The sequence below is a fragment of the Leucothrix pacifica genome (genome assembly GCF_003172875.1).
GTDB classification, from domain to species: domain Bacteria; phylum Pseudomonadota; class Gammaproteobacteria; order Thiotrichales; family Thiotrichaceae; genus Leucothrix; species Leucothrix pacifica.
The window spans coordinates 1-57,671 of sequence record NZ_QGKM01000039.1 but is presented as its reverse complement, the minus strand read 5'-3'; the positions used below and the strand labels follow the sequence as shown (position 1 = coordinate 57,671).

Genomic DNA, 57,671 nt, shown 5'->3' with positions numbered 1-57,671 from the left:
TAATTACATCTCGCTACGCAACTATACTGGGCAAGCTGAATGTTCCTGTACTGGACCTTGCTTCTAACTACGACCAATTAAGCACGTTTATTACTGAACGTATTTCTCCGGAATTTGAGCAGTACGGACTTGAGCTCACCAAGGTTTTGGTTGAGAACATTTCCTTGCCACCTGAAGTTGAAAAAGCGCTGGATAAACGAACAAGCATGGGGATGGTCGGTGACTTGGATAAATATCTGAAATACGGTGCTGCTCAAGGCATGGAATCCGGCAACTCATCAACCGCCTCTTCAGCAATAGAGATGGGGATTGGTTTGGCAATGGCGCAAAACATGACCAGTGACCAAAATGCTAAGACTCAGTCTGCCTCCTCAGGAAGTGATAATGATCAAACGACTACACCGCCTCCTCTGCCTCACCAGCGGATGTGGCATGTATCTATCGACAATCAAGCAACAGGCCCATACGACCAGAGTGAGCTAATCAAACTGGTGCAAAACGGATCATTAACGACTGACTCACTAGTATGGACGACGGGAATGGCAAACTGGGAAGCAGTGGAAGAGAATCACTACTTCACTGAGCTGCTAAGCAAATACCGGACTACTCCACCACCATTGCCTCAGTAAGCTTTAATCAGTATGGATAATAATCAATCGCACTTTCCCTGTGAACGATGCGGCTCAGATCTGGTCTATTCTCCAGAACATCAGTCCCTTCAATGTGATCACTGTGGTTTCAAAAACGAAATCCCGGTGATTTTTGAGCCAATCAAGGAATACGATTTACAACAGGCGCTGCATGATCTTAACCGTTTGAGGCGCTCAGGTAATCATCAGCAGGTTGAGGTTATAAAGTGTCCCTCATGTGCTGCACAGTTTAGCCTCGAAGACAACGAGCACGCCGGTGATTGTCCGTTTTGTGGCACACCTGTTATCACAGGTACGGAACAGTCACGTCCGATTCGCCCACGCTCATTATTACCTTTTACCATCGGTCATGATCGCGCACTGGATATCTTTGATCAATGGATGAAAACGCGTTGGTTCGCCCCTTCGTCTTTGAATTCACGTGCCAAACGCAACGATAAGCTCACAGGTGTTTATCTTCCATACTGGACTTATGATAGTGACACACGCACTTACTATCAGGGCCAACGTGGTACGGTTTACTACCAACGACAGGTCGTCAATGCGGTTGTTAATGGTCGTAATGTTCGACAAGTCAGGCAAGTGCCTCGAATACGCTGGACACCTACCTCAGGTAGAGTAGCACGACATTTTGATGATGTGCTGATTGGCGCCAGTAAAACCTTGCCCAGAACCATTATTGATAATTTGGCACCTTGGGACTTATCTCAACTAGTGCCTTATTCCGAAGCATACCTCAGCGGCTTTCGAAGTGAAATCTACCAAATTACGGTGGATGAAGGTTTCTTACGGGCACAACAAGTTATGGACTACACGATACGCCAAGACATTCGCCGTGATATTGGTGGAGACCAGCAGCGTATTACTAACTTGTCAACGGAGCACGATCAAACCCGATACAAGCATCTATTGTTGCCAATCTGGTCAGCTGCGTTTCAGTACAGAGGTAAAACCTACCGTTACGTCATCAATGGTCGTACCGGAAAAATTCATGGTGAGCGTCCTTATAGCATCGTTAAGATTGCTTCTGCCGCAGCATTGGCCGCCTCACTGGCCGGTGGTGGGGCGTATGTCGTTGACCAAAATGGTGGATTTGATAACTTTGGTACAGACTATTACACACCGACTTATCAATACCCCAATCAGGCACCGACCGGTTTTCCAGATTTCGGTAACATCCCTCAACAAATCCCGCGTTTCTGAGTCCGTAAACCTAACGCTTTAATATTGTTATTAGGCATGTGCTTTGCTATCTTGGGTGATTATTCTTGTGATGAATTTGCTGGTGGATAGATTGAAAAATAAATACCTATGGATCTTCCTTGGCAGCATCGTTTCAGTGTCGTCTCATGCTGAGGACTACCCCCCGGTTTGCAAACCTCCCAAACCACAAACAGCTGGTAAAACGATCACTCAAGACCCTCACTTGGACGCTGTCTATCTGGAAGCGGACAATGGTGTAATTAGTCGCCAAGGTGTATCTGAGTTAGATGGCTCTGTGATTATTCAACGCAATCAGCAAACACTCAATGCAGATAACGCCCGATATGACCGCCAGACAGAGCAGGTCAATGCCTCAGGCAATGTCAGCCTAAACTCTGGCAAAACCACTTTCAGTAGTGACAGGATTGATTACAACTTGGCGAAACAGGCTGGCACTATTGAAAATGCTAAGTACCAAGTGGAAGGCTCGCATGTCCATGGACAAAGCAAAACCATTACGCAAAAAAATGCCGACGAGTTGGAGTTAAGTCAGGCAACTTACACAACCTGTCCGGCGCCTGATCCAAGCTGGCACTTATCATCTGGCAGTATCAGTTTAAACAATAAAACTAAGACGGGTACAGCGGAAAATGTCGTTCTACGTGCAGGCAATGTTCCCCTGTTTTACTTTCCTTGGCTGTCATTTTCATTGGATAACGAGCGAAAATCAGGCTTCTTATCACCGAAGGCAGGCATTAGTGAGCACTCAGGCTATGAGCTCACCCTGCCCTACTATTTCAATATCGCACCAAATTACGATGCAACGCTATCTCTGACTGCACTGAGTGAGCGTGGCTGGCAGCTTGATGGTGAGTTCCGCTTCTTGTCTGATTTTGGTAAAGGGTCTGTGGAATATCAGGTACTACCAAGCGATGATAAGTACAATGATGAATGGCGTGACTATTTCAAGATCGGTTACGAGCACACCATGGGGCCGCGCAGCAAGCTAACGCTGAAAGCGGAAGGTGTTTCTGATAACGACTACTTCACAGATTTGGGTGATGGTCTGGTCTCATCCACGACATCAGCATTAGAACGAGAGGTGCGTTATTCAATTGATGGAGCTAACTGGGATTTCAGTCTGTCCGCGCTGGATTATCAGGTATTGGATGCAAGTTACCAGCCTTACGCCAAGCTTCCGGAAGCAAAATTCAGTTATCAATCACCTCACAAATATAGCAAAACAGATATTTCGGTTGAAGCAGAAGCGACCTACTTTGAAGGCTCAGCCGACCCAACGGGTATGAGAGTCGATATCGGCTTAAAAGCGACCAAACGTTTTGGTAATGATGCATGGTACCTAAAGCCATCAGCGGAATATCGCCTGACACAGTACAATTTGCAGGATAACCCGGGCGGCAATACACTGAGCCGGAATCTGCCAACATATAGCTTAGACGGAGGCTTGTTTTTTGAGCGCTTATTAAAAAATGGCTTGAAACAAACTCTGGAGCCTCGTTTATTCTATACATATACACCCTACACTGATCAAAGCGACATACCCGTATTTGACTCATCCGTCATCGACTTTTCAACCTCTACTCAGCTGTTTTCAAGCAACCGGTTTACCGGTAAAGACCGTATCGGTGACACCAATCAATTGACACTAGCCTTGACGAGCCGCCTGCAAAATCCAAAGACAGGTCAGGAAATGCTGAACATCAGTGCAGGACAGGTCTTTTACTTTGATGACCGCAAAGTTACCCTTCCGGGAGAGTCCGCGCTGACCAATAACCGCTCTGATATCGCCTTTGAACTCGCTGGTCGCCTAAATGATAAAACTCGACTATCGACCACTTGGTTATGGGATCCCGATAGTACAGACTGGTCTTCAAAAGAAGCACGCATTAATTATCAGGACGACAAAAAGCGCATCCTGAACTTTAGTTATCAAAATCTGGAAGACGAAGTAGAGGAAATCGATGCATCCTTCTCATTGCCATTAACCCAGAAATGGTCGATGGTTGGTCGCGCAGATTATGACTTGTTCAATGATCGCTCATTGGAACTATTAGCAGGGGTTGAATATCAAGATTGTTGCTGGGGAACGCGTATTACGGCACGCCGTTATTTAACATCAGATAACATTACATACGATGATGCGCTATATTTTGAACTGGAACTCAAAGGCCTTGGAAGTATCGGGAACAGCGCCCGAAGCATTCTTCAGGAAAAAACTTATGGATACGAATAAAAACACTATGAAACTAAACAAAACCTCTCAGGCGCTTGCATGGATAGCTGCAGCACTTATGACCAGCTCTGTCTCAGTTCAGGCAGCTGACGCCAAGCTCGATAGTATTGCAGCTATTGTGAACGAAGATGTGGTACTGGTCAGTGAAGTTGAACAACTTGCCAGACGCCTGCAAAGTAGTGGTGAATCAAGTGGCCAATCCATTGTCAAGCAGGCCCTGGACCGTTTGGTTTTAGAGAAGCTCCAACTACAATCAGCGAAACGTTCCGGCATCAACGCAAGTGAAGCGAGCATCGATCGTGCCATGGCAAATGTTGCCCAGCGCAATAATCTTGCGCCATCACAAATGAAACAGGCTCTCGCACAAGAAGGTATTGATTATGAGGGTTTCAGAAAAAATCTGGCTAATCAACTTATCATCAATAGTTTAAAGCGTCGCGAGTCGGCTAAAGTTGCTCAGGTATCAGATCAGGAAGTCAACGACCTGATCGCATCAGAATCCCAGCAGTTAGCCGAGGGTATTAGCTACCATATTCAGGATCTGATGATTCCGGCTCCGAAACCACCGACGGTCGCTGCGTTTGAACAAGCACGCCGTAATGCCGTACAGCTTCGTAAACTCGCGCTCACCAGTCCGGATTTTATGAAAACCAGCTACGCAGGTAATACTGCCAGTGATATTGGATGGAAAAGTGCACCCCAACTATCGTTTGCTTATTTGAAAGAGCTCAATACGATGGCAAAAGGCCAAATCTCAGATGTGATTCACGACGCACGTGGTTTTCACGTAATCAAACTAGTAGAAAAGCGTGGCGGTGTTGAAAAGAAAACAAAACAAGTCCGTGTTCGTCATATTTTAATCCCGGCAAATGAGGCTGACGCTAAAGCAAAAGCGGATAAAATCAGACTACAACTACTTCAAGGGGGCGACTTTGCCACGCTAGCCAGAACCAACTCTGCAGACAAAGGTAGTGCAACTAATGGTGGAGACCTGGGCTGGAGCGACTCTCAACGTTACGTACCTGAGTTTGCCAAAGCTGCAGAAACATTGTCGTTAAATACCATCAGTCCTCTGATACAAACCAAGTTTGGCTACCATATTCTGGAAGTACTGGATCGTCGTGAAGAAGATGCAACTAAAGCTGCCTTACAAACGCAGGCACGCAAGGCCATTCTCAGTAAGCGACAAGAGCAGGATTATGATGCCTGGGTGCAGAGTCTGCGTAACGGTGCATTCATTGAATACCGGATGAAACCATAAATGATCCCTCGTTTAGCAATTACCTGTGGCGAGCCTGCCGGCATTGGAGTAGATCTGGTTCTGCAGATTGCACAAAACGCTTTACCCGCTCAATGCGTGGTCATTGCTGACACTAATGTTCTGAAACGTCGGGCTTCCGAGCTTGGCTTGTCACCTAAGTATATCGCTTATGATGCCAGCGCTGAGCGGCAGACATCAAATGCAGGTGAAATGACGGTTGTTCATATTGATTGTCCTGCTGAAGTTAAAGCAGGCAAACTAAATACTGCCAATGCGCCCTATGTATTAGAAACATTAGATACTGCTACACATGGCTGTGTGAGTGGTGAATTTGATGCCATGGTCACTGCTCCTTTGCACAAGGGTATTATCAATGATGCTGGTATTAAATTTAGCGGCCACACCGAGTATTTAGCAGCACTGACGAAAGCACCTTTACCAGTGATGCTTCTGGCTGATAATGACTTCAGGGTAGCCTTGGCGACCACTCACCTTCCCCTAAAGGATGTCAGTGCAGCTATCACTAAAGCTTCGCTGACACAGGTCATTGAAGTGTTACACCACGACCTTAAAACGAAGTTTGGACTTGAGAGACCTAGGGTTTATGTTTGTGGCTTGAATCCTCATGCCGGTGAAGGCGGTCATCTTGGAATGGAAGAAATTGAAACCATCCAACCTGTTATTGATTCTTTAAAAGCTGCAGGGATGGACTTGGTCGGTGCACTTCCCGCTGACACCTTATTCACACAAAAATACCTTCAACATGCAGATGCAGTACTCGCAATGTATCATGACCAAGGTCTGCCAGTGCTCAAATATGCCAGCTTTGGCCGTGCTGTGAATATCACCTTAGGCCTGCCAATTATTCGTACCTCGGTTGATCATGGCACTGCGTTGGATTTAGCGGGTACCGGGCGTGCAGACTCCGGTAGCCTACTGGCAGCAATCAATAGCGCGATTCATTTGAGTCGATCGAGCAAAACTTAGATTGGTATTGATCTGGCAAAATTGTTGAGGGCTTTATCATGAGCTTTGTAGTGTGGATCACAATCGGCCACTAACTCCCAAAATCTTTTAGAATGGTTCATTTCAATAGTGTGGCATAACTCATGAACCAGCACATAATCCACCACCTCTTCTGGCAGGAATAACAACTTATAATTCAGGTTGATGTTTTTCTGACTTGAACAGCTCCCCCAACGTGTCTTCTGCCCGCGAATAGTGACACGACGATAATGAAATCCATGAGTCTCTGCCAGAAAAGATAAGCGCTGTGGAATAACAGCCTCAGCTTTAGGTTTTAGCCACAAGCCAATTGCTTTACTAAGCAAGGCTTTATCATCTACCGCTCCGGAGCATGTCAGTTGTAGCAGCGATGAATCGGGCTTTACTTCAATAGATTTTGCAGCGTCATTGGGGAGGTATTTGAGTGTCCAGATTTCACCGACATACTGCAAATCTAGCGTCAACGGTTTGCTGTAACTAGCGATTTCAGACTGTTTTATTTCTGGGAGTTTACGCTCCAGCCAAGCAGCCTGACTATCCGCAAACTCACTTGCCTGTTTCAAACTGACTGACTGCGGCACAACCACGGTTAATTCACCAGTGCGACTCAGTTTTAGACGCAAATATTTAGCACGTTTCGAGCGTACGAATTGATATGGATATTGTTGATCAGCGAGCTGTACCCAAGCATCAGCCATAATATCAATTTAGCCGTTGTGAACCCGACGAGGCCACGAGTTCATCACAGAATGAACTAATGTCGCCAGTGGAATAGCGAAGAAGACGCCCCACACTCCCCATAGTCCCCCAAACACCAATACAGACATAATAATCGCTGCGGGGTGGAGATTAACCATCTCAGAGAACAATAGTGGAACCAATAAATTACCATCCAGAAACTGGATAATGGCATAGGCTGTCAACACATAAACAGTCTCATAGCTGTAACCCCACTGGAAATAAGCAACGATCGCTACAGGCAACGTTACTGCGATTGCACCCACATAGGGGATCAGAACGGAAATACCAACAGTGAAAGACAGCAGCAAGGCATAGTTCAGATCAAAGATCAGAAACGTAATATATGAAATCACCCAAATAATCAGGATCTCCATAAACTTACCACGCACATAACCTGTGATTTTGCCGTTTACTTCACTCCATACTGTAGCAACTAACGCGCGATCGCGAGGCAAAAAGCTGCGGAACCATGACAATATCAATTTCTTGTCTTTCAGAAAGAAGAACACCAATAACGGTACAACCACCAGATAAACCATAAACGAGAAAACGTCTACCACAGAGGCAACGGAAAGACTGACAAACTTTTGCGATAGCGCAGTGATATTACTCTTTATGCTAGTCAGGATTTCACCCACGAACTCTTGAGAGATGATGTGCGGATACTTCTCCGGTAACATCATGATCACACTCTGACCTTCCGCAAGCATGCGAGGGATCTCAAGCATGAACTGTGTGGTCTGCTTGAACATCAGCGGTGCAAGAATGAAAATCACAACCAACAAAAACAGTATGAACAGGCTGAATGTGAAAATCATCGCAATAAACTGAGGGATTTTAAAGCGACGCAAGAATTCAACGGCACCGTCTAAAAGATAGGCGATAATGACCGCCGCAAACAGAGGTGTCAGTAGGTTACCGGCAAAATAAATAACCCCAAAACCCAGCAACAACAGAAACGCTAGTATCGCTACCTGAGGGTCTGAAAAGTGTCGTGTGTACCAATCATTGATCAGCTTAATCATTTATTATCGTTCTGGTAATGTTCATAGGATTGCTTGTATAGCAACTCCAATTCATCTATTACTTCGCAAGAAGCCCTTCCTTGCAAAATATGCTCACTCATTAGTGCCGAACACCGGTGAAGTAGTTCCACATCATCCAGCATAGGATAAGACTTTGCTAATCGTTTTATAGCCTTAGGCACACTCTCGTCGGCTGGGCGTGGAATAATAGTAGGGTTAGCAGCTGGCAGACTTTCCTCAACTTCAGGCATCTCTCTGGACGCCAAAAATTCAGCAAATGCGACCAGTGAAGACCGGTCGGCTGATGAAAGATTTTTGTAACAACTAAGCAACTTGCGTTGCTCTTTGGTTAGGTTTCCACCCATGCTTATCACTATCTATTACCCTCTCATCCTTGAGCAGGTAATTTACAGGGAAAGTGCATGGGTGTCACCCGAACAGACGTCTTTTTACTCCCGAATTAACGGTTTTCCAGACACGCAGTAGCTTCGTGCGAAATCCAGTAACTCGTCCATTGCTTTGACTTTGAACTTCTGTCTTTGACGTACAAACGAAAACTCTCTGTTCAATGGAGGATCCAGTGGAATCGCATGTAAAGTGCCAAGTTTCAACTCTTTAGCGATACTAACACTCGATAAAATTGATACACCCATTCCGGCCTCAATTGCGCCTTTAATGGATTCCGGACTACCTAGTTCAAGACACGCTTTGAGTAAATTTCGCTCTAAGCCAGATTCTTGTAAGTATTCAGTAATTACTTCTCGCGTACCGGAGCCTGGCTCACGACAAATAAACGGATATTCCAGCACAGACTTTAAATCAAGACCTGCGGAATCTGCATCATACTTACTTAATAACTCGTGGCCAGGTGGTACAACGATCACCAAGTCATCGTTTCGGCAACGCTCCACTAATAAATTTTTATTAGCCACCGGGCCTTCGACAACACCTAAGTCAATGACATTGTTTTCTATCATCGAAACAATGCCCTCAGTATTCGATACTCTGAGGCGCAAACGTATTTCAGGGTTTTCTTCGTTATAGTCACCTAGCAATGCAGGTAACATGTACTCAGCGATCGTGGTACTGGCACCGATTGTGAGTGATCCATTAAAGTTTCCGGTAATCTCTCTAATGGCGTTTTCCATTTCAGAATATTGTTCAAATATGCGTTCTGCATACTCAAACACCAGATGTCCGGCATCCGTTAAGCTCACTTTATTGTGAGCACGATCGAAAAGACGCGTGTCGAATTGTTCCTCGAGTTGGCGAATCTGGAAAGTTACGGCCGGTTGGGTCATGTGTAAAACTTCAGCTGCTTTGGTAAAACTAAGCATCCGCGCTACTGCATGAAACACTTGAAGTCTTCTATCAGACATATGACTTACAATCTCCTTTTGCTTGTCATCTGAATGCCTACCCATAGGCTATTCATTATTTGTTATTACCTTGTCAGGTAACAACTTCGGGGTTACGACGAATTCATTCTGGGGGATAAAATCTATTCAGTCGTTTTTTGCTTTATTATCTTTGTTGTTACGTTTTGAGGCATTACCCGGAATTCTCGGGTCATCGTCATCCATTAAGATGCGATGCGCTGATCCGTCGAGATCGTCATACTGGCCACTTTTCGCAGAGAAAATAAATGCCACTATCACAATCAGCATTACAAACACACCAATCGACAGCGTCATAGCCAATGCGCTCATTTCGACTCACCTTTAGAATATTTAGGAAACAATCGCATTAGTGTATAGCTGGGTAAACCATACATATTCTGCGCTTACATCTGGAAAGATAATGACACCTATCAGTCCCTTGACGCAAGATTTGATGCGAAGCATCAAATTTATTTCAGGTCAGTCTATTAACCATTTTAGTAGTAAATTACTTCAAAAAACTACACTAAAAGTACGTTAATTGGAATTACAGACTGTTAAGGTTCTTTATAAAGAAAATGTCATTTATTACAAATGACATAAGCAAGTTTCCAGGTGCATGGATACTGTCCGTTTTGCTGGCGAAAATCCTCAAATGCCTGCTCAAAGGAGTTAAATCGCTGCTTTCCGGTCAGACCACGCTCCCTGTTTTTATGTGCATTACTTGCACCAATCTGCTTCATTTCCGTGATCATCTCACGTACCGAAGGATATGTCATGGTGATAGTGTCGTAAAGTATCTCTACATGACTAAAACCCGCAGATTCAACGATGGAATGCAAATCCTGCTTAGTCAGAAACTGACTTGTATGTGCTTGCTCATCCACAGCCCGCCAACTTTGTTTTACCTCTGTTAATGTTCCATCGGTAAAGGTATTAAAAATCATCTTGCCATCATCTTTGAGCATGGACTGATACGATTTCAACGTGCTGCCAAGATTATTACTCCACTGCAACATCAAACTAGAGACAATTAAATCAAAACTATTACTAATAAATGGTGGGTGATCAGCATCTGCACAGATTAACTCTGCTGCAAAACCTTTAAGCGCAAGCCGTGTTTTGGTTTGTGCCAACATTCGTCTGGAAAAATCCAAACCGAGCACATCACCTTGAGGAAATAGCTCACACATCGCCTCGGTGACCTGCCCTGTTCCACACCCAATATCAAGCGTTACAGCAGCCGTTGTTTTCTGCTGCTTCACTAGTTCTATGAGGTGGTTGGCAACTTGCTGTTGGAGCTTAGCGGATTGGTCATAGCGATGTGCAGCACGATCAAAGCTTAACCTCGCTTTGTTTTTGTCATAAACAGTCAATGTTCACTTGCTCTTTAATTGCAGAATAAAATCCAACAGTTTTTCGGTCATCGCTTCTGCTTGGGTCAGCAAAGGAGCATGTCCGCATTCATCAAGGTAGCTAATGCTGGCATCAGGTACTAATAATTGTATGTCTCTTCCGGCGCTGACAGGAATCAAACGATCCAAACCACCGAATATCCAATGCTGTGGGGGCAATCGTTCCAAGTCCTGGCGATAATCACAATTTAACAACCACTTCAGACCTGTATCGAGCGTATCTGATGACGGTGGCTGAATAGATAATGATTCTCTCAATTGCTTTTGCAACTTGGCGGTGCCGGATTCTCCCATGAATTGCAGCGCAATAAAACGTCGAATTGTTGTGCTTTGATTTTCACTCAAACTTTGCATGAATTGTTTTAGTACTGCCTCCTCCATTCCCTCGCGCCAACCATCACGTTGTACAAAGCTTGGCGTGCTGGCCACAAAGCTAACCGACTCGACACGCTCTGGATATCGATGACAAAAAGCCTGAGCGACTAAACCGCCCATCGACCAACCTAACAAATGACATATCCCGTCAAATTGGTCTGCTAACCAGTCAACCGTCGCTTCCATTGTCATTTCAGGAAGAGCCTCAGTTCCTCCGTAACCCGGTAGATTCAGCGCCAAAAAATCTATTTCATCCGGCAGAAGAGCATCCATTGATTGCCAGACGGATTCATTCATCCCCCAACCATGCAAAGCAATCAAGGGTATTGAATTACTTGAAAAAAATGCGTTCAAAATACTCTACTCTTTGTTAACATTCAGGCATGGATATTATACTACCAATTGTTCTGATCATCTCAGCCTATTTACTAGGTTCTATCTCAACTGCAGTGCTGGCTTCAAAGTTGTTTAACTTTCCTGATCCCAGAAGTAACGGCTCTAATAATCCCGGCACGACGAATGTATTGCGTCTAGGCGGCAAGATTCCGGCAGCATTTACGTTACTGGGCGATGTGCTGAAAGGCTTAGTACCCGTGATTATCGCTAAATCTTTTGGCTTAAGTGACTTATGGATTGTATTAGTTGCCATTGCAGCTTGTGCAGGGCACTTATTTCCTCTGTACTACGGATTCAAGGGCGGTAAAGGCGTCGCAACCGCGATGGGAATATTCATCGGACTAAACCCAATCATCGGCTTGGCGGTGTTAGCCACGTGGTTATCAGCTGCTTTTGCCTTTAACACGTCATCAATCGCGGCATTAATCGCGATGTTATTTGCTCCTTTCTACTTCTTCTTAGTAACAGGGTCGGGTGCCTTAGGTTTTGGCTTGTTGATCATTACCGCGCTAGTTTACTGGAAACACATTCCGAACATTCAGCGCATCCTGATGGGTACAGAGAACAAGATTATTCAAAGCTAAACCGAGCCTTTTGACATACGTACTGACAGCAGCGAACGGGAAATCAGCCGTTAATATGCGAAATCAAACCGCTTATCTGTATTGCTGTGTTTTAAGACGGTTTAGCGCGCTTAATGCGCCTCGGCATCACCTTTAATCCGGCGATTGATCCACCCCGATCAGATAATCCATAAAAATACTAATCGCCGGATGAGGTGGTGCCGCTACCTCTCCTAACCATTTCGTCGCAAAAAGACCTTAACAATTCTTAATTACAGCTGACCCTAGTCTGCTTTATACTGTGCCAATGCACATGTTACTAATAGAAGACGATACTCAAACCGCTAGCTTTATTCAAAAAGGCCTTGCGGAATCAGGCCACGTAGCGGACCACGCCGATAACGGTGAAGACGGCTACCACCTTGCACTGACAGGTCAGTATGATGTACTCATCATAGACCGAATGCTGCCTAAGAAAAATGGCCTTGATGTCATCAAAGAACTTCGCGAACAGAAGATCAAAACACCGGTACTTATTTTAAGTGCACTGGGTGATGTTGATGATCGGGTTGAAGGTTTACGAGCCGGTGGCGATGACTATCTGGTAAAGCCTTATGCATTCAGCGAGTTACTGGCAAGGTTACAAGCCCTCGTCAGACGTGCCAGCCCGGCTCAGGAGCAAACACTCCTCAGGGTACACGATTTGCAAATGGATCTGATCAAACACAGCGTGACTCGCGCAGGTCAGGTAATACATTTGCAACCCAGAGAATTCACATTGCTTGAATATCTGATGCGTCATGCGAATGAAGTCGTCACACGCACCATGCTGCTTGAAAACGTCTGGGATTATCACTTCGACCCACAAACCAACGTGATTGATGTTCATATCAGTCGCTTACGTAGCAAGATTGACCGCGATTTCTCTCCGCCATTACTGCACACAGTAAGAGGAGCGGGATACTCGCTACATGCGTCTTAGGCTTGTAAACACAACGGCATTCAGACTTTCACTGATTTATGCCTTGTTGTTTAGTTTAATAAGCACTGGAGCCATTAGCTTTCTATACTGGAACTCAGCCAAAGAAATCCGCAACCAAACGGATTATCAGCTGCGTGTAGAAGCTAATGCCCTAATGGATCTTTACGACACCGGAAAGATCAATGCACTGACGCGCGAAATGAATCAGCTCAATATCGATGGGCATTCCAAATTCTTTCTCTATGCACTGCAGACTCGCGACAAGCTGGATTTTGTTGAGCAAATTCAACCGGGTGTAGACCTGCAGGAAGGCGGCACCATTTACGGTACCGTTCCACTCAGCAGTGTCGTCACCATACCGGATGCCCCTGAAGGCTCGAATGAGCAGTTTGACCAGCCTGCCCGTGTGCTTCTGACATTATTACCCGATGGCTATCAAATGCTGGTGGGTACTGACTTAGTCCCCCGACAGCAGCTATTGAAGCGAATGCTCAATGTTATTATTGCTTTAATCATTTTGGTCTTCACACTGGCCCTCGCTGGTGGTGTTTTAATTGGTTATAGCGTGCTACACCGTATTAATAGCGTGCGTGAAACGGCCGGTGAAATTATCGAAGGTGACTTGAGCCAACGGATGCAGGTCACGCAGAAAAACGATGAGTTCGATCGCCTGAGCATTGTGCTCAACACTATGTTGGCGCGTATTGAACAGCTTATGCAGAGTATGCATCAAGTTACTGACAATCTTGCGCATGACCTGCGTAACCCGCTTAACCGACTACGTAACCGTCTCGAGGTTTCCTTGATTGAAAATCTGGATCGCAAAGGTTACCAACAGGTACAACAAGAAGCGATTCAGGATATCGATGACATTATCCGCACTTTTAATTCATTACTGAACATCGCACAGGCAGAATCGGGCAAGCATGATAATGACTGGACATCTATCGACCTCAAGCCCTTCATTGAAGAGCTTGCAGAGCTTTATTCAATTGTAGCTGAAGAGTCAGGCATTACCTTTACCAATGATATAAAAGAAAGTCGCTACATATTGGGAGACCATCAACTACTGGCTCAAACCTTCACCAATCTGCTTGATAACGCCATGAAATTTACCCCTGAAGGCGGCACCATCGTTATGACGACGCGTTTCGAAAAGCAGAAAGCCATCATTGAGATTGCTGACAGTGGACCGGGGATTCCTGAGGACAAGCGTGAAGAGGTGTTTGAACGCTTCATCCGGCTTGATAGTGCCAGAAGCACACCAGGAAACGGCCTTGGGCTAAGTCTGGTCAAAGCGGTTGTTGAGCGGCACAACGGCACCATCGAGTTCAAAGATAATCATCCCGGACTCAGAACCGTACTCACCTTTAATACCGAGCAACCAAAAAACAAAAAAGCGACTGGGTAAAGTCGCTTTAATCACTACGCTGGAGAGTTATTTTAAGCATTTAGCGCATTTACTACTTCTTAATCCGACTTCGATAAGAATTATAATGACGCCGAAATGATGAGGGCATGATAGGTTTACTGACATTAACAGGAGATTGCTAAACCGTTACAAAACCTTAAGCTTCACTCCGTACCAAACGACCCTCAGCTAAGTGATAACGACCATTGGCAATCTCACTAAAGCCTGCTAAATCATGACAGGCGATAAGCATAGACACCCCTTCATCGCGCAAACTAGCCAGCAATGCGATTGTCCGCTCACGAGACTGCTGATCCAGATTGGACGTAGGTTCATCCAATAACAATACCGGAGCATTACGAAGTTTTGCTCGCGCCAATGCTAAACGCTGCTTCTCACCACCTGACAATTTCTTGGCTGGACTCTCTGCCAGATCGTCTAAACCACTCCAGCTCAAAACCTCTGCTACAGCTTCATCATTATGCGAGCCACCTTGAGTTGCTGACTTCGCGTAAGACAGGTTTTTAATCACACTGCCATCAAAAAGATAGGGAGACTGGTGCAGATACATCACAGTGTCACGGAGTCGTGGTCGGCTTTTTTGCCAACTCATCGTGGGTTTGGAATAACCGTGAAAATGAATATCAGCAGCATCCGGCTTTAACAGACCAGCCAGTATTCTCAGCAAAGTCGACTTTCCCGCACCGTTTTCACCCAACAACAAATGACACTGCCCAGCATACAAATCTAACGCTGCAGCATTCAGAATCGCACGCCGCTCAAACTGTTTATGAATACCTGTAAAACTGAGCATTGGCTCAAGTGAGGTCATCAGGATAAAACCCCTTTGCCCTGAAACAGATGCAGCAAAATATTCAGACTAAACGCCAGCACCAACAAAACGATACCCAACGCAATCCCCTGAGCAAAGTCACCTTTGCTAGTCTCCAAAGCAATCGCAGTGGGAATATTCCGTGTGTAGTGCAGAATATTGCCACCCAGCATCATGGATGCCCCAACCTCCGCTATGATTCTGCCGAAGCCTGCCAGCACTGCCGCCAATAACGCAAACCTTGCCTCACGAACAATCAAAAACAACGCACCCAGTGATGACTGGCCAATAGTAATTGCAGTCTCCCACGCACGCCGGTCTACCGCCTGAAAAGCACTGTGGCTCATTGCGACTAACAGAGGGAACGCCAAGGCAATTTGCCCGATAACCATGGCGGTTTGTGTAAACAGCAAACGCATATCACCAAGAGGCCCTTGTCTTGACAGTAAAAGATAAAAAGTGAGTCCCACGACCACAGCAGGAACAGACAACATTGTATTAGACAAGGCAATGATTAAGCGGCGACCCGGAAATTGATAAAACGCAAGCGCAAAGCCCAAAACCATCGCAGGCATAACCGCCAGCAGAATTGCCGTGCCTGACACCGTAAACGAAATACCAATGATTTCCCATAAAGCAGGATCTCCACTCAACAGCAGAGCGATGGCTTCAACAACCGCATTCCCCAAGGATTCTTGCATAAGTGTTGGTTAGCCGGGTTTGGCTGATGTAGGTTTATCTGGCTGTGCGTCAAATTCAATTTGCTCAGCACCCTGATACACCAAAAAATGACGTCCCTTAGCACGCGCAATGAGCACCACACCCAGCTGCTGGGCTAATTCCAGCCCCATTTGTGTTACACCAGAACGAGATAGCAAAATGGGGATACCCATTTGCGCCACTTTGATCACCATCTCAGAGGTCAACCGCCCGGTGGTGTAAAACCATTTATCATCACCGGAAATACCTTCGTACCACATATAACCCGCGATGGTATCAACCGCATTATGACGCCCCACGTCCTCCACAAAGCATAAAATTTCCGTGCCTTGGCACAGTGCGCAGCCGTGAACGGCACCCGCTTTACGGTACACATCATTATGAGCATTGAGACTTTTTAACAAGTCATAAATTTGTGACTGCTTGACCTGAGGTCTTGGCAACTTCACTTTGGACAAATTATCCATCAGATTGCCAAACATGGTGCCCTGACCACAACCGGTAGTGACGGTGCGATGCTCCATTTTTTTATCAAGACCTTCAACACCACCCGAGCGGGTTTTGATGGCAGCAGCTTCGACATCCCAAGCGATATGAACCGACTCAATATCCGTTAAATCATCCACCAGGTTCTGGTTTTTCAACCAGCCCAATACTAATAATTCAGGCTGAGAACCCAGCGTCATCAAGGTCAGAATTTCACGCTTATCCAAATAAATCGTGAGCGCACGCTCCGCAGCGATATGTCCATCACGCGCCTGCCCAAACTCATCATAGGCAACGACTGAGACTGAGGCACCCAAGCCTTCATCGCTGAGTTGAGGTCTAAGCATCCCCTCACCCATATCAACCACCCGTTGTGCTCATATGCCGCATAATGATTGGTTTGGCGGTAACGTCAAAATCATGCCCTTTCGGTTTTAAGTCCAGAGAGTCAATAATGGCTTGGCGTAAAATGGCATCATCCGTCGGATGAGCACGTACCAAGGCACGTAAATCCATGGAATGCTCCTGCCCTAAACAAAGTAATAGGCGCCCTTCTGCCGTCATTCTCACGCGATTGCAGTCATCACAGAAGTTATGGCTATGCGGGGAAATAAAGCCGATACGAGACTCACTATCCGCACTTCGGTAATAACGCGACGGACCTCCGGTGGTTTCTGTGCTTGGTATAAGCTTGTAGTGCTCTTCAATGCGCCTTAGCACCTCATCACTAGAGCAATAGGACTGATTACGATCATGATCCCCCATATCACCCAGCGGCATCTCTTCGATAAAGGAAATGTCCAGACCGCGATCCCGCACATAATTGACCAGATCGATAATCTCATCATCGTTGTGGTTTTTCATAATCACGGCATTGAGTTTTACACTTTGAAAATTCTGCGCCAAAGCAGCATCAATCCCGTCCAAAGTCTTTTGAATATCACCAATGCGGGTAATTTCTTTGAAGCGGTCAGCACGTAGGGTATCCAGACTGACATTAATACGGGTAACCCCTGCTTTCTTCAGGTCTTCAGCATATTTCGTCAACAGTGTTCCGTTAGTTGTCACTGTCAAATCTTTCAGGCCCGGCATTTCGCCTAAGTCATTGAATAACTTGATGACATTGCGACGCGTCAGCGGCTCCCCACCGGTAATTCGAATTTTACTAACACCTAAGTCCACATATTGCTTGGCGATTCTGGCAATTTCTTCCAATGTCAGCAGCTTCGCACGTGGCATGAAGGTCATATCTTCTGACATACAATACACACAACGAAGGTCGCAACGGTCAGTCACCGAGATACGTAAATAGCTGATTTTTCTTCCGAATTTATCGATTAGCGATGGAGTATTATTGTCTGACATAAGCGAATTCATCCTCTTTATACGTCTCTCATTCTACACACGGACGGAATTAAACCGATAGTCCTATTATCCATAATTATGTGCTGACTATCTTCAATTAATAACAGTAACCATGAATGGCTAGCTGCCACCTCTCTTAAATGATCGGCTCAAGCTGCACCCAATCTCCAATCTTCACATCAGACTGCTCATCTGACAACACAATAAAGCAATTCGCCAGACTCATTGACCGCAGTATGCCGGAACCCTGCTTTCCTGTGAGCTGAACTTCTAACTCGCCATCCTCGCCCTGAGAATAAATACCCCGTTGGAATTCCATTCTACCGGGACGTTTACGAATGTTATTTTTACAACGTGCTTTAAAACGCAGCGGTGTGATTGAGTCTTGTCCGGACAACTTCTGTAATGCCGGTTTTACAAACTGCAGGAATGTCACCATGACAGCCACCGGATTTCCCGGCAAGCCAAAGAAATGTGCCTTACCCAACTGTCCATAAGTCAGCGGCCTCCCCGGCTTCATGGCAATTTTCCAAAAATTGATATCACCCATTTTACGTAAAGTGGGCTTGATATAATCTGCCTCACCTACTGACACACCACCTGAGGTAATCACCACATCAGCCATAGCTGCAGCAGACTCAAAGGCCTGATGAATCTGCTCCGGCACATCAGGAATCACTCCAAGATCAATCATCTCAACCCCGGAGTGCTTTAACATGCCGTACAAGGTATAACGATTACTATCGTAAATTTGCCCTGCTTCAAGCTGCTCACCGACACTGCGCAGCTCATCACCGGTTGAGAAAAAAGCCACTCGCAAACGTCGTTTCACTGCTAACTCAGCGATGCCAAAAGAGGCCAGAATACCTAAGTCAGCCGCACTGATTTTATGCCCTGCTTCAAATACCGGCTCACCCTTGGCGATATCTTCACCCGCCTGACGGACATTTTGTCCGGTGCGATGACCAGCACCAATTCTAACCGACTCCTCATCGATCACTTCAACCTGCTCCTGCATCACCACGGTATCAGTCCCGGCAGGCATCATCGCCCCTGTCATGATTCTGACACACTCACCCGTACCACATTCACCTTCAAATGCGACACCCGCCATGGCGCGGCCAATCACGCGATAATGTTCAATACTGCCCTCTGGCAAGTTTGCACCAACAACTGCGTAGCCATCCATTGCCGAATTAGTATGCCCTGGCACATCATTAGGCGAGATAACCGGCTGGGCCAATACCTGATCAAGGCAATCGCGCAAGGGTCGCTTTTGCTGCCCTGGCAGAGGAGTGATTTGAGACAATATATGCTGCTGCGCCTCAGTCACACTGAGTGCATCTTCCTCAAACGGACTGGCACAACTCGTGGCTATTTCGATGCGATTACTCATAGCATCTCCTGATACGTCGATACAATAAACTCTGCCATTTCATCAATTTGATTGAGATCGATCCACGGAATAGTTAGCTTATCCGGACACTCTTCACTGGCAAACGCAATGATATTGCTATCTTCCGGATAAAGCAGTGGTTTGTGCAAACCATCGCGATGCAATTCTATTTTGCTAAATGATTCACGCTTAAAACCTTCGACCAACACCAGATCCAGCGAATCAGGATCAAGCAGATCCAGAGCTTCCTGCAGATCAGGTTCTTCTCGCCCATCCTGCAAGTCACGCACCCACGCCACCTGACTGCGTGATACCACTAACATTTGCTCCGCTCCGGCTTTACGCAACTCGTAACTGTCCTTGCCGGGATGATCAATATCTAGAGCATGGTGAGCGTGCTTAATCATACCAACTCGCAGACCACGCTCGCGCAATTTAGGCAGTAAATTCTTGATTAAAGTCGTTTTACCCACACCACTAAATGCTGCAAAACCTATGAGCGGTAAGGCAAAATCAATTGGCTTTTTCAGTGCTGGTTTAGAGCTTTGCTCTGCTTCCAGCTGAAGCTTTTGTTGCTCGGTATTGAGGTTATGAAATACGTCTGGTGTATCGCTAAAGTCTAGGGCCGCCATATTATGTTCGGCGTACCAACGGTCAATCTTACGCTCACCACGAGCCAAAAATGCCATCAAACTAGGGAGTAAGCGATTAGCTATCAAAGCATGCACTGGCTGTAGGCGCTCACCATCACTGGCCACTACGATATCTGCATCTGTTTGCTGCTGTCGCTGCATCATTTTAGACACATACTGCTCGGGAATCTTAGGCGCGTCACATGGCAAGGTCAGCAAAAATTCTGTGTTTAGATTCGTCATAACACTGGCAAAGCCGGCTAATGGCCCCTGGTAATCTGCCATGGTGTCTTCGATTACCGGATAACCATATTGCTGGTAACGCGCTTTATTACGGTTGGCATTGATGACGATATTGGCGGTTTCCGCCCGCAACTGTTCGATAATGAGTTCAATAAGCGGCGTACCAGACACTTCAACCAAGCCTTTATCCTGCCCGCCAAAGCGCCGACCCTGACCACCGGCCAGTATTGCCACGGTTACCTGTTCACTCATATTTCCCTCGCAATCACTTGCAGATTTACAAGTTATCAATTTGACCATATAACGCTACACAAAGCATCTGAGAATATGATTAATTAAAAATGCCGATACGGGATATAATATGCACTGAAGACATTCTCTGTCCGCATTCTCACGAGGTCGCACCCCACACAATGACTGCTGTAAATCAATTATCAACGAATCAGACCGCAAGTGATGAGAGCATCAGCCCTGACCGTAGCTTTTTGAATGATCTGAACCGATTCCAGCGAATCCTGATGGTAACTGACGGAACAGTGACTGAGTTATTAGAGCAATATGCCGCTGAAACCATCAAAGTGCGTAAGCTATTTGAAAAAGTTGAGACCAGCTTTGATGAGTTGATCACGCACCATCAGCAGTATTTAGACCCTTCAAGTTTGCCTGTACTCAAACGCGCCATATTACTGCAAGGACAGACAACGAAAACAAACTGGCTGTATGCTGAGTCTAGTATTCTCCTGGACAACTTACACCCTGGTTTCCGTGCGGATCTGCTGGCTTCACGCGAGCCGATTGGCCGCCTCTGGGAAAAGTATCGCTATGAAACCTTTAAGACGATATTAAACTATCAAAAACGCCCGGCTGGTGAATTAGCAGGGTATTTTGAGCTACCGGAAGACAGTACTATGATAGCCAGAACCTATCGCGTTTACTCCGGTAATAAGCCGATTATGATCATTACTGAGATGTTTCCTGACAGCCTGTTCCAACAATAAAGCCACAGGGGTCAATTTCACATCTGTTGAAACCGTCATAACGTCTTGATGATCCAAAACACAATTGATTACGTTAGAATCAAATGAGCTTTTTCATTAAACATAGCAATGTGGAGGACCGTTACAATGACTGATCCAGACAATAATAATGCTTTAACGAAAGTCTCAATTCTCAAAGAACAAGTCCGTATGGTCGGTGACCTGCTCGGTGAAGTGCTCTGCGAACTCTCAGGCAACACACTCTTTGATACCGTTGAACACCTCCGAAAAAGCTATATACAACTGAGTCGTAAAGACAACGACCAACAACGCGCAGAGTTGATGCAGTACATCGAATCACTGGATATCGATTTACTGGAACAAGTCATTCGCGCGTTCAATATTTTCTATATGTTGTCGAACATCGTCGAAGAAGATTTCCTACACCGCCAACGTCGTAAACTGTATCGCACCGGCTCCAGATCACTGTGGAAAGGCTCCTTCCTAGGCGCCGTTCAGGATATGAAAGACGAAGGCTTAAGTGCCGGGGAAGTACAAACCGTACTTAATCAAATGCAGTACATCCCTGTATTTACCGCACACCCAACCGAAGCACGCCGTCGTACCATGATGGTGCTACAACGCAGCATCTTCGTGATTCTGGATCAGATGCAAAATGACTATCTGATTGAAGAAGAACGGGAATCCATCAAGCGCCACTTAAAAGCACAGATTCAACTGTTATGGCGAACCAATGATGTACGTGTCGACAAGCCAACGGTTGAAGACGAAATTCGCTACGGACTGTTCTACTTTGACACCAGTATTTTTGAAGCGATTCCACAGATGTATCGTTTCTTTGAGCGTGCGGTACGCAAAGTCTATGGGCCCGGTGAAATTACCGTTCCGCAAGTCCTGCGCTTCGGCTCCTGGATTGGTGGTGATCGCGATGGTAACCCCTTTGTAACCGCTGATTTGACGAGTAAAGCCATTCGTTTACACATGAACTGTGTATTGACCGAATACGTCAAACGCACCCGCGCATTGCGCAATATTTTATCGCATGATTTGGCCTTCATCACCCCGAGCAAAGCCTTCTCTGATTCACTCGCCAGAGACGTTCAAAGCCTGTCTGCCGAAGTGTTTAAGGATAACCCAAACTTCCTGCGCAACGAACCGTACCGCCGTAAACTACAAGTGATGGCCTACCGCCTGAAGCAGAACCTATTGCAAGTGAATGCACGTTTTGAGAGCGATCACACGCCTCAGTTTAAAGGTGCTTATGCTGGTTTTGATGACTACCTGAATGATCTGTACCTGATTCGTGACTCACTGCACAGTCATGATGATCACGCCACCGCAGCCAGAGAACTAAAAGATCTGATTCGCATTGCCGAGACCTGTAAATTTAGTCTGTTTGATCTGGATATCCGCCAGGAATCCACCGAACACACCAATGCCGTCACCGAAGTCCTTCAGCAATTCCGTCCTGATATCGCCTATGCAGACATGGATGAAGACACACGGATAACACTATTGGCAGAGTTGATCGAAACACGCGCCATGCCGCGGCCAAATCCGGAGTCACTCAGCGAGCAAACCATTGAAGTGCTGAAAGTATTCGACACCATGGTAGCGATGCGCAAAGAGACTGGCGACACCATCTTTGGTACTTATGTCATCTCCATGACACACAGCGCCAGCCATATTTTAGAAGTCATGTTCTTAGCGCGCTTGTCTGGTTTGGCGGGTAAAGATAAGAATGGCAATTACTACGCAAACATTCAGATCTCACCACTGTTTGAAACCATCGAAGACTTGCAACACATCGCTATCGTACTGGATAAACTGCTGGCTAACCCTACTTACAAAGCCTTGCTGGAAGCCTCCGGTAACCTACAGGAAGTGATGCTTGGTTATTCTGATTCCTGTAAAGATGGCGGCATTCTGGCCTCGCAATGGAGCTTGTATAACGCGCAGAAACAAGTCATTGCTCTGACGGAAAAGTATGGTGTGAACTGTCGTCTGTTCCACGGCCGTGGTGGTACGGTTGGTCGCGGAGGTGGCCCGACTCATGAAGCCATTGTGTCGCAACCACCTGACACGGTGAAAGGGCAGATTAAATTCACCGAGCAAGGTGAAGTCATCTCTAATAAATACAGCAATGTTGAAACCGCGGTCTATGAACTGGGTGTTGGTATGACCGGCCTGTTAAAAAGCAGCAAATGTCTGGTCAGAAAACATGGTGCTTATGCAGATAACTATCTGGATACCATGGCGCAGCTGGCTATCGATGGGGAAAGCAGTTATCGCGTGCTGACGGATGATACGGCAGGCTTTCAGGACTACTTCTATGAAAACACGCCGGTACAGGAAATTGGTTTCCTCAATATTGGTTCACGTCCGTCACATCGTAAATCTGCAGTGCGTTCCAAGTCGTCTATCCGTGCGATTCCGTGGGTATTTGGTTGGGCACAAGCACGTCATACCCTGCCCGGTTGGTATGGTATCGGAACGGCATTAGCCACTTACCGTGAGCAACATGAAAACGGTGAAGCGATGCTAAAAGAGATGTATCAGGAATGGCCATTCTTCCGCGCGCTATTTAGTAATGTGCAAATGGCATTAAGTAAAGCGCGTATGGACACAGCGCACGATTATTCAAAGTTATGGGATGATCAGGAGCAATCGCAGGCTGTCTTCAAAATGATCAAAGACGAGTATGACCTGACCTTATCAGAAGTGCTGCGGATGTGTGAGCAACAACGTCTTATGGAAAATACGCCGCTACAGAGCTATTCGCTGGAGCGTCGTGAGCCATATCTTGACCCACTCAATCATATCCAATTAGCGCTGATGAAAAAGCACCGTCCATTACAGGATGCAGGACAACCATCGCCTTATCTGAGTGGATTACTGCTAACAATCAATGCAATCGCTGCCGGCATGCGCAATACCGGTTAGTGTGACTCAACCGCTTCCAGACCGTGCCAGCGTCCTTGCTGTCGCACGGTCTGTTGAAACAGGTCGATAAAATATTGCTGATGACGTCGGATATATTTATCTTTTTGATAAGCGATTCGCGTGGTTTCCCAAGGAAACAAGGCACTTAAATCACGCTCCACCAAATCTTCATCCTGTTCATTCACATACGCTAAGCTGGCGATAATGCCCACGCCCAGCCCTTCACGCACATACGTTTTGATGATGTCGGTATCCGCTGCACTAAGCACCACTTTTGGCTTTAGTCCTTCCTTAGTAAACGTCTCGGTGAATACACTACGCCCTGTAAACCCGTATACGTAAGTGACGATTGGGTAATGGGTTAATAATTCCAAATCAATCTCATCATGCTGCAGAATCGGATTATCTGCCAGTGCAATCAAACCCCGGTTCCAGCGATAACAAGGAATGGTCAGCAGGTCTGCATGAGTCGCTAAGGCCTCGGTACAAATTGAGAAATCCACATCATCATGAATGGCTTTTTCCACCAATTGCTCCGGTGTGCCCTGATGAACCTGTAATTCGATATCCGGATAGTGCGCGCGAAACTGTTTGATTACTGACGGCAAGATATAACGGGCCTGGGTGTGCGTCGCACCAATCCGCAACATGCCTTCGCCCTGCTTTAACTGTTCGCGGCTAATTTCACGGATATTCTCAACATTGGCTAAGGTGCGATAAGCATAGTCTAAGATTTCCTGACCAATATCTGTCAGACCAATCAGGCGTTTTCCATGACGTACAAATATCTGCGTATTTAACTCAGACTCCAGTTTACTAATCTGCTGCGAGACCGCCGACTGCACCAGATTCATACGGTTAGCCGCCTGACTCACGTTATAGCCATTTTCAACTAACGCGATAAGCGATTTTAATTGCCTCAGCTCCATATCATTTTCAGTAATACCTATTCAATTTCTATCATTTTACTTGATGAATAGAATCGTTAGTATATCCACTAACAGATAGAAACCGACTCAAGGAACACACCATGTACGTCAATCATTCATACACTAACGCCGTTGCAAACGCTCCTTTCGCACATTTTGATGAGGACGGCTTTTTAATGAACCCTGACCTGTGGACTCGTGAGATGGCAACCCAAGTTGCTGAGCAGGCTGAGCTGGGATCACTCAGTCAGGCACACTGGAATATTATTCGCTTTGTCCGTGATAAGTATCTCGGTCTAGGCGCGATTCCTCCGATGCGTCGTATCTGTCGTGAATTTGGCTACGAGCGTGACGCGGTGAAAGGTTTATTCGGTGGCTGTAAACAACTATGGAAGGTCGCTGGTTTACCTAACCCAGGCGAGGAAGCTAAAGCCTATATGGATTAATCTACCCCCGTTTTACAGTCGATTGTCATAGCCCTCCAGAAATTGTTCCGGATGCTCCTATGCAAAAAGAACACGTATGACAATCTTCTTCTGAGAGCTTTCTAAAGCTCTCTTTTTTTATCCCTGCAATATGGCATACTGCACCGACTTACCAAGCGACCTATCAGCTACCCTTGTTTGCTGCTTTTTATCAAGTTGTGATCAACAGGCGATAGCGCTTACTCCAGCATGTAAACTCTGAGGGAATAATCATGGATAACGATACTAAAATTAAAGCAGAAGCCGCGGCCTTTCGTGGACTAGTCGCTCACCTGCAGGAACGTAAAGACGTACAAAATATTGACCTGATGAATCTATCTGGCTTTTGTCGCAACTGCATGGCCAAGTGGTACATGGCTGCGGCCAATGAACTAGGCGAAGAAATGGATTATGATGCTGCACGCGAAGCAATCTATGGTATGCCTTACTCCGAGTGGAAAGATAACCACCAAGGCAAAGCCACTGAAGAGCAGATCAAAACCTTTGAAGAGACTAAGCCACTTCACGCAAAAATCAGCGGTCACTAACGCTTGTTAAGTCCCATAAAATTGCTCAGGCTCGACAGCTTGGGCAATATTACTGTTGTCGTGGAGTAAGCCTCCATGTCATTCGAACTGTTATTCCAAAGCCTGACGATATTTGCCACCATCACCCTAGCCATCAGTGGCGTGCTACAGGCTGCGCGTAGTGAAATGGATTTCTTTGGTGCGCTGGTACTTGCCTGCGTCTGTGCCTTGGGCGGCGGGAGTTTGCGCGACTTGTTAATTGGCGCAACCCCGGTATTCTGGACCAAAGATCTAAGCTACCTCGCGGCAATCCTACCAACGACATTGATAATGATAATAGCCGTTCATTACATCCCACCAGGTAAAGGAATTCGCTTGAAAATACTCGATATCGCCGATGCCATTGGTCTGGCTTTGTTTGCCATTCTGGGAGCAGCAAAGACGCTCCAACTGGGATTTGATGAACCTGTTGCCGTGGTTATGGGTGCAATCACAGGCATTGCGGGCGGCATGATTCGCGATATTCTCAGCCAAACGGTGCCCATTGTGATGCGTGGAGAAGTGTATGCCAGTGCTGCGATCATTGGCATTATTAGCTATACATTGATTCGCATGGTCACAACAGAAACAGTGGCAATCCTGATTGGCATGGCCATCATCATAGTGATTCGTCTGGTCGCATTAGAATGGGGATTAAACCTCCCCAAACTTAAGCCACCCTCTGACAAGTACTAATCAATACACAACATGCCATCAGCCTTGCCATCGATAACGCGCATATTACAACCGAAGATATCGGTCGAACTATTGCACTGACCAACTGTCGCAGTCCCTGCCTCAACGCCCGGCTTACTGACCAAACAGGACACCTCACATTGACTTGAGTCGGTACATGCTTTTCCGGCATCACTCGTTGGTAACACACAAGAAAGTTGCTGAATCCTCCCCATGCGTCGCCACTCACCACCTTTAGCGATACAAGCAGGCTCTGTTTTTAAGGATCTCGCCAACTCACCTAATGAAACAGCGGGCTTAACAGGCTCTTTCGGCTTATCCATCTTTGTCGTGGAAGACCCACCACAGGCTGATAGCAACACAACGGCACTCAGTAGCAGCACACTTTTCGATAATATCTTTAGCATTCTGATCTCCTTAAATTCAGACACTGGCATCTCGCAAGCTCACCTGATTATCATGCTGTAAATCTGCCAGTCAGTACATGATGATAGTCAATTGATTCTCAATCTATTGCTGAAATTTAGGAGCAAATTAAGTGCGGATTTTGCGCTGATCAGGTGCTAAATAATTGGCTTTAACTGCGTCTCAATACTCTGTGCAGTCGCCGGAGAATCTGCAAAAATTATTCCCACGCGATCCGCCATCATTCCGTCGCGATACAAACGCGCCCCTGCTGTCTCGACTATCTCCTCAGCATTTTCAGGCAAAGACCAATCACCAAACATCGAATATAAACAACCCTGCTCTATTGCCGCCAAACCGGTCCACTTTTGATGATCCACTAAGTCGCACCAAGCTTGCATAAAGCCATCGGGGTAATAATCAAAGAAAGCATTCGAGCCGCGAAGATGCACTTCGATAAGATACTCCCCGATCATTTCGACATTGCAAAGTCCTGTGTAGCCAGCTAATTCACGCCGAATAAACCGTGCAATAGCCGGTTCCGACTCGCTACAATCCGCGCCAATCAGCCAATAGATTGGACGGTTATTATCTTTCTGATCTGCTGCTTTGGTGTGGCCGTACCACATCGGCTCGCCATCCAGAATCAATACATCCGTGCTGGTTTGCTGCCCGCTTAAAAACTCACACCAAAAGCTACCGGCTGCACAGTTGTCTTGGCTATTTTGCAATTGATTGATACAGGCTTCAGAGATTTTCTCAGCAGTGGTCGCAACGCTATTTAATGACATACCGCCGAGATTGGTGATCGGTTTCACAAAGCACTGCTGCTCAGGCAGTAAGCCCATAAGAACCGGACTGACACCACTCGGTGCTGCACTCAAACCCTGCGATAAAGCGACATGAAGCTTGTTATAAATGTGGCGATGATTCTGGTTTAGCCGCCAGGCATGCACGTCATTCACGCCGACATCCGCCACGGGTGATGGTTTAAATAAGTACCGCCGTTCTGCTCTGACTCCATGAAAAGGCATGAGAAATCCTAAAGTCTATTTATGCTGATTGAATACGAATATGTCTTACACCGCGCCCTTGCCTGAGAGTAACACCGCAATCGGACGACTCCCCGGAAATTGTGCGCAGATAATCATGATAACCACCGTGATAGGTACGGACAGGATCATTCCGGTAATTCCCCAGATACCGCCCCAAATCGCCAACGCTAACATGATCGTTAATCCACTCAAATTTAGGCTAGAACCCATTAATCGTGGCTCCAGAATATTGCCGATTGAAAACTGAGCACTACCCAACACTAACACCACAACAAAAAACTGCCATGAGCTATCGAACTGTACTAAGGATAGAACGGCAGGGAAAATAACACCCAGCAGTGAACCGATGGTGGGAATATAATTCAACAGAAAATAGCCAACCTACTAAGATAATCGCCATTAATATAATCACGACGTTTAAGGCTTTGATATTGAGCTTACTCTGTTGTTGCATTGTTGACTCTGCTTATTGGAGAAGACGCCTCAAGCATAGCGTAAATCGCTCATTGGCATCCATCCCCACACGCGGAGTCAGTGCTTATAGCTTTACGAGCAACTTACCCTTGTTTTCCCCGGTGAAGAACAAGTTCAAACCTGTCATAGCGCTTTCTAATCCCTCCAGTACGTGTGCACGGTACTTAATTTTTCCAGCCTGCACATGTGGCGTTAGAATTTCTAGTAGCTGCGGCGCTTCGTGCAAATGATCCGGCATAGTAAAGCCCTGAATCGTGATGCGCTTCACCAATAAGTTGATCCAGCTTGGCCCCGGAGCTGGCGTTTCTGCCAAATAATCCGCAATCATTCCACAAACGGCAACACGACCATGTGCGTTCATGCGTTCAAACACCAGGTGCTGAATCGGGCCGCCGGTGTTTTCAAAATACACATCAATACCATCAGGCGTCAGCTCAGCCAGCTTCTCTTTCATACCGTCAGCTTTGTAATCAATCGCACCGTCAAAACCTAGCTCATTGACAATCCAATCACACTTTTCTTGTCCACCGGCTACACCGATCACGCGTAAACCTTCCGCTTTTGCCAGCTGCCCCACCATCGAGCCAACAGAACCTGCTGCGCCGGTAACGACCAACGTTTCACCGGCCTTTGGCTTACCGATACGGTATAAACCTTGAGTTGCAGTCAGTCCCGGCAGTGCAAAAATAGATAGCACCATTTCCGCTGGCAGGCTGGCATCGACAGTGCTGACGCCTTGCCCGTTGCTAATAGCATATTCCGTCCAACCAAACATACCCGTGACGCGGTCGCCAACCTTAAAGTCAGGATGCTGTGATTCCATTACTTCGCCATAACCGAATGAACGCATCACCTCGCCCAGCTCGACACGTGGGATATAGCTATCCGTGTCCGGACTCATCCAGCCCAGCATTGCAGGGTCTAGTGACATATGAGTTTGCTTAACCAAAAACTCTCCGGCAGCTGGTGTCGGCAACTCGCGCTGCTCCACATTAAACAAATTCGGGCCGATACCTTCTGCTGAAGGACGGTCAGCCAGTGTAATTGCTGTGTATGTACTCATTGCTCATTCCTTTGTTCTTGTTTGTTCAAATTGCGTTTTTACCTTCAAAACGCGGTATGGGAGTATTTTTAGCTAAGTAATCGTTATGAAAAACACTTGGAACTGTTAAACTTTATTGTCTTAATGGCAATAATAAGAACACACACATGGATCAACTTAGAGCGATTAATTACTTCATTGCAGTCGCTGAAATCAGCAGCTTTACCGAGGCTGCTAAACAATTTGGCGTGCCAGCCTCCTCATTATCAAGACGCATTGTAGACCTTGAAAAGAGTCTGGAAGCGACCTTACTGCTTCGCACTACCCGAGTGGTCAAGCTCACTGAAGTTGGGCGGGATTACTATCATCAGGTCAAACAACTGGTCGAGCAATTAGAAGCCACCAATCGCTCAGTCAAAACTTACCACAGCGAACCCGTGGGGAAATTACGCATCAGCACCACGGTTGGCTTTGGTGAAGGTGTTGTACTGCCATTGCTTGAGGAATTTTCTCAGCAATACCCCAAGGTCATTCTGGATGTGAGCTTGAGTGATGAATTAGCGATGTTTAACCGCGATGATGTTGATATCGCTATCCGCAGCGGCTATGCGCCGAATGAACGGGTTGTTGCGGTGAAGTTAATGGATAATAACTTTTATCCGGTAGCCTCCGAAGGTTATCTAGCGCACGCTGGCACACCAATACATGCCAGTGAACTCAAGCAACATGCTGGCCTGTATTACCGCACACCGGATGGCCCGACACCTTGGCTGAGCTACTATGACAAGCAATGGCATGATGTGAGTGGGCCTGCCGCAGTCATTAGTAATAGCGGCCAATGGCTGATTAATAAGGCCATTAATGGTGAAGGTATTTTGATGCTGCCAAGGTGGTCAGTCAGGCAATCTGTCGAAGCAAAGCAACTTGTTGAAATACCACTGAAACAAGCTGTGAATGTCGTGCAGCAGATGGATCTGGGGGTGTTTCTTATCTACCAAAAACAACGCTATGCAGTGCCTAAAGTTAAAATGGCGGTGGATTTTTTGATTGAGCGAATCAAGCAGTAACACCACAATGAGAATCGGAAGTAGCGTTAATCACCGTCCTTGCCCCGCCTTTAATAAGTAGCGTCCGCCTGTTTCGTTTTTTGCCTGCCTTCTTCCCAGATATTCCAGAAGTTGGCGGCAAACACAGTCACTGCGCCGACTATCACCCACATATTAATCGCCTCGTCATAGAAAATAGCGCCGATCATGGCGATTACCGGCAGGCGTAGAAAATCCATCGGTGACACGATAACAGCAGGTGCGATTTTGAGCGCAGAGGTAATGCAGTAATGCGCCAGTAAACCGGCACACCCCACCAACACAACAAATGGCAATGCCGACAAACTCGGAACAGCAATATCACCATCATACGCTGCGCAGATGAAGCCCAAAACCAACTGAATCAACGTCAGCCAGAACATAATGCTGGTGATGCTTTCGGTGCGGGATAATAGTTTGGTGGTGATATAAGCACCTGCAAAACCGATGGCGCATAACGCTGCAGCAATCACACCCGGCCCGATCGTAATAGTGCCGGGTTGGGCGACAATCAGAATGCCCGTAAAGCCAAGCAAGGCCGCCATGAGCCTGACTTTGGTTAGCTTTTCCGCTAGAAATAAGGGCGCTAAGAGAGCAACCCACAACGGCGTGCTGAATTCAAACGCAAATAACTGTGCAAACGGAATAATGGCAACGGCATAGAACCATAGGTTTTGGCCAACAAAATGACTGGCGTTGCGAATGAAGTGAAGACCGAGACGCTGTCGGTTTATCTGCGATAAAGTACCTGCCACAGAACCAACCGTTAGCACGATGGCTAAACCGATCAGTGAGCGGTACATCATGATTTCGAAGGTATCCAACTCGCTGGCCATCTCCCTTCCGGCGACTGCCATTGAAGTAAAGGAGGCGACTGCGCCTAGCATCCATAAGGCTGCTTTAGTTGGGTTACCGAGGTTCATTAGGTGGTTCCACTGAGATGACTAGAGTCGTCAGATTAACACCTCAAAACCGGCGGCGCACCAACCTCGGCCTTGCCTTCCCCCACAAAGCGAATAGGACTAGCCGCCAACTTAATCTCACCACCTACGGGATGCTCAACTGTTTGCACCATATCCCGTGCTAAAATCTGCGGGTCATTAAATACCTGATCCACCGTATTAATTGGCCCGCACGGCACATTCACCGCTTCGAACGTCTCAAGCCACTGAGCAGTAGTTCGACTCAGTAACTCGGTTTGAAGTAGTGGGCAAAGCACTTCCCTATTCTTCACTCGTGAGGCATTCGTTCGATAGTCGGGATTCTCGGCCAATTCAGGCTTACCCAAAACACCACACAAATTCGCAAACTGACCATCATTACCCACCGCAATAATCAAATGCCCATCAGCACTCTCAAAATTCTGGTACGGCACGATATTTGGATGCGCATTCCCCATACGTCCCGGCACTACACCGCCAATCAGATAATTACTCGCCTGATTTGCCAGAATCGCGGCGGAGCAATCAAACAAAGCCATGTCAACATGCTTACCTAATCCAGTGCGTTGGCGCTCATGCAACGCCGCCTGAATACCAATCACTGAATACAATCCGGTAAAAATGTCCGTCACCGCCACGCCCACTTTCGTCGGCTGGCCACCTACACTATCCGGCTCGCCTGTGATACTCATCAAACCACCCATGGCCTGAATCATAAAGTCATAACCGGCACGTTGCGCATAGGGGCCAGTCTGTCCGAAACCGGTAATCGAGCAATACACCAGCGCAGGATTCACCGCCTTTAACGACTCATAATCCAGCCCGTATTTTGCCAAGCCACCGACTTTGTAATTCTCAATCAACACATCAGCCGAGGCAATTAACTCACGAATCTGCGCTTGTCCTTCCGCTTCAGTGATATCGATGCACACGGACTGTTTACCGCGATTAGCACTAAAGAAATAAGCCGCATCCCTCGTGTCATTACCATCACGATCTTTTAGGTACGGAGGCCCCCAATGGCGCGTATCATCACCAACTTTTGGACGCTCGATTTTAATCACATCCGCGCCTAAATCAGCCAATACCTGACCCGCCCACGGCCCAGCTAGGATACGACTCATATCAATGACCTTCAACCCTGAAAGCGGCGCCATTGCTTGATTATTTACATCCGACATTTAAATTCCCACCTTCCAAAATACACTGATTGAGCCTTCCAGGAACGAGACTGGGTTAGCCTCACCTCTCAAAACACAATTGATTAAGCTTGGCATAGAGCGTTACGGTACTAACGTTGTGTAGACCTTCCGAGCCTGCGAGGGTCGAAGCAACGTTAATACCGGAACGCGACCCAACTAAATCAAAAGAACGCCTGAATGCCGGTTTGTGCGCGACCCAAAATCAGCGCATGGATATCCGCAGTCCCTTCATAGGTATTCACCACTTCCAGATTCAGCATATGGCGCATCACCGGATACTCATCGGAAATACCATTTCCACCGTGCATATCACGCGCAGTACGAGCGATATCCAAAGCTTTAGTACAGTTATTACGCTTCATCATCGAGATCAACTCTGGTGCTAAACGCCCCTGATCTTTCAACTGTGTAGCGCGTAAAACACCCTGCAATCCAATACTGATATCCGTCTGCATCTGCGCCAGTTTAAACTGAATCAATTGATTCGCCGCCAGAGGCCGACCAAACTGCGTGCGACCCATCGTGTATTCACGTGCCGCCAACCAGCAATCTTCCGCCGCACCTAATGCGCCCCAAGCAATCCCAAGACGTGCACTATTCAGGCAACCAAACGGGCCTTTCAAACCTTCAACATTTGGCAATAAATTCTCTTCAGGTACAAACACATCCTGCATCACGATTTCACCGGTAACCGATGCACGCAATGCCAGCTTGCCTTCGATTTTTGGCGCGCTTAAACCTTCCATGCCTTTTTCTAAAATAAAGCCACGAATCACACCGTCTTCAGTTTTAGCCCACACCACAAACACGTCAGCAATGGGTGAATTGGTAATCCACATTTTCGCACCGTTTAGGATATAACCGCCATCAGTAGCTTTGGCGCGAGACTTCATTCCACCGGGATCAGAGCCGTGATCTGGCTCCGTCAAACCAAAACAACCGACCCACTCACCTGTCGCCAGCTTTGGCAGGTATTTTTCACGCTGCGCTTCACTGCCGTAAGTGTAAATTGGGTACATCACCAGACTTGATTGCACACTCATCATCGAGCGGTAACCAGAGTCCACACGTTCCACTTCACGTGCAATCAAACCGTAGGAGACAGAGCTAACACCCGAACAACCGTAGCCTTCAATCATTGGGCCAAGTAGTCCTAACTCACCCATCTCATTGAAGATTTCACGATCTGTGGTCTCGCTGCGGAATGATTCACGAACACGCGGCGCAAGCTTTTCCTGAGCATAAGCGTTGGCGGTATCCATCACCATCACCTCTTCTTCGCTCAGCTGGTCGCGTAATAAAAAAGGATCCTGCCAGTCAAATTTACCCCAGTCGCTGCTCATGTCATGCCTGCCTGTATTCATTTAAAGATGGGCTAACTGTACGCCATCCTTTACTATATTTAAAATATATACTTTATATGGTTTTGGTATGTTTTATGGATAAGAGAAAATTGGAAATATTTCATACCGTGGCCCTGCTCGGCAGTTTTAGTCAGGCAGCGGAGCAACTGCATATCGCACAATCCGCTGTGAGTGTGGCAGTGCGTAAGCTGGAAGATGAGCTGGGCTTGCTACTGATTGACCGACGCGAACGGCAGATCCGACTCACTGTAGAAGGTGAACGTTTATACAAGCATGCCGCGACAATTCTGCGGCAGTTTCAGGAAGCGCAGCAGGACATGGCCGCGCTGAATAACCTCAGCGCCGGATTAGTCAGCTTTAGCACGACCGCGATGATGGGCAGCTACTTCTTCCCACCGCTGATTCGGCAGTTTAAACAGCAATACCCTGATATTGATTTTCGGATTATTACCGAAGGTACTGAGCGTGTTTTAGAGCGGATTGATAACGGTGATATCGATATGGGCGTGGTGAACACGCAGGGGCTAACTGATCAACAGGATTCACTGAAGCTATGTGATCAAGCAATTGTGGTGTGTGTTGCTGAAGATAACCCCTTAGCCTCACGACAGTCGATTTCAGAGGATGAATATTGCCAACAGCGATTGGTTTTATATCGGCAAAATTACTACCTGCGTCAACTGAGCATGAAGCTTCATGAGACACATCAGCACACACCAGATATTGCCGTGGAAACTGATCTGTTGGGGATGATCATTCAGCTGGTTCGAGCTGGTGAAGGCGTGACACTAGCCCTGCAAGTAGCGGTGGATGCGGAACCGGGCGTGGTGGGGGTTCCGTTTGATACGCCACAACAATTATCACTGAGTTTGGCGTGGTCAAAGAAGCGGCAGTTATCGGTGGCGAATCAAGAGTTTGTGTCATTCTTGAAGCAAAAAAGCCCACCGGACGAATCCTAAGTGGGCTGATGGGTTGAAATCGTTGTTAACGCTGTCTGCATTAATTCACCACAACCGTCACATTGTCATTGGTATTGCAGACAAACTTGCTGCCATACGCCCAGCTGTTGTTGCCGGTGCGGAAGTTGTAGTAGTAAACCGCAACCATAGTTTCATCATTTTTCACATACTGCAGGTTCTTGGTGTACGTCTTTTGATAGTTGTTTGAGATCTTATTCGACACGTTAAAGTTACTGCGCCATTTAGACTTGTCGTAATCATAGTGTTTGATCTTCTTCACGCGAATCTCGCTGCCAGTCTTGTTTTGCACCGTGATATCAATGTTCTTACATTTATCACTGGCCATGGCTGCCATAGGCATTAAAAGTGAACCAGTGATGGCGATCATTGCTAATTTAGTGACCGTATTCATAATTATATCCCTCAACTTTAAGTCATTTAACATTATTAATTTGATTAAAAGCTACTTTGTTGTTCTCTTATCTCTAAAAGCGCAAGGGGTTTTGAAAAAGGTTCATTTTTTATTAAGGAAAATAAAAATTTTATGGAACTTACGGGCTAAGGAGTTCGTAGAACGCAGCTTGCTTAGCCGTGGAGAACGGTTTTAATGCAGAATATATCTTCGCTGTAGGGCATAAAGTCACAAAAGTTAACTGATAATATATTAGTTTTTAACGGCTGAAATAAACTATAATCAACAATATGTTATCAGTTAATATTTACACGCCCCACGAAGTTGAACAGCGCATTGCGCAAAATGCCAAGCAATTAAGGCTTTCTCAAAACATGAGTCGCAAATCACTGGCGGAGCACTCTGGCGTGAGTCTGGGTTCTATCCAACGCTTTGAGCAGCATGGCAAAATCTCTTTGGAACACCTATTAAAGATTGCGCAAGTACTATCATCATTACCGCAGTTTCACGAGTTGATGGCATTGCCGGAGCCGAGGTCAATTCGGGAGTTGGAGGCGCGAGAACGAATACCCAAGCGTGGGCGTTTATAAACGGAAACAATTCCCTCTTGGCCGATTTTCTGCTATTAATTCAGCTGCCTTTTTGTACAGAGAAGCTGCCTGAATGCCAACCCCACCAAAACTCTTTATTAGCTACAGTCATGACTCGCCAGAACACAAGAAAATGGTGCTGGATCTGGCAGAGCGATTCCGCAAAGAGAAAAACATTGACTGTGAACTAGATCAACACTTTGAACCCGGCAATCCTCCCGAAGGGTGGATAAAATGGATGCGTGACGGCGTGAATCAGTCCGACTCAGTGATTATGATTTTTACTCCGACATACAAAGACCGTTATGAGCGCAATGTTGATATCGGTGGTAATGGTGTCGGATATGAAGGCGTTGTCATTTCACAACTGCTCTACCAAAAATACTTTACAACCAATAAGTTTATTCCTGTGATATGTGACAATGGAGAGTTGAAGCACGTTACTGAGGAGCTTTGCGACCGTAATGTTTACAAAGTACCTTCTGACTTTTATGTGCTTGCAGACTTAATCAAAGGCAAACGATACAACCCTCTCCCTCCACTTGCTGAGATAAAAGCACCCGAATATCCGGCAAGCACAGAAACCGCCCAAGCCGTTACTAGCGGAGGCTCCCAGCGAGACACAGAACTCGCCTACCTCGGCACCTTATTAGATGCAGAACACGCTCAATTCACCCAAAACAACTACATCACACTATCCGGTGATTTTCAGAGCGACGGTAAGCGCATTCCCAATATGTTTATGGCCAGCAGCTTCAAACATCAGTCGCATCATAGTCCGGATGAGGCGCATGAGCGAATACAAGGAGAGTCTACCTATTGTGATGACCTGATCAGTGCTTTCCGGCAATACAAGCGACTGGTGATATTGGGCGAACCCGGTGCGGGTAAAACGTTTTCGTTATGGAAAATCGCAGCAGAGTCCGCCAATAAAGCACTAACTGATGAAAACGCGGCGATTCCCGTGGTCATCCCCCTGAATAAATGGACGGATGAAAACCAAAGTCTGGATAGCTTTGTGTTACAGCAAATGGGTAGCTTAGCCCCCTATTATCCGGCGCTGTTTAAGGCAGGCCGCTTACTGCCATTGCTGGATGCTTTAAATGAAATCCCGTTTGATCAACGTGCGCAAAAGCTGCCGCAGGTCAAAACATGGATTAATCAGAAATTTTCCCATTTACTCCTGAGTTGTCGCGAGCGCGATTATGGCGGCGACTTGGTGCAGGCACTGGATCGCTTGGACATCGAACCACTCAGCCCGCCCCGCGTGCATGACTTTCTGTGTCAATACTTTGGTATTTTGTTTCAGGGAAGCCCACAAGGCCAGCAAACTGCTGAACAATTATTCTGGGAACTGGCGGGTGGTGAGTCGATGCAGCAAGCCTGGGAGCATTGGCAGGATGATCGGCCGGAATGGAAAGTTCGATTACACAGCACTTTGGGTAACCGCTGGCTTTACTCAAACACCAAAGAACGTGTCATAGGTACTTGTAAACGTCTTAATCATTTATGGAAACCCTATACACCGCCCGACCGTCATAATTTCTGGGAAGAAAAGCTGCCGGATGATTGGTATTGGGCAGGCAAAGATCACCCCGCCAGTGATTATTTCTCAGACTCACGCCGCCTTATGAAACTGGCGCAAAACCCTTATCTGCTAAACCTGATCGTCTCGATTTATCACCGCGATCAGCAACTGCCGAGCAGCCGCTATCAATTATTTGATTCTTTTGTTTCTGATTTACTGCGGCGGGAAGTCAAGGACCATGAGAAGGTACAAGCCAAGCCCGCCATTCCGGATCAGGAGGCACTATTAGATAGCCTGAAACGTTTGGCCTGGCAGCTTCAGGGTCATGCCGGTGCCGATGAAGCACGCACCACGCTCAGTCGGGATGAGGTTGCAAAACACCAACTCATCAGTCCGGACCAGTTGCAGTTTGCTGCCTCCGCCAGTTTATTGGAATTGACGAATCAAACCGTCCGCTTTTCTCATCAACTGCTGCAAGAATACTTTACCGCACAGAGCTTTGAGGCGCGCATTGCCAACGGTTTAAAAGCCTCCGAGCTTTGGTTAAAGGAAAATTGGTGGGAGACGAATGGTTGGGAGGAAGCGGCAAAACTCGCAGCCGATTACGACGACAACCCGATTCCGTTTCTGCATTGGCTGGCGGAAGGGCAACCGCGCTTAGCCGCTGAAATAGCACGGGAACAACAGTTACTGGATCAAAAACAGGCGCTGTTTTCAACGTACAAAGCGCAGTGGCAAGCAGCAATCACCGATGTGGAACGCTACCCTAACCCGCATGAGCGCCATGCGATTAGTACAGTGCTGGCTTGGTTAGGTTGGGATAATCGCGCGGGGATTGGCCTGAATGAGCAAGGCTTGCCGGATATTCATTGGCTGGAAGTGCCGGCGGGTGAGTTTATTTACGGCGAAGATGATGCACAACAAACGCTGCATCTGGATACCTTCTATGTGAGTCAATACCCCGTGACGAATGCGCAGTTTAAAGTGTTTGTGGAGTCGGGCGCTTATGATGACCCGCAGTGGTGGGAAGGTTTGGAAAAGGAAGACGAACCACCTGAACATGAATGGACGGAATCAAACCGGCCTGTAGAGCTCGTGAACTGGTTCGATGCCATTGCCTATTGCCGTTGGTTATCGGCACAGACAGGCTTGGATATTCAACTGCCGACCGAGCTGCATTGGGAGAAAATGGCGCGTGGTGCTGAGGGGTTAGCATATCCATGGGGAGCCGACTATGTATCGGGTAATGCGAATGTTGATGAGGTATGGAAAAAAGATGGCCCCTACTACCTCAAGGAAACCTCTGCAGTGGGTATTTACACCCAAACAAAAACGCCTTGTGGTGCAATGGATACAAGTGGCAATGTCTGGGAATGGTGTGTCAATAAATATGATGACCCTGAGGTCACTACTATAGATCGGTCAGATGACTGGCGTGTTGTTCGCGGCGGCGCTTGGAACGGCCTTGCTGAGTATTGTCGTTCCGCTTTCCGCCTCTACAGGCATCCTCTGTATCGGCACGACGCTCTGGGTTTTCGTTTGTTGTGTTTTTCCTCTCCCATGACTGACCGCTGATCAACTGGGCACTGTACCCCTGTTCCGCCGCGCAGCGGCGGACGAAAATTTTTTCAATACGAGGGTTATTTGATAAAGTGGTACTTGTCCTTCGGGATCGGGTTGTCCGGGATAAAGGCTGTGGCCGTGTTGTTCGCGGCGGCGCTTGGAACAACAATACAGAGAATTGTCGTTCCGCTTACCGCAACAACAGGCATCCACAGAATCGAAACAACAATCAGGGTTTTCGTTTGTTGTGTTTTTCCTCTCACATTTCTCCCACCTTTCGAGATGACAGGCTTTGCCGATTACGGTTTGTAAAGCGCATGGAAAGGTTGATAAATGGCGCGGATTGATCCGGTCTGCACAATCTATGATTGTCAGGCACCTATAGAAACGAGGCATTCCCTGGATTTGTTCCCGGAATGCCTCATTTATTCGTGTTTTGTTTTATCCAGCCTCCCAGCAAGCGGCCAATTTCCGCAACCATTTGGCTCACATGTTCATATTGACCTGTGCTCAGCCATTGCCAATGGTTTGCGAGTCTTAGGTACAATCTAAGCCTATTTAATGCAGCATCACACTTCTGAAGCTGCAACTGACGTGCTTTTCCCCGCATGCTCTGGGCTTCAAACAGATAATCCTGAAAATCCAATGCAGCATTCATTAATCGTTGCGTTACTGTAAAGCGGTACAGTTTTGGAAATTTTTCTGCTTTTGGAAGTAGCCATTCCAGTAAATTAAAGGTCTTACTCAGAATTATCATGTCAGAAGCCATTCCACTTTCCTCACTTAGTTTGTATGAAATTACTCAGTGGGACAATTTACTACAGGCATGGAAAAAAGCGGCTAAAGGAAAGCGCAGCAAACACGCGGCTGCCTCCTTTGAACACCAACTGGCCGACGAATTATTATTACTTCAGGCGCAGTTACGGGCAGGTAGTTACCAACCGGGTGCCTATACGCATTTCTACATTCACGAACCTAAGTGTCGAAAAATCAGCGCAGCACCGTTTCGGGATCGAGTGGTACATCATGCTCTGTGCAATATGATAGAGCCATGCTTCGAAAAGATTTTCATTGCGGACAGCTACGCAAACCGTGTTGGAAAAGGAACGCATAAGGCCATTAATCGGTTTCAACACTTTTCAAAACAATACCGCTATGTGTTGCGGATGGATATTGTTAAACACTTTCCTTCATTGGATCATCAAATACTGAATGACTTCTTATGCAAACAGATCGTGGATGAAAAAGTTACTGAGCTTATCCGGGTTGTTCTCGAGAGTGGCAAACATGTGCATCAACAAGATCATGAGCCTCACTATTTTCCGGGAGATGATTTACTGTCAGCAATGAGACCCAAGGGCTTACCGATTGGCAATCTGACTTCCCAGTTCTGGTCAAACTGCTATCTTCACCCTCTGGATTTGTTCGTTAAACGTGGCCTTTCATGTCGGGGATATTTGAGGTACGTCGATGATTTTGCACTGTTCTCAGACTCTAAAGCACAGCTTTGGCAGTGGAAGCGTGAGGTTATTGATTTTTTGGCGCAATTACGCTTAAGAATTCACGAACACGCCGCACAAGTCACGCCTTGTTCCACGGGTATTCCGTGGTTAGGCTTTGTCATTTATCCAAGCCATAAGCGCTTAAAATCTCGAAAAGTTGTCCATGCATCACGCCATTTAGGAAAGAAATATGATGAATGGCAGCAGGGTAAAATCAGCTTTGCGGAGTTTGATGCCTGTGTGCAGGGTTGGATTAATCACGTGCGCTACGCCGATAGCTGGGGACTACGTAAGCATATTTTACGCCCCTTCAAACACTAAAAAATTTTCGTCCGCCGCTGCGCGGCGGAACAGGGGTACAGTGCCCAGTTGATCAGTGGTCAGTCATGGGAGAGGAAAAACACAACAAACGAAAACCCAGAAAGTTGCCCCGACTCTGAGGACGCCAGAAGTAGCGGAAAGCGGAACGACAACCCTCAGGATCGGAGTTCCAAGCGCCGCCGCGAACAACACGCCAGTCATCTGACCGATCTATAGTGGTGACCTCAGAATCATCATATTTATTAATACACCACTCCCAAACATTACCGCTGGTATCCATTGCTTGAAAGGGTGAATGAACGCGAGCGTACATTCCAACGGCTGATGTCTCCCTCAAACAGTATTTACCCTTACTACCTTCATTAATATTCGCATTCCCCGACACATAATCTTTACCCCAAGGATATTCCAAGCCCTCAGGCCCTCGCGCCATTTTCTCCCAATGCTGCTCCGTCGGCAGTTGAATATCCAAGCCTGTCTGAGCGGATAACCAGCGACAATAAGCAATGGCATCGTACCAGTTCACGCTATCAACAGGCCGGTTTGATTCTGTCCATGCGTGCTCGGGCGGTTCATCTTCCTTTTCCAACCCCTCCCACCACTGCGGGTCGTCATAAGCGCCCGACTCCACAAACACTTTAAATTGCGCATTGGTCACGGGGTACTGACTCACATAAAAGGTATCCAGATGCAGCGTTTGCTGCGCATCACCTTCCCCGTAAATAAATTCACCCTCCGGTACTTCCAGCCAATGGATATCCGGCAAGCCTTGTTCATTAAGGCCAATGCCCGCGCGATTATCCCACTCTAACCAAGCTAATACCGTGCTAATAGCATGGCGCTCATGCGGGTGCGGGTAGCGTTCCACATCAGTAATCGCCGTTTGCCAGCGCTCTCGGTAGTCTGCAAACAACGTTTCCTTTTGCGGCAAATAGCCTTGATCCCGCGCGATTTCTGCCGCCAACCGCGGGTTACCCGCCGCTAGCCAATGCAAAAACGCAGAGGGGTCTGCCTGATACTCCGCTGCCAGCTTCGCGGCTTCTTCCCAACCATTAGCTTCCCACCAGTTTTCCGCTGACCACAGCGCGGTGGCCTCCAGGCCCTTAGCGATATGCGCCTCAAAACTCTGTGCGGTGAAAAACTCCTGCAATAACTGATGGGAAAAGCGCACATTGTCTATGGTCAGCTCCAATAAACTGGCTGCAGCCGAAAACTCCAAACGTTCTAGCGGCATGATCGCTTCGGCATCCGCCCGAGGTAAAATCGTGCGTGCTTCTTGCAAGGAACCACTGCGACTTTGGAGTTGCCATGCCAGCTGTTTCAGCTCTGCCTGTAAGGTTTCCTCATGCGCCTTGGGGTAGTGGTTTTCCGGTCGCGCTTCAATCTCCCGATAAATCAAGTCCTCCACAAACTCGCCAAACAACGCGATACGACTTTCCGGTAGCTGCTGCTGGTCGCTGTAAATATGCACAATCTGGGTTAGCAGATAGGGGTTGGATGCCAGTTTCATTAAGCTGCGTGGGTCGGCCAGACATGTTTTGCGTGAACTATCGAGCCATGACAAAGCATTGTGACCGTCTTCATCTTTCCAATCCTCCGGCACTTCCTCTAGCGTCCAAAAGTCATCCCAATGAGCCTCATAACCCTGCTTTTTCCATGCTTCCCAAGTGTGACGAATGCCATCACCACCGGCGAGTTGCCAAAATAGCTGTTCTGCCAGCGCCTGCTGCTCCTCACCACCGCTAAAGTATTTTTTCAGGAAGTCGTACACTCTCGGTGGGTCAAGCGGTTCAATGGTGAGTCGGTTTAATTCCAGATCCAATGGCCCGCGATAATCGCGTTGGCGGCAGGTCACGAGCACCGTGTCACAGGGGTAGTCTTTTAACCATTGCCGAACCTGCGGTAGCTTGGCCTCGCGCTGGTCAAACGGGATTTCATTCAGGGCATCAAACAATGGCATTAAACGCTTTGCCTGATGCAAACTGGTAAACTCACCGGACAGATCTTCCATCTGCACCAGCACAAAATCCTGTAAAGTTTGCTCCGGGTCATCCCAACGATTCAACGGCACCACAACAGGCATTGGCTGTGTGTCATCCTTCAGCGCCAGCGTCGCCTGCTCGGCTGCAATTCGCCATAATGAAAAGGTTTTGCCTGCACCCGGCTCCCCTAAAATCACCAGCCGCTTGTGCTGTTTAAACGCCTCAATAATGTCATGGTGCTCGGTGCATTCGCCTTGGAGTTCCTGTGGCTCGTCATAGCGGTTTTGCTTGCGGTGGCGCAGGCGTGGCGACATGGCTGCAGCGGCTATGCGCTTACGTTCTTTGCGGTGTTTGACTGCTAATGGGGCGTAGACTTCACCGGCAAAGGCAACGGCGCGTTCGTCGTTGTTTTGGAGTAAGTGGTGTAGGTAGGTGAGTTCGGTTTGGCGCTTTTGTTGCTGTATATCTTCACTAATGCCGAGTGCAGATTTAATCTCACTCAGCAAAAGAGGCCAATTCGATGCTTTGTGCTCACCATAGAAATTGATCCCCTGAAGGTCACACATTTGAAACGGCAAATCACCGTCACTGGCCAGAACAGGTATCACCAAAGCGCCCACCCGCTCTGCCATAATGAATTCTCTCTCCACCCAAGGGCGGTCATGAGAAGCCGGTGACACTACGGATAACATGACTTTGCAGTGTTCAGCACCGTCAGAAAGCCGCCTGATCCAGCGACTGCCTAAACGTATTGCATGCTCATCAATAAACGCCGCGATCTGCTCATCGTTCAAACGCAGGTATAACTCACGCGCAAGTGCCTGACCGCAAGCACCATCACGGGCATAACTGATAAAAACTGGTGGGATTTCTGACATACCGGATTATAGGCAAAAAATTGGCGCAGTGTGAACCTCTCCGTTCACTCCCCATTCATAACCTCACTGCCTACCAACCGTCCTAAATAGACAGATTTTTCCCAGCTTGCCCAATATATTGCAATTTTCTAATTCAATAAGGTTTTTCTATGGTTAAGCTAAAGTCGCTTTCAGTAGGTTTGCTATTGTCGCTATCAACCAGTGCAAGCATCGCCTCACCGTATGTCGGTCCGGTTTATGATACTTACGGTGCACCAGCGAATGATCTGTATGTCACACCGGTTAGTAATTCATACGCTGCACCACGAAGCGCCCCCCGTGTCTCACAAGATCGCGGCGGATATGCTGGTTTCGGCTTTGGTAGCTCAGAACTAACCTCAGTCGATGGTGATGAGCGCTTTGAAGATACCAATATCCGCGCTCATCTGGGTTATCAATTGAATCGCTACTTTGCGGTTGAAGCCGGTGTAAGTGTATTGCCGATGGATGATCTGCTAGGTGATGTTGCTGACTTTACAGGTGTAGACGTAGCAGTGCTTGCCAAGCTACCAATCACATCCAGAATGTCTGCTTACGCGAAAGTCGGTTACTGGGATTGGGACATCAGCGTTCCATACCGGAGTCAATATTATGATGTGTATGTTGGTGATACGGATATGATCTATGGAATAGGTGTCGATTATCAGGTGTCTTCCCGATTAACATTACGCCTGGACGCAACGCGTTATGAAATAGGTGATACCGAAATTGATACCGTCAATGGAAGCCTGTCATATAGCTTCTGAGCCTCGGCTAATAAATCAGCGATAGAACTGAGGTCTGCTTGAGCAATCGAAGCAGGCTTTTTAGGATCACCAAACACTAAAATGCCACTGGACTGAAACATCAGTAGCCGCCCCCATATTCCATCAGGAACACCCGCTAAACAAGCGCATAAATCATACAAAATAGATTGAAACACGCACAACATAGTGTAATTATTGTTTATAACTATTAAGGCAAAATTCATATACCTCCCCTCCCTGTGCGGTGAGATAACAACGATAATATATGACAAAAAATGACCAACGCCCTTCCGAAAAAGATATTTTTACGGTTAAACGCTTCCAGCAGTTTATGTGGGCGTTGCTCTTTCTGACGATATTCAATTTACTCAATATCTATCTGGGCGATAGCGAATCAAAGCCAATCAGCTTTACCGTTATTTTGACCGTTGCAGCAATCATGCTCTACTCATTTCGCCTTATAAAGACAGGTCAGGAAGACTTTGCCAGATCCATGGTACTAACGGCATTAGTGCTCAGTATTGTCTACATGACCTGGTTAAACGGTGGTATTGGCGATACCACGATGATGAGTTATCCGATTCTTGTGGTGTATACCATACTCATTGGTGGAGTCAGAGTTTTCCTGCCGGTGGTCAGCTTTCTGGTGCTCTCAATTGTGCTGATGGGGGCTAACAGTATCTATGGATGGTATCCCAACCCGGTTGCACCAACGGATTGGGAGCAAGTCTTTGATGCCATTATGATCACTCTCATTGCGGCTTATGGGGCCTGGACTGTCAACAGTGATTTGCACGATACACTGATCCGGCTGAATGACGAAAACCACAAAGTCGTTCAGTCCCGTGAAACCATACAGCTTATTGTCGAGCGTGATTCCTTAACGGGTTTGTTTAACCGCCCTGCTTGTGACTCTCATTACAACACGCTGCTCGATAATCTCTCGTCAACACCTGACAAAATCGCTGTGTTTTTTATCGATCTGGATGATTTCAAATCGGTGAATGACTCCTTTGGCCACAACACCGGTGATGAATTGTTAATTGCCATTGCAGCGGAGCTAAAATCACTTATTGCATCAACTGATATCGCGTGTCGCTTAGGCGGTGATGAGTTCGTTATGATTATCAAACGCGATGCGTCATTCGATATTAATGACTTTGCGGATAGTATTTTAAAAGCCATGAGCAAACCTATTATTATCAATGACACCACTGTACGCCTGACTGGCTCAATCGGTATTGCCATCAAGGAAGATGAAAACGCAGACTTCGACGAGATACTGACAAAAGCCGATATCGCGATGTACAAGTCCAAGCAACTCGGCAAAAATATATTCAGCTACTACACCGCACAGTTGCATGAGGAAACCTTAAATAAATCGGCGATTGTCAGTGGCTTAAAAACAGCCATTGAACAAGGTTTACTCGACCTTCACCTGCAACCCAAAATCAATCTATCAACCGGAAAAGTTGAAAGCGCTGAGGCATTACTGCGCTGGAACCGTGGTAATCCGAATCACTTTACACCCGGCGATTTTATTCCGGTCATTGAGTCCACCGAGCTGATTCATGAAATCGGTCAGTGGTGTCTGGAAGAAGCTTGTCGGATCTGCCGCCGTTGGCATGATGCTGGTTTTAGCGATATGTCGATTGCTGTTAATGTGTCTTCGGTACAATTCATGCGCAGCAACTTTACCGGCATCGTATCCAAAGCACTGGAAGAGAGCGGACTAGCGCCAGAGTTTCTGGAAATTGAGTTGACTGAGCACGTACTGATTCAACATAACGACATCATTGTAAGCCAACTCAAAGCACTCAAAGAGATAGGAATTTATCTGTCTATTGATGACTTTGGGACGGGTTATTCCAACCTGAGTTATTTGATTAACTTTAAGGTCGACAGCATTAAACTGGACCGGTCATTCATTGCTAAAATCAATACATCATCCGAACACTACGCCGTGGTTAACGCGATGATAGAGATGGCGCATATTCTTAATTTACAAGTCGTTGCCGAAGGTGTGGAAACGGATGACGTGAGGCTAGCATTAATCGATTTGAAATGTGATTACGGACAAGGCTATCTATGGGCTAAAGCGGTTGCTGAGAGTGAGTATTTATCTGAGGTTTCACGTATTAACAGCAGTATGAATAGCTCAATGCAACGCTTCGGCTGAATCCAACTCACGCGCCCTATCTGATTACCCCAATTTGTACACCTAGAGTCCGCATAGCCTGAATAAATCAAAGGCCTAATTTCATAAACACTTCATCTAAAATACGTTGAGTTACAGACAGCGAAGTGTAAGTATTGCACCCAATAATTAAAATAATTTGTGGGCTTGCTGATCATGCAATCCCAGCGTGTCGGCAAAGAATAATTATGAAAATAAGTCACTATCGCTTCGATGATAAAAACGAGTTTCTGATCAAGAAATTTCGCCAGCTACTCTGGGGAACGTTGCTATTATCAAGCCTGTTCATGATCAATATTTTCATAGGTGCAGGTGGTGAAATTACACGCCCCGTGGTCATTCTTGGCGCTATGATATGCTCTATTTTACTGGCGTTTTACCTGATCAAAATCGACAAAGAGGACACAGCCAGAGCCATTGTGTTGTGGTCTGTTACGCTAAGTGTCACTTATATTTCATGGCTAAGTGGTGGCCTGCGAGATTCGTCGGTAGTGGCCTACCCTATCTTGATAGTTTTCTCAGCATTGTTGGGTGGTTACAAAGTATTCCTATCCATTCTTGTCTATATTATTGCCGTCGTTTTATACCTGGGCATCACCACTATTAACGGCACAGCAGCACACCCATTGCCACCTTTGGGCTATGAGCAAGTGTTTGATGTGGTGATGCTAACATTACTATCTGCTTATGTGGCCTGGTCTGTCAGTTCGGATATGAATACCACATTGGGGCAGCTCAATGACGAGAATCAGAAAGTGATCAAGTCACGTGAGACAATCCAGCTAATGGTGGAGCGCGATGCTCTGACAGGTCTGTTAAATCAGCCAGCTTGTGAGTCTCATTTTACCAACGCTATTAACAACCGAAAATCTGATGATGAGCGCATCATTTTGTTTTTTCTGGATCTTGATAACTTCAAAAACGTTAATGACTCCTTCGGTCATAATGCCGGAGATGAGCTGCTCATCGGCATCTCAGATGAACTAAGCCAGCTGCTACGTCCATGCGATGTTGCGTGTCGCCTTGGGGGAGATGAGTTTGTACTGATCATCAAGCGCGATGATAAATTTGATATAGATTATTATGCCGAGGAAGTACTCAAGGTCATCACAACACCTTATCACATCGGCAATACCACTGTCCGCATGACAGGCTCTGTGGGCATTGCAGTAACGCCAGAAAATGGCACTGACTTTGATGATATTCGCAAGAAAGCTGATATCGCGATGTATAAATCCAAGCAGTCAGGGAAAAATACCTTTAGCTATTACTCAGAGACCCTACACGAGGAAACACTGCGAAAAACATCGATACTGAATGACTTGAAGGATGCTATTGAACACAATTTGCTGGATCTCAGTATTCAACCAAAGATTGACCTCACCACCGGTAAAATGAACAGTGCCGAAGCGCTGGTGCGCTGGAACAGAAACAACCCTTACAATCTCCAGCCTGATGAGTTTATCCCGATTCTGGAATCAACGCTGATGATTCACGATATCGGCAAGTGGTGTATCGAAGAGGCATGCCGTATCTGTAAAGGTTGGCATGACGACGGCTTCACAGACATGTCTATTTCAGTAAATGTATCCTCGGTACAATTCATGCGTAGCAACTTTATTTATCTGGTAGCCAATGCGCTGGAAACAAGCGGACTACCTGCTCAATGTTTGGAAATTGAGTTAACCGAACATGTGTTAATGCAGGATAACAAGACAGTGAAGTCGCAACTGAAATCCCTGAAGAACCTGGGTATAAAATTATCAATTGATGACTTCGGTACAGGCTATTCTAACCTCAGTTATCTGATCAACTTTAAGGTTGATACCATCAAACTAGATCGGTCGTTTATCGCTCAGGTTAATACATCCTCAGATCATTTAGCCGTCGTCAAAGCGGTGATTCAAATGGCGCAAATATTGAATCTGCGTGTTGTGGCCGAAGGTGTTGAGTCAGAGGATGTGAAGCAGATTCTTGTTGATCTACAGTGTGATTATGCGCAAGGCTATTTATGGTCCAAACCGTTATCAGTGCCTGACTTTACCAAGGAGTTGCGGCAGTTTAACGGTAATCATGACCCGCAACTTCATCAGGCAGCCCTACCTGCTTAACGCTTATTCCGTTACCTTCGCTGGTGTATCCGTTAACCATTTCACGGCACCGAGCCCTGCTTGCTTGCCAAGTCCCATACAGGCCGTTAGCAGGTAGCCACCTGTCGGTGCATCCCAATCCAACATTTCACCCGTACAAAACACCCCTGCTTTCTGCTTCAGCATGAAGTGCTCATCCAGTGCGTCTCTCGTCACCCCGCCCGCGGTGCTGATGGCTTCGTTAATGGGCGTCATCGCAGTCACTGTAATGGGGATATTCTTCAATGCACGGGCTAATACATCAGGATTATTCACGTCTTGCTTAGGCAACACCTCAAACAATAACGCACGTTTCGCTCCATCAAGTTTCAAACGGCTCTTTAGAAACGTGCTGAGTGTTTTACTTTTAGGTTTGGACTTAAGAATAGTCACTAACTTTTCCAGAGGATGATTCGGGCAGACATCCAGATAAAAAGTGGCTTCACCCTGCGCCAGGATCATACGACGGAACCGCGCGGAGTAAGCATAGATCAGGCTTCCTTCGACACCGCGTTCAGTGAGAATCAACTCCCCCATTCGCCTCTCCTCAACACCATCTGCATCTGTAAAGCGAAGTGCCACTGATTTTAGCGGTGAGCCAGCGAATTTTTGTATCAAGTGATCACTCCAATCACTTAAAAGTCCGCAGTTACTGGGCAGCAGTGGTGTGGTGCTAATGCCTTGAGCTTCTAATAGAGACAGCCATTGACCGTCGCTACCGAGCTTTTTCCAACTGCCACCGCCCAGTGCCAGAATCAGGACATCATAGTCTCGCTTCAGCTCTCCCTCTGGTGATTTCAGGATAATCCTTCCCTGGTCATCCCAGCCCAGCCAACGGTGTTTCGGGTGAATAGTCAGTCCATTCTCTCTCAATCTTGTCAGCCATTTACGCAATAAAGGGGCAGCTTTCATTTCCTCCGGAAAGACCCGCCCGGATGTGCCAACAAAGGTAGTAACACCAAGCTCACTACACCACGCTCTGAGGTCATCAGGCGTGAATGCATCCAACACCGGTTGCAGCGTATTTTGATGGACCTCATAGCGCGTGCAAAATGTTGCGTAAGGCTCAGCATGAGTGATATTTAAACCACCAATACCCGCCAAAAGAAACTTTCGACCAACCGACGGCATTGCATCATAAAGGTCAACCTGAAAGCCTGCCTGAGTTAACTGCTCTGCAGCCATTAACCCTGACGGGCCGCCACCTATAATAACACTACGTTGTGTTTGCATTTGCTATCTGAAATGAGAAATATGAATGGCAAGGCTACCGAGTTTCTAACATCGCGTCTATAGCTTATGAAAGGGTAAACTCGTCTAAAAATCCTGATCATCAACGTCACTAAGCTTATTCATAGTAAAACAATTACCGCATTATTTTTAATCACTTAGCTAAAACCAACGTAGAATATGACGGAATAAATTACAAATAATCTGATATCTGATTAACAAAAAAGCAGACTGCTTAAATTAAGAGCGAACGCATCCACCGAAGCTCTGCTACATTATAAATTGAGCGGCATAAGTGTGTTTCTTGCACTAAGCTAGACTCAGTGATGCAGCGAAGGAACGCTATCCGCATCCCACTACCAGATGTTTTATTGATAAGGATATCCCCCATGTCTTTGAGAGAAACTCGTCCGGTATTTAAGCCTTACAAAGCAATGACAATTAGCTTATATACCTTACTAGCGATGCTGCCTGTCAGCGTCAGTTACGCAGAAAATACTCAAATTGTGAGTGTCAGCCCCATTAAAAAGTCGCCAGATGATCAGAAGTGTTATCAATCAGAATACACGGTTGATGAGTTCGAAAACATCACCAATAAAATCGTCTCAAAACAAGCCCGTACCAGCTATGAGATAAGCTACCCTCGCTTTAAAACGGACACTACACGTGTCAGAGTAAAAGATGGTTTTAGTGACTACAGCATTACTCCGGCGGTTTTTAAAGACCAGGCAATTGCCGTCAATGTGCAAGAGTCCCGGATTGACCCGGAAGTGATTCCTGTGGTGTTTGAGACGGTGACTGAAAAAGTCATAGTGCAAGAAGGCTATACCAAACTAGAAATAATCCCGGAAACCTACAAAACCGTCCAAACCTCTGTACTGGTCAAAGAAGCTTACACCAAGCTGGAGTTCATACCGGCTCAGTATGAAACTGTTGAAGAAAAGGTATTAGTTAAAGAAAAAAGCGTGAATCTGTCCGTCAGCCCTGCCATCTTCGAGGATCACACAGAATCAGTGAAGACCAAAGATGCCTTTACCTCACACTTTCTGACACCTGCCGTTTATGAGACCTCCGTCGATAGCATTATGACAAAACAGGCAGGCAGTCACTGGCGAAAGGAGCAGGTGCCGAATTGTAGATCGGTGCAACCACAGGATTGTGTGATTACGTGCTTAGTGATCGACCCACCCTCATTTAAAAAGACTTCATCAGAAGTTCTTAAAAAAGCGGCAAAAGTCCTGTCCTACCCTAAGCCTGCCAGCATGCGCGATATTCCGGTGCAGCGACTCAGTAAAGATGCAGACATCATTGAAACGACCGTGCCCGCAAGCTACAAAACCATCACTAGGAAAGTGCTAAAAACACCGGCCAAAGTTGTAAAAGTTGAAGTGCCGGCACAGTACAAAACGGTAGATGTGAAAGTGATTGACCAGCCGGCTTCCGTTAAAAAAGTTCAGATCCCGGCAGTGTATACCGAGGTCAGCAAAGTCATTGTCAAGACACCAGAGACCACACGCGACAAGCTGATTCCTGAGCGTAAGCAAGAAATGGTTCGACAAGTCATCGCAACACCTGCGGAAGCAATCAAACGCAGCGTCGCCGCAGAGTTTCAGGACGTGCCCGTTCAAACCTTAGTCAGAGACTCCGTCGCTGAGGCTATTGAGATTCCTGCGGAGTATCAGGAAATTGAGCAAACCATGTTGGTTAAAAAGGGAGGCATGCTTGAGTGGAAAGAAGTCGAGTGTGCAGCGGAGCCAATTAACCTCTCTGCCAAATAATCTGGTGTGTTGATTTTTACTAAAGAATGGTCACTATGTCGTATATAAGATTGTCAAAAAACCGCATGTTGCAATTACTCAGCTTCATTTTACTGTTAGCGATGATGGTCCCGGCTCAAGCAGCTGTCCGAACAATATCAGGAACCGTCGTTGACTCTGAAAGCAGAGAATCACTGGGTGACGTTGAGGTGGAGTTGCAAGTGGCAGGTAACGCTGTGCACACACTAACAACATCAGCCGGTAAAGCTTTCTCGTTTGAGCATGACTTCAATGAAACTGATCAGTACACCTTACGCTTCACTAAAGCAGATTATTACCCCCAGCAGATCGACTTATCTAACGCCATGGCAAGCAACAATATGCCGGAGCAATTAACGGTGTCCATGAGCGGTGAAGACTCGGAGTTCGTATTTACCGGCAAAGCCCTGAACCGCGAATCTAACCAGCCGATACAAAAGCTTAAAGTCACCATGCTAAACCTCATGACGGGCGAGCAAGTCACAACCCGAAGTGATCAAAACGGCAATTATAAACTCAATATCACCTCAGGCTATGAATATGATGTGGTGTTGGAGTCCCCATTTCATTTAAAGCGCTTTGCTAAAATCAATTTCTGTAATGACCGACTGCAAAAGAATGATAAATACTGTTTCTCTGGCTTTAGTGGCGTCAGCTTAAATGATCAGGGCGGTATCTCTGGAGCATCGGTCTTATTAGATAAAATCGAGCTGGGTAAGAAGTTTAAGGTCGATAACATCTATTATGATTACAACAAAGCAACTGTGAAAAAAAGCGCCCTGCCCAACTTGCGCAAGGTGTTGTATATCCTAATGGATAACCCACAAATCACCATCGAGCTAGGCTCACATGCCGACTCACGCGGTAGTGACTCATACAATCTGGAACTATCTCAGCGCCGGGCTGATGCGGCTGTTAGCTATATTGTTCAACAAGGGATTGATCGCAGTCGCATTGAGTCAAAAGGTTATGGTGAAACGGTACTAGTTAACGACTGTGGAAATGACGTGAAATGCCCGGATGAAGCACACGCCAAAAACCGCCGTACAGAGTTCATTATCGTTGGTATTGATGAAACGTATTTTGCTCAAAAATAGTGCTTGCTGATTATTTAAATTAACCGAGCAAGCACCTTTGCGAGCACACCGGCCTAAGTTGTCTGAGGTGGCGGAAAGTCATTTCTGAAGGTAAAGGCTTCGGGTGACGGGCCGTGAGCCTTGAGGTACTCCAGCTTGTCTATAGCTTGCTGCAAACTAGGGACGTCACCGGCTTTCACCCACCACAACACCATGAAAAACTCCATTTTGTCGAACCACTCCCGACGGCGGCGCATGATATTCTTGTGGGCTTCTTCTTTGTAAACGAAGTCGAGTAATGACTCAAGATCAGCCCAGACTGATAAGTTGGCGATGATGTTAGGATCGTCATAAGCCTGCAGATCCGTCGCATCATTCCCTTCGCCTTTTAAGCGCCAGATATAACCTGGATGCGCTTCGGCAATGGCATTCACCGCATCGAGGTTATTAACGAAATCAGCATTCACCGGATTTTCCATTGGCAGGCGAAACTTAGCTAAATTGAGTTGGGCTAATTGGTATTTCATCATGTTCCCCAGAGAAATGTAGCGATATAGTAACTGTACGTACAACACCTGTCTTGCATGAATCTTATTATCAATTACGCAAGTACAATTATTTGGCGAGTAAGGAGATTCCCAGATAAAAATCAATTAATCAACCATTTGGCCGAATAGTTTTCTGGTAACACCATTCCCCTCAAGAATCGAAATGAACACACTCTATTTTCAGACGCTTAGTGTATTATCACGGCCATATACACTTGTTACTGTGAACTGGCTGCTTCCGTGATTAGCCATTCTTCATAGAGTGACAAACAAGCTTGTCATTTAGCAAATCAATAAAAAGGATATCCCATGCAAAAGCTTACCCCTGACGGTGAGAATCTAGTGAACAACCTCGCCAGTCGCTATAACATCAGTACTGATGCCGTGGTGCATATGTTGCTAGCGGTCAATAATGGTGGCGGCAGTATGGCGCAGTTCAATAGCCCCGAATTAGGCGGCTCCGGCCAATGGATGCGCGGTGGCATGACCATGGTCGGCGATATGTTTAACAGCGGCCTGCGTAACACCGTCGATAATCTGTGCTCCGAGCTGTCAGACGCTATCGCGAGTATGCAGTTATTCCCTGTGATTCCAGCGGGCACAGCCGGAAGTAATCAATGGTGGCCTGCTGATTTAGGAGCGCCCTTTAGCTCTGGTGGCAAAAAACAATACTCGCTATGCTGTTTTTCCGGGTCGATTAGCCGTTGAGTTAAATGGCGAAGTCACCGTTTATGACACGCTGAATCACAATATTGGTGGAGTGAGTCAGCAGCAAGGCGGGAATGACTCGCTGACGTTTTCCAGCCAGTTCGGCACCATCTCTGTGAACCAATTGCCAATCGTTTCAGGCCAAGGGATTGAGACGCCTGCGGTACAAAATAACTTCCTTACACCTGAGCAATCAAACGGGAATGACTGGCAAGATAACGTTGACCAGTCACCTTTATCTAATGAACCGAATCATTCTGAGCCTGCATTTGCTGACCCAATGTTTACCAAAACTGTTGCGCCTGAAGTCCCACAAGGCACTACTCCGGTGAACCTGGAAACAGCCGATGACATCATCGAACTGATCGCCAAACTGGCCAAATTACGTGACAGTGGCGCCATCAGCCAGCAAGACTTTGATGCAAAGAAGCAAGAGCTACTGGCGCGGCTCTAATCATTTGCTTGCATGTTGGAGATGTGGGCTTATGCAAAGAACAATAAGTTTATCGCGATAGCCCACATCACCGCGCCAATCAAAAAGTCCAGACGTTGCCAGCTGCTGGGCTTATCAAACCACGGCCCCAGCTTCTTACCCGCAAACGCCAAGCCACCAAACCACACAATGGATGCAGCAGACGCGCCGATCGCAAACCAAGCGGGCTGGCTGTTAGGTAACTGCCCACCAATACTACCGAGTAATATCACCGTATCCAGATAGACATGAGGATTCAGCAAACTCAGCGCTAAGACCATCAGCAAAGCGGCTTTCAGGCTCATAGGTTTGACAGCTTCAGCTTGCAGACTCTCTGGTTTGAATGCGCGACGAAACGCATAGAAACCATACAAGAATAAAAAGGCAGCGCCACCATATCGCGCGACACTCAGCAGCACCGGGGACTGTTTAATTAACACTCCTAAGCCCCACACGCCCGCATGAATCAAAACGATATCGATCAACGCACATAGCGCCGCAACTGCATAGGCATGCTGATTTCTTAACGAACAACTCAGCACGAAAGCATTTTGCGAGCCAATCGCAATGATTAAACCCGCGCCAATACCAAAGCCTTGCACCGCAGCACTTACTGACATTTCTTATCCTTGATGATTTAAATAGATAGGCTAGGCAACAGTCAGTTCAAAGCACCTTGTTGAACCTGTGATATCTAACCGCGACTGATAGTATGACGACTTAGCATCCCATGGGAAGTGCGCCAATAAAATTGGTACAGACTATTTGTCAGCGTTGTTGAAATCTGGTTAACTTTGATCCGGTTAATACCGAGCACATCGCCGGATTACAACGCCAACTCACACACTCAGGGTGGTACTTAATTACCCCCCACCTATAACGAATTAAAAAACGGGTCAAAATAAATGGCAAGTGGAATATTAGCATTACTTGATGACGTCGCAGCGATAGCCAAACTCGCTACCGCCTCCCTCGATGATATTGGCGCAGCAGCAATGCGCGCAGGGTCAAAGTCTGCAGGTGTCGTTATCGATGATGCAGCGGTAACACCCGCCTATGTAACCGGACTGGAGCCAGTGCGAGAGCTACCGATTATCTGGCGAATCGCGAAGGGGTCGCTGTTTAATAAAGTCGTCATACTGCTCCCACTCGCCTTGTTACTGAGTGCTTTTCTCCCCTTCCTGATTACGCCGATATTGATGCTCGGTGGTGCCTACCTTTGTTATGAAGGCGCCGAAAAAGTAGTAGAAAAACTAAGCCGCAAAGACGGTGAAGCTGACAGTGAGCTAGACCATCTGCCCTATGAAGATCCAAAAGAGCTGGAAGACAAAAAAGTTGCCGGCGCAGTTCGTACAGACTTGATCCTATCAGCAGAAATCATGGCTATCGCGCTGGGGGAAATTAGTGACAGCAATATCTTCACACAGGCAGTGGTGCTGCTGGTAGTGGGTGTCGTCATTACAATTTGTGTATACGGCGCTGTCGCTATTATTGTAAAGATGGATGATGTCGGACTTCATCTGGCTAAGAGCGACAGAGGATTCATCAGCAGTGTTGGTGATTTTCTGGTACGTGCTATGCCAATACTACTAGCAACATTATCGGTAGTTGGTACAGCCGCGATGCTATGGGTTGGTGGTCAGATAATTTTACACGGCATGGAAGTGTTTGGACTAGGTTGGTTGCCCCACCTAATTCACGGATTTGCGGATACTGTGGGTGGCTGGTTGCCTGTTGCTGGCGCAGCTGCTACGTGGATAGTGAATGCAGCGCTTGCCGGAGTGTTTGGGCTTGTGCTGGGTTACATCATTGTGCTGATACATCACCGTATTGTTGGGCCTAAAGAAGCACATTGATCACATACCGCTACAAATACCAAATAGCTGTATTCAAAGGTAGATAGAATGAATGGCGGGCGGCTTGATAGGCGCCTGCCAACAATATTCCAATGACGAGACAACCACTCCAAATACTTCGGCACACCGCCACTCAGGCTATACCATGTCAGTAGGTTTTCAGACGAATAACGCTGCTGGTCATTTAACAACTCAGCGATATAGCCGGGCTTGAACGGCTGCATGTTGCGACCAGTCTTCTAAGTCTAACCCTGCAACACGCGAAAACTCACCGGTGTTACGCGTCACCAAAATGCCTTGATTTGCCAGCGCAGTTCCAGCAATCAAAATATCCTGTGGTCCTATAGGTGTACCCTGCCTTTCTAAAGACGCTCGAACTGTTGCTGCACATTTCGCTTCAGCTTCATCAAACGGCAAAATATTCACCAATGAAAATAACTCGTAAGCGTCAGGTGAACTACAGGTCCGAGACTTCTGGCATTGCCCAAGGCATTAGCGATGCATACTCTTCAGGTCTGGCCTGAGGCAATCGCTCAAACAGCCAGCTCAGGTACTGATAGGGTTCCCGGTGGTTCGCTTTGGCGGTTTCAATCAGGCTGTACAGGTTTGCACTGGCGGTTGGTAAGCGTCAGGTGAACTAC

Annotated in this window: 55 protein-coding genes and 2 pseudogenes (1 of these 57 running past the window's edge); 27 read left to right on the top strand and 30 right to left on the bottom strand. The window is 46.8% G+C overall.

What is annotated here, in order from left to right:
• The 5 genes from DKW60_RS13665 to pdxA form a co-directional block, all read left to right on the top strand.
• Positions 1-629 carry the 3' portion of an SPFH domain-containing protein gene (locus tag DKW60_RS13665; protein ID WP_109838217.1) on the top strand. Its footprint begins 493 nt before the window's first position, so 629 of the gene's 1,122 nt are visible here — the last part of the coding sequence; the start codon falls outside the window, past its left edge; its stop codon occupies positions 627-629.
• A gap of 12 nt (positions 630-641) precedes the next feature.
• Positions 642-1,853, top strand: coding sequence for a TFIIB-type zinc ribbon-containing protein (locus DKW60_RS13660; RefSeq protein WP_109838216.1), 1,212 nt, complete (start codon positions 642-644; stop codon positions 1,851-1,853).
• A 91-nt stretch (positions 1,854-1,944) separates the two neighbouring features.
• Entirely contained in the window at positions 1,945-4,107 is a 2,163-nt protein-coding gene (locus DKW60_RS13655; RefSeq protein ID WP_181389703.1) for an LPS-assembly protein LptD, read from the top strand.
• The gene (locus tag DKW60_RS13650) at positions 4,094-5,368 is read left to right on the top strand and encodes a peptidylprolyl isomerase (RefSeq protein ID WP_181389702.1); all 1,275 of its coding nucleotides are present in this window, start codon (positions 4,094-4,096) and stop codon (positions 5,366-5,368) included. Before DKW60_RS13655 ends, DKW60_RS13650 begins: the two co-directional genes overlap by 14 nt.
• On the top strand, positions 5,369-6,355 hold the full coding sequence (gene pdxA, locus DKW60_RS13645) for a 4-hydroxythreonine-4-phosphate dehydrogenase PdxA (protein ID WP_109838213.1): 987 nt from the start codon (positions 5,369-5,371) through the stop codon (positions 6,353-6,355). It abuts the gene before it with no gap.
• Here the strand turns inward: pdxA and DKW60_RS13640 are convergent.
• The 7 genes from DKW60_RS13640 to DKW60_RS13610 form a co-directional block, all read right to left on the bottom strand.
• Positions 6,352-7,071, bottom strand: coding sequence for a M48 family metallopeptidase (locus DKW60_RS13640; protein WP_109838212.1), 720 nt, complete (start codon positions 7,069-7,071; stop codon positions 6,352-6,354). The genes pdxA and DKW60_RS13640 overlap by 4 nt on opposite strands.
• A 9-nt stretch (positions 7,072-7,080) precedes the next feature.
• Positions 7,081-8,139, bottom strand: a complete 1,059-nt coding sequence (locus tag DKW60_RS13635; protein WP_109838211.1) for an AI-2E family transporter — start codon at positions 8,137-8,139, stop codon at positions 7,081-7,083.
• Complete coding sequence (locus DKW60_RS13630) at positions 8,136-8,504, bottom strand: Crp/Fnr family transcriptional regulator (protein ID WP_109838210.1); 369 nt, start codon at positions 8,502-8,504, stop codon at positions 8,136-8,138. Before DKW60_RS13630 ends, DKW60_RS13635 begins: the two co-directional genes overlap by 4 nt.
• Before the next feature lie 84 nt (positions 8,505-8,588).
• Positions 8,589-9,518, bottom strand: coding sequence for a LysR family transcriptional regulator (locus tag DKW60_RS13625; protein WP_109838222.1), 930 nt, complete (start codon positions 9,516-9,518; stop codon positions 8,589-8,591).
• 126 nt (positions 9,519-9,644) lie between these two features.
• Entirely contained in the window at positions 9,645-9,848 is a 204-nt protein-coding gene (gene ccoS, locus DKW60_RS13620) for a cbb3-type cytochrome oxidase assembly protein CcoS (RefSeq protein WP_109838209.1), read from the bottom strand.
• Between the two features lie 251 nt (positions 9,849-10,099).
• Positions 10,100-10,894: a malonyl-ACP O-methyltransferase BioC gene (gene bioC, locus DKW60_RS13615; RefSeq protein WP_109838208.1), complete on the bottom strand. Its 795-nt coding sequence runs from the start codon at positions 10,892-10,894 to the stop codon at positions 10,100-10,102.
• Between the two features lie 3 nt (positions 10,895-10,897).
• A complete protein-coding gene (locus DKW60_RS13610) occupies positions 10,898-11,662 on the bottom strand; it encodes an alpha/beta fold hydrolase (protein ID WP_146203486.1) in 765 nt (254 codons plus the stop codon).
• Positions 11,663-11,691: 29 nt separating this feature from the next.
• On the opposite strand from DKW60_RS13610, the gene plsY reads away from it, so the two are divergent.
• The 3 genes from plsY (at position 11,692) to DKW60_RS13595 (ending at position 14,660) form a co-directional block, all read left to right on the top strand.
• On the top strand, positions 11,692-12,288 hold the full coding sequence (gene plsY / locus DKW60_RS13605; RefSeq protein WP_109838206.1) for a glycerol-3-phosphate 1-O-acyltransferase PlsY: 597 nt from the start codon (positions 11,692-11,694) through the stop codon (positions 12,286-12,288).
• 292 nt (positions 12,289-12,580) lie between these two features.
• Complete coding sequence (locus DKW60_RS13600) at positions 12,581-13,249, top strand: winged helix-turn-helix domain-containing protein (RefSeq protein ID WP_425451343.1); 669 nt, start codon at positions 12,581-12,583, stop codon at positions 13,247-13,249.
• Positions 13,239-14,660 (top strand): sensor histidine kinase, encoded by a 1,422-nt coding sequence (locus DKW60_RS13595; protein ID WP_109838204.1) that lies wholly within the window; start codon positions 13,239-13,241, stop codon positions 14,658-14,660. The genes DKW60_RS13600 and DKW60_RS13595 overlap by 11 nt, the downstream gene beginning before the upstream one ends.
• A 157-nt stretch (positions 14,661-14,817) precedes the next feature.
• Here the strand turns inward: DKW60_RS13595 and DKW60_RS13590 are convergent, their stop codons facing one another.
• The 6 genes from DKW60_RS13590 to mobA all read right to left on the bottom strand — a co-directional run bounded on the left by DKW60_RS13590 (position 14,818) and on the right by mobA (position 20,586).
• Complete coding sequence (locus tag DKW60_RS13590) at positions 14,818-15,492, bottom strand: ABC transporter ATP-binding protein (RefSeq protein WP_109838203.1); 675 nt, start codon at positions 15,490-15,492, stop codon at positions 14,818-14,820.
• The gene (locus DKW60_RS13585; RefSeq protein ID WP_109838202.1) at positions 15,492-16,193 is read right to left on the bottom strand and encodes an ABC transporter permease; all 702 of its coding nucleotides are present in this window, start codon (positions 16,191-16,193) and stop codon (positions 15,492-15,494) included. The genes DKW60_RS13590 and DKW60_RS13585 overlap by 1 nt, the downstream gene beginning before the upstream one ends.
• A 9-nt stretch (positions 16,194-16,202) precedes the next feature.
• Entirely contained in the window at positions 16,203-17,045 is an 843-nt protein-coding gene (locus DKW60_RS13580; protein ID WP_109838221.1) for a formate dehydrogenase accessory sulfurtransferase FdhD, read from the bottom strand.
• 13 nt (positions 17,046-17,058) lie between these two features.
• Positions 17,059-18,063 (bottom strand): GTP 3',8-cyclase MoaA, encoded by a 1,005-nt coding sequence (moaA, locus tag DKW60_RS13575; protein WP_109838201.1) that lies wholly within the window; start codon positions 18,061-18,063, stop codon positions 17,059-17,061.
• 136 nt (positions 18,064-18,199) lie between these two features.
• Entirely contained in the window at positions 18,200-19,459 is a 1,260-nt protein-coding gene (gene moeA, locus DKW60_RS13570) for a molybdopterin molybdotransferase MoeA (protein WP_109838200.1), read from the bottom strand.
• Positions 19,456-20,586: a molybdenum cofactor guanylyltransferase MobA gene (gene mobA, locus DKW60_RS13565; RefSeq protein ID WP_109838199.1), complete on the bottom strand. Its 1,131-nt coding sequence runs from the start codon at positions 20,584-20,586 to the stop codon at positions 19,456-19,458. The genes moeA and mobA overlap by 4 nt, the downstream gene beginning before the upstream one ends.
• 161 nt (positions 20,587-20,747) lie before the next feature.
• On the opposite strand from mobA, the gene DKW60_RS13560 reads away from it, so the two are divergent.
• Positions 20,748-21,332: a chorismate--pyruvate lyase family protein gene (locus DKW60_RS13560; protein WP_181389701.1), complete on the top strand. Its 585-nt coding sequence runs from the start codon at positions 20,748-20,750 to the stop codon at positions 21,330-21,332.
• Between the two features lie 126 nt (positions 21,333-21,458).
• Positions 21,459-24,275 (top strand): phosphoenolpyruvate carboxylase, encoded by a 2,817-nt coding sequence (gene ppc, locus DKW60_RS13555; protein WP_109838197.1) that lies wholly within the window; start codon positions 21,459-21,461, stop codon positions 24,273-24,275.
• Here the strand turns inward: ppc and DKW60_RS13550 are convergent.
• Positions 24,272-25,204: a LysR substrate-binding domain-containing protein gene (locus DKW60_RS13550; RefSeq protein ID WP_109838196.1), complete on the bottom strand. Its 933-nt coding sequence runs from the start codon at positions 25,202-25,204 to the stop codon at positions 24,272-24,274. The two genes, ppc and DKW60_RS13550, sit on opposite strands and share 4 nt — an antisense overlap.
• Before the next feature lie 101 nt (positions 25,205-25,305).
• Between DKW60_RS13550 and DKW60_RS13545 the strand changes: the two genes are divergently transcribed.
• The 3 genes from DKW60_RS13545 (at position 25,306) to DKW60_RS13535 (ending at position 26,930) form a co-directional block, all read left to right on the top strand.
• Positions 25,306-25,650: a TusE/DsrC/DsvC family sulfur relay protein gene (locus DKW60_RS13545; RefSeq protein ID WP_109838195.1), complete on the top strand. Its 345-nt coding sequence runs from the start codon at positions 25,306-25,308 to the stop codon at positions 25,648-25,650.
• Positions 25,651-25,901: 251 nt separating this feature from the next.
• Complete coding sequence (locus DKW60_RS13540) at positions 25,902-26,216, top strand: DUF1244 domain-containing protein (protein WP_109838194.1); 315 nt, start codon at positions 25,902-25,904, stop codon at positions 26,214-26,216.
• Positions 26,217-26,291: 75 nt separating this feature from the next.
• On the top strand, positions 26,292-26,930 hold the full coding sequence (locus DKW60_RS13535; RefSeq protein WP_109838193.1) for a trimeric intracellular cation channel family protein: 639 nt from the start codon (positions 26,292-26,294) through the stop codon (positions 26,928-26,930).
• On the opposite strand, the gene DKW60_RS13530 is transcribed toward DKW60_RS13535, so the two are convergent.
• From DKW60_RS13530 to DKW60_RS13515, 4 genes are all read right to left on the bottom strand, one after another.
• Positions 26,927-27,337, bottom strand: coding sequence for a hypothetical protein (locus DKW60_RS13530; protein ID WP_109838192.1), 411 nt, complete (start codon positions 27,335-27,337; stop codon positions 26,927-26,929). The genes DKW60_RS13535 and DKW60_RS13530 overlap by 4 nt on opposite strands.
• Before the next feature lie 156 nt (positions 27,338-27,493).
• Positions 27,494-28,369: a hypothetical protein gene (locus DKW60_RS13525; protein ID WP_109838191.1), complete on the bottom strand. Its 876-nt coding sequence runs from the start codon at positions 28,367-28,369 to the stop codon at positions 27,494-27,496.
• Between the two features lie 45 nt (positions 28,370-28,414).
• Positions 28,415-28,756, bottom strand: coding sequence for an AI-2E family transporter (locus DKW60_RS13520; RefSeq protein WP_219988758.1), 342 nt, complete (start codon positions 28,754-28,756; stop codon positions 28,415-28,417).
• 172 nt (positions 28,757-28,928) lie between these two features.
• Positions 28,929-29,927 carry an NADP-dependent oxidoreductase gene (locus tag DKW60_RS13515; RefSeq protein ID WP_109838189.1) on the bottom strand — a complete coding sequence of 333 codons (999 nt, stop codon included), beginning with the start codon at positions 29,925-29,927 and terminating at the stop codon, positions 28,929-28,931.
• 146 nt (positions 29,928-30,073) lie between these two features.
• Between DKW60_RS13515 and DKW60_RS13510 the strand changes: the two genes are divergently transcribed.
• A complete protein-coding gene (locus DKW60_RS13510) occupies positions 30,074-30,973 on the top strand; it encodes a LysR family transcriptional regulator (protein ID WP_109838188.1) in 900 nt (299 codons plus the stop codon).
• Positions 30,974-31,023: 50 nt separating this feature from the next.
• Here the strand turns inward: DKW60_RS13510 and DKW60_RS13505 are convergent, their stop codons facing one another.
• The 3 genes from DKW60_RS13505 to DKW60_RS13495 all read right to left on the bottom strand — a co-directional run bounded on the left by DKW60_RS13505 (position 31,024) and on the right by DKW60_RS13495 (position 34,477).
• The gene (locus DKW60_RS13505; RefSeq protein WP_109838187.1) at positions 31,024-31,914 is read right to left on the bottom strand and encodes a DMT family transporter; all 891 of its coding nucleotides are present in this window, start codon (positions 31,912-31,914) and stop codon (positions 31,024-31,026) included.
• A 35-nt stretch (positions 31,915-31,949) separates the two neighbouring features.
• Positions 31,950-33,113, bottom strand: coding sequence for a CaiB/BaiF CoA transferase family protein (locus DKW60_RS13500; protein ID WP_109838186.1), 1,164 nt, complete (start codon positions 33,111-33,113; stop codon positions 31,950-31,952).
• Positions 33,114-33,295: 182 nt separating this feature from the next.
• Positions 33,296-34,477 (bottom strand): acyl-CoA dehydrogenase, encoded by a 1,182-nt coding sequence (locus DKW60_RS13495; protein WP_109838185.1) that lies wholly within the window; start codon positions 34,475-34,477, stop codon positions 33,296-33,298.
• A gap of 95 nt (positions 34,478-34,572) precedes the next feature.
• Here DKW60_RS13495 and DKW60_RS13490 point away from each other — a divergent pair, with 95 nt between their 5' ends.
• Positions 34,573-35,457: a LysR family transcriptional regulator gene (locus DKW60_RS13490; RefSeq protein WP_181389700.1), complete on the top strand. Its 885-nt coding sequence runs from the start codon at positions 34,573-34,575 to the stop codon at positions 35,455-35,457.
• Between the two features lie 40 nt (positions 35,458-35,497).
• On the opposite strand, the gene DKW60_RS13485 is transcribed toward DKW60_RS13490, so the two are convergent.
• Positions 35,498-35,869, bottom strand: a complete 372-nt coding sequence (locus DKW60_RS13485) for a hypothetical protein (RefSeq protein ID WP_146203485.1) — start codon at positions 35,867-35,869, stop codon at positions 35,498-35,500.
• Between the two features lie 290 nt (positions 35,870-36,159).
• Here DKW60_RS13485 and DKW60_RS13475 point away from each other — a divergent pair, with 290 nt between their 5' ends.
• From DKW60_RS13475 to DKW60_RS24680, 3 genes are all read left to right on the top strand, one after another.
• On the top strand, positions 36,160-36,459 hold the full coding sequence (locus tag DKW60_RS13475; protein WP_109838181.1) for a helix-turn-helix domain-containing protein: 300 nt from the start codon (positions 36,160-36,162) through the stop codon (positions 36,457-36,459).
• A gap of 73 nt (positions 36,460-36,532) precedes the next feature.
• Complete coding sequence (locus DKW60_RS13470; RefSeq protein ID WP_109838180.1) at positions 36,533-39,562, top strand: SUMF1/EgtB/PvdO family nonheme iron enzyme; 3,030 nt, start codon at positions 36,533-36,535, stop codon at positions 39,560-39,562.
• Positions 39,563-39,639: 77 nt separating this feature from the next.
• Positions 39,640-39,897 (top strand): SUMF1/EgtB/PvdO family nonheme iron enzyme, encoded by a 258-nt coding sequence (locus DKW60_RS24680; RefSeq protein ID WP_425451342.1) that lies wholly within the window; start codon positions 39,640-39,642, stop codon positions 39,895-39,897.
• A 74-nt stretch (positions 39,898-39,971) separates the two neighbouring features.
• On the opposite strand, the gene avd is transcribed toward DKW60_RS24680, so the two are convergent.
• Positions 39,972-40,319 carry a diversity-generating retroelement protein Avd gene (gene avd / locus DKW60_RS13460; RefSeq protein ID WP_109838178.1) on the bottom strand — a complete coding sequence of 116 codons (348 nt, stop codon included), beginning with the start codon at positions 40,317-40,319 and terminating at the stop codon, positions 39,972-39,974.
• Between avd and DKW60_RS13455 the strand changes: the two genes are divergently transcribed.
• A complete protein-coding gene (locus DKW60_RS13455) occupies positions 40,306-41,373 on the top strand; it encodes a reverse transcriptase/maturase family protein (protein WP_109838177.1) in 1,068 nt (355 codons plus the stop codon). The two genes, avd and DKW60_RS13455, sit on opposite strands and share 14 nt — an antisense overlap.
• 52 nt (positions 41,374-41,425) lie before the next feature.
• Here the strand turns inward: DKW60_RS13455 and DKW60_RS13450 are convergent, their stop codons facing one another.
• Positions 41,426-44,233, bottom strand: a complete 2,808-nt coding sequence (locus tag DKW60_RS13450) for an SUMF1/EgtB/PvdO family nonheme iron enzyme (RefSeq protein ID WP_109838176.1) — start codon at positions 44,231-44,233, stop codon at positions 41,426-41,428.
• 149 nt (positions 44,234-44,382) lie between these two features.
• Between DKW60_RS13450 and DKW60_RS13445 the strand changes: the two genes are divergently transcribed.
• From DKW60_RS13445 to DKW60_RS13435, 3 genes are all read left to right on the top strand, one after another.
• Complete coding sequence (locus DKW60_RS13445; protein ID WP_109838175.1) at positions 44,383-45,018, top strand: outer membrane beta-barrel protein; 636 nt, start codon at positions 44,383-44,385, stop codon at positions 45,016-45,018.
• A gap of 265 nt (positions 45,019-45,283) precedes the next feature.
• Positions 45,284-47,197: a putative bifunctional diguanylate cyclase/phosphodiesterase gene (locus tag DKW60_RS13440; protein ID WP_109838174.1), complete on the top strand. Its 1,914-nt coding sequence runs from the start codon at positions 45,284-45,286 to the stop codon at positions 47,195-47,197.
• A 206-nt stretch (positions 47,198-47,403) separates the two neighbouring features.
• On the top strand, positions 47,404-49,326 hold the full coding sequence (locus tag DKW60_RS13435; RefSeq protein WP_109838173.1) for a putative bifunctional diguanylate cyclase/phosphodiesterase: 1,923 nt from the start codon (positions 47,404-47,406) through the stop codon (positions 49,324-49,326).
• 3 nt (positions 49,327-49,329) lie between these two features.
• Here the strand turns inward: DKW60_RS13435 and DKW60_RS13430 are convergent, their stop codons facing one another.
• A complete protein-coding gene (locus DKW60_RS13430; RefSeq protein ID WP_109838172.1) occupies positions 49,330-50,577 on the bottom strand; it encodes a TIGR03862 family flavoprotein in 1,248 nt (415 codons plus the stop codon).
• Between the two features lie 386 nt (positions 50,578-50,963).
• On the opposite strand from DKW60_RS13430, the gene DKW60_RS13425 reads away from it, so the two are divergent.
• Both DKW60_RS13425 and DKW60_RS13420 read left to right on the top strand, forming a co-directional pair.
• Positions 50,964-52,352: a hypothetical protein gene (locus DKW60_RS13425; RefSeq protein ID WP_109838171.1), complete on the top strand. Its 1,389-nt coding sequence runs from the start codon at positions 50,964-50,966 to the stop codon at positions 52,350-52,352.
• A 35-nt stretch (positions 52,353-52,387) separates the two neighbouring features.
• On the top strand, positions 52,388-53,467 hold the full coding sequence (locus tag DKW60_RS13420) for an OmpA family protein (protein WP_181389698.1): 1,080 nt from the start codon (positions 52,388-52,390) through the stop codon (positions 53,465-53,467).
• A 53-nt stretch (positions 53,468-53,520) separates the two neighbouring features.
• On the opposite strand, the gene DKW60_RS13415 is transcribed toward DKW60_RS13420, so the two are convergent.
• Positions 53,521-53,976, bottom strand: a complete 456-nt coding sequence (locus DKW60_RS13415) for a DUF3291 domain-containing protein (protein WP_245929712.1) — start codon at positions 53,974-53,976, stop codon at positions 53,521-53,523.
• A gap of 327 nt (positions 53,977-54,303) precedes the next feature.
• Here DKW60_RS13415 and DKW60_RS24345 point away from each other — a divergent pair, with 327 nt between their 5' ends.
• Together DKW60_RS24345 and DKW60_RS24340 are read left to right on the top strand one after the other, a co-directional pair.
• Positions 54,304-54,702: a hypothetical protein gene (locus tag DKW60_RS24345; protein ID WP_245929711.1), complete on the top strand. Its 399-nt coding sequence runs from the start codon at positions 54,304-54,306 to the stop codon at positions 54,700-54,702.
• Positions 54,650-55,156, top strand: coding sequence for an SHOCT domain-containing protein (locus DKW60_RS24340; protein ID WP_245929710.1), 507 nt, complete (start codon positions 54,650-54,652; stop codon positions 55,154-55,156). Before DKW60_RS24345 ends, DKW60_RS24340 begins: the two co-directional genes overlap by 53 nt.
• 29 nt (positions 55,157-55,185) lie before the next feature.
• Here the strand turns inward: DKW60_RS24340 and DKW60_RS13405 are convergent, their stop codons facing one another.
• Positions 55,186-55,794 (bottom strand): LysE/ArgO family amino acid transporter, encoded by a 609-nt coding sequence (locus tag DKW60_RS13405; RefSeq protein WP_109838168.1) that lies wholly within the window; start codon positions 55,792-55,794, stop codon positions 55,186-55,188.
• A 285-nt stretch (positions 55,795-56,079) separates the two neighbouring features.
• Here DKW60_RS13405 and DKW60_RS13400 point away from each other — a divergent pair, with 285 nt between their 5' ends.
• Positions 56,080-57,030: a DUF808 domain-containing protein gene (locus DKW60_RS13400; protein ID WP_109838167.1), complete on the top strand. Its 951-nt coding sequence runs from the start codon at positions 56,080-56,082 to the stop codon at positions 57,028-57,030.
• Here the strand turns inward: DKW60_RS13400 and DKW60_RS23525 are convergent.
• From DKW60_RS23525 to DKW60_RS13390, 3 genes and pseudogenes are all read right to left on the bottom strand, one after another.
• Positions 56,997-57,254, bottom strand: coding sequence for an ATP-binding protein (locus DKW60_RS23525; protein ID WP_146203484.1), 258 nt, complete (start codon positions 57,252-57,254; stop codon positions 56,997-56,999). The two genes, DKW60_RS13400 and DKW60_RS23525, sit on opposite strands and share 34 nt — an antisense overlap.
• Positions 57,223-57,468, bottom strand: a pseudogene (locus tag DKW60_RS13395) (PIN domain-containing protein); the annotation flags it as partial. The gene DKW60_RS23525 and the pseudogene DKW60_RS13395, both read right to left, overlap by 32 nt.
• 19 nt (positions 57,469-57,487) lie before the next feature.
• Positions 57,488-57,649, bottom strand: a pseudogene (locus DKW60_RS13390) (transposase domain-containing protein); the annotation flags it as partial.
• Positions 57,650-57,671: the final 22 nt, after the last annotated feature.

What these genes read in the sequence shown, in the direction of transcription:
- DKW60_RS13580 (WP_109838221.1), bottom strand. Translation starts at nt 17,045, where the DNA reads ATGCTTAGACCTCAACTCAGCGATGAAGGCTTGGGTGCCTCAGTCTCA.
- DKW60_RS13445 (WP_109838175.1), top strand. Translation starts at nt 44,383, where the DNA reads ATGGTTAAGCTAAAGTCGCTTTCAGTAGGTTTGCTATTGTCGCTATCA.
- DKW60_RS13550 (WP_109838196.1), bottom strand. Translation starts at nt 25,204, where the DNA reads ATGGAGCTGAGGCAATTAAAATCGCTTATCGCGTTAGTTGAAAATGGC.
- DKW60_RS23525 (WP_146203484.1), bottom strand. Translation starts at nt 57,254, where the DNA reads ATGCAGCCGTTCAAGCCCGGCTATATCGCTGAGTTGTTAAATGACCAG.
- DKW60_RS13475 (WP_109838181.1), top strand. Translation starts at nt 36,160, where the DNA reads ATGTTATCAGTTAATATTTACACGCCCCACGAAGTTGAACAGCGCATT.
- DKW60_RS13405 (WP_109838168.1), bottom strand. Translation starts at nt 55,794, where the DNA reads ATGTCAGTAAGTGCTGCGGTGCAAGGCTTTGGTATTGGCGCGGGTTTA.
- DKW60_RS13510 (WP_109838188.1), top strand. Translation starts at nt 30,074, where the DNA reads ATGGATCAACTTAGAGCGATTAATTACTTCATTGCAGTCGCTGAAATC.
- DKW60_RS13440 (WP_109838174.1), top strand. Translation starts at nt 45,284, where the DNA reads ATGACAAAAAATGACCAACGCCCTTCCGAAAAAGATATTTTTACGGTT.
- DKW60_RS13450 (WP_109838176.1), bottom strand. Translation starts at nt 44,233, where the DNA reads ATGTCAGAAATCCCACCAGTTTTTATCAGTTATGCCCGTGATGGTGCT.
- DKW60_RS13455 (WP_109838177.1), top strand. Translation starts at nt 40,306, where the DNA reads ATGTCAGAAGCCATTCCACTTTCCTCACTTAGTTTGTATGAAATTACT.
- ccoS (WP_109838209.1), bottom strand. Translation starts at nt 9,848, where the DNA reads ATGAGCGCATTGGCTATGACGCTGTCGATTGGTGTGTTTGTAATGCTG.
- DKW60_RS13515 (WP_109838189.1), bottom strand. Translation starts at nt 29,927, where the DNA reads ATGAGTACATACACAGCAATTACACTGGCTGACCGTCCTTCAGCAGAA.
- DKW60_RS13505 (WP_109838187.1), bottom strand. Translation starts at nt 31,914, where the DNA reads ATGAACCTCGGTAACCCAACTAAAGCAGCCTTATGGATGCTAGGCGCA.
- moaA (WP_109838201.1), bottom strand. Translation starts at nt 18,063, where the DNA reads ATGTCAGACAATAATACTCCATCGCTAATCGATAAATTCGGAAGAAAA.
- DKW60_RS13430 (WP_109838172.1), bottom strand. Translation starts at nt 50,577, where the DNA reads ATGCAAACACAACGTAGTGTTATTATAGGTGGCGGCCCGTCAGGGTTA.
- DKW60_RS13530 (WP_109838192.1), bottom strand. Translation starts at nt 27,337, where the DNA reads ATGCTAAAGATATTATCGAAAAGTGTGCTGCTACTGAGTGCCGTTGTG.
- DKW60_RS13485 (WP_146203485.1), bottom strand. Translation starts at nt 35,869, where the DNA reads ATGAATACGGTCACTAAATTAGCAATGATCGCCATCACTGGTTCACTT.
- DKW60_RS13640 (WP_109838212.1), bottom strand. Translation starts at nt 7,071, where the DNA reads ATGGCTGATGCTTGGGTACAGCTCGCTGATCAACAATATCCATATCAA.
- DKW60_RS13590 (WP_109838203.1), bottom strand. Translation starts at nt 15,492, where the DNA reads ATGACCTCACTTGAGCCAATGCTCAGTTTTACAGGTATTCATAAACAG.
- moeA (WP_109838200.1), bottom strand. Translation starts at nt 19,459, where the DNA reads ATGAGTAATCGCATCGAAATAGCCACGAGTTGTGCCAGTCCGTTTGAG.
- ppc (WP_109838197.1), top strand. Translation starts at nt 21,459, where the DNA reads ATGACTGATCCAGACAATAATAATGCTTTAACGAAAGTCTCAATTCTC.
- plsY (WP_109838206.1), top strand. Translation starts at nt 11,692, where the DNA reads ATGGATATTATACTACCAATTGTTCTGATCATCTCAGCCTATTTACTA.
- DKW60_RS13560 (WP_181389701.1), top strand. Translation starts at nt 20,748, where the DNA reads ATGACTGCTGTAAATCAATTATCAACGAATCAGACCGCAAGTGATGAG.
- DKW60_RS13540 (WP_109838194.1), top strand. Translation starts at nt 25,902, where the DNA reads ATGGATAACGATACTAAAATTAAAGCAGAAGCCGCGGCCTTTCGTGGA.
- DKW60_RS13425 (WP_109838171.1), top strand. Translation starts at nt 50,964, where the DNA reads ATGTCTTTGAGAGAAACTCGTCCGGTATTTAAGCCTTACAAAGCAATG.
- DKW60_RS13500 (WP_109838186.1), bottom strand. Translation starts at nt 33,113, where the DNA reads ATGTCGGATGTAAATAATCAAGCAATGGCGCCGCTTTCAGGGTTGAAG.
- DKW60_RS13635 (WP_109838211.1), bottom strand. Translation starts at nt 8,139, where the DNA reads ATGATTAAGCTGATCAATGATTGGTACACACGACACTTTTCAGACCCT.
- DKW60_RS13600 (WP_425451343.1), top strand. Translation starts at nt 12,581, where the DNA reads ATGTTACTAATAGAAGACGATACTCAAACCGCTAGCTTTATTCAAAAA.
- avd (WP_109838178.1), bottom strand. Translation starts at nt 40,319, where the DNA reads ATGGCTTCTGACATGATAATTCTGAGTAAGACCTTTAATTTACTGGAA.
- DKW60_RS13400 (WP_109838167.1), top strand. Translation starts at nt 56,080, where the DNA reads ATGGCAAGTGGAATATTAGCATTACTTGATGACGTCGCAGCGATAGCC.
- DKW60_RS13650 (WP_181389702.1), top strand. Translation starts at nt 4,094, where the DNA reads ATGGATACGAATAAAAACACTATGAAACTAAACAAAACCTCTCAGGCG.
- DKW60_RS13585 (WP_109838202.1), bottom strand. Translation starts at nt 16,193, where the DNA reads ATGCAAGAATCCTTGGGGAATGCGGTTGTTGAAGCCATCGCTCTGCTG.
- DKW60_RS13470 (WP_109838180.1), top strand. Translation starts at nt 36,533, where the DNA reads ATGCCAACCCCACCAAAACTCTTTATTAGCTACAGTCATGACTCGCCA.
- pdxA (WP_109838213.1), top strand. Translation starts at nt 5,369, where the DNA reads ATGATCCCTCGTTTAGCAATTACCTGTGGCGAGCCTGCCGGCATTGGA.
- DKW60_RS24345 (WP_245929711.1), top strand. Translation starts at nt 54,304, where the DNA reads ATGCAAAAGCTTACCCCTGACGGTGAGAATCTAGTGAACAACCTCGCC.
- DKW60_RS13495 (WP_109838185.1), bottom strand. Translation starts at nt 34,477, where the DNA reads ATGAGCAGCGACTGGGGTAAATTTGACTGGCAGGATCCTTTTTTATTA.
- DKW60_RS13595 (WP_109838204.1), top strand. Translation starts at nt 13,239, where the DNA reads ATGCGTCTTAGGCTTGTAAACACAACGGCATTCAGACTTTCACTGATT.
- DKW60_RS13415 (WP_245929712.1), bottom strand. Translation starts at nt 53,976, where the DNA reads ATGATGAAATACCAATTAGCCCAACTCAATTTAGCTAAGTTTCGCCTG.
- DKW60_RS13490 (WP_181389700.1), top strand. Translation starts at nt 34,573, where the DNA reads ATGGATAAGAGAAAATTGGAAATATTTCATACCGTGGCCCTGCTCGGC.
- DKW60_RS13420 (WP_181389698.1), top strand. Translation starts at nt 52,388, where the DNA reads ATGTCGTATATAAGATTGTCAAAAAACCGCATGTTGCAATTACTCAGC.
- DKW60_RS13525 (WP_109838191.1), bottom strand. Translation starts at nt 28,369, where the DNA reads ATGCCTTTTCATGGAGTCAGAGCAGAACGGCGGTACTTATTTAAACCA.
- DKW60_RS13535 (WP_109838193.1), top strand. Translation starts at nt 26,292, where the DNA reads ATGTCATTCGAACTGTTATTCCAAAGCCTGACGATATTTGCCACCATC.
- DKW60_RS13435 (WP_109838173.1), top strand. Translation starts at nt 47,404, where the DNA reads ATGAAAATAAGTCACTATCGCTTCGATGATAAAAACGAGTTTCTGATC.
- mobA (WP_109838199.1), bottom strand. Translation starts at nt 20,586, where the DNA reads ATGAGTGAACAGGTAACCGTGGCAATACTGGCCGGTGGTCAGGGTCGG.
- DKW60_RS13660 (WP_109838216.1), top strand. Translation starts at nt 642, where the DNA reads ATGGATAATAATCAATCGCACTTTCCCTGTGAACGATGCGGCTCAGAT.
- DKW60_RS13545 (WP_109838195.1), top strand. Translation starts at nt 25,306, where the DNA reads ATGTACGTCAATCATTCATACACTAACGCCGTTGCAAACGCTCCTTTC.
- DKW60_RS13630 (WP_109838210.1), bottom strand. Translation starts at nt 8,504, where the DNA reads ATGGGTGGAAACCTAACCAAAGAGCAACGCAAGTTGCTTAGTTGTTAC.
- DKW60_RS13625 (WP_109838222.1), bottom strand. Translation starts at nt 9,518, where the DNA reads ATGTCTGATAGAAGACTTCAAGTGTTTCATGCAGTAGCGCGGATGCTT.